This is a genomic window from Eikenella glucosivorans, assembly GCF_016025525.2.
Taxonomy (GTDB): Bacteria; Pseudomonadota; Gammaproteobacteria; order Burkholderiales; family Neisseriaceae; genus Eikenella; species Eikenella glucosivorans.
In genome coordinates this window covers 165,823-213,735 of sequence record NZ_JACSGR010000004.1, presented here as the reverse complement: position 1 = coordinate 213,735, position 47,913 = coordinate 165,823, and the positions used below count along the sequence as shown (strand labels likewise).

Below are 47,913 nucleotides of genomic sequence, written 5' to 3'. Positions count from 1 at the left end.
GTAATGCCGTTGCCGGCCTCAACCTTGCTGGTGGCCGCGGCTTGCGCAGCTTTCAGCTGACTCACGTTCACCGCGTCGCTGGCATTGGTGCCCGCACCCACATTGGTGATCTTGTTGCCGCCGTTATCCAAACCGCCGGTCGTCAGGCTCACCGGGCTGCCGCCGCCTGCCGGGGTGATGGTCACACCGCTGCCGTTGGTCACGGTTTGGTTGCCGGCCGCATCCTTGGTGGTCACGCTGGTCACGTTCAGGTTCGGGTTCAACGCCAACTGGGCGCCACCGGCTACGGTGGTGCTGGTGATGTTGCTGTCGCCTTTCACGTTGATCGTCTGTCCCAGCTGGTATTGGTTGCTGCCGGTAGTGCCGCCGAAGTTGATGCCTTTGGCAATGTTGGCGGCATTGGTGGCAACGTTCTGGTTGGTGGTGTACAGCTGGCCGCCGTTGACGGCTTCTTTGCTGCCGGCGGCAATCGTGCCGTCGGCGACGTTGCCCAAGGTGACCGGGGCACCTGCATTACCGCCTACCAGGTTCACGTTGTTGCTCGGCGTATTGCTGGCTTGGCCTGCCGGGTCAACATAGGTCAGCGGGGTGTCAAACTTCACGGTGGTGACACCGTTGGTGCTGGTCACGTTGGCTACGGTGCCCTGGCCGTTGGCGAAGTTGATGGTGTCGCCGTGGGTCACGAAGTCTTTATTCTGACCGTTGCCCTGTACGGTGAAGCCGGCATTCAGTACGTCGTTGACGGTGGCGGCGTTGTTGCCTTTGCCGTTGGCGGTCAAAGTCGTACGGTCGTTGCCTCCCGGGTTGGTCGTGGCATTGCTGGTATCGGCCAGGTTGCTCTTCACGTTAGCCAAGGTAGTGGGGGCGGTGGTGGAGCCGGTGGCATCCTGCATGCTGGCGATGACGTTACCTGCTGTCACTTCGGTACCGGCACCATTCGGCTGGGTGTAGAACTTGCCATCGGTGTGTTTGTACACCTTGTTGCCGTTGCTGTCGGTGTACACCACCGGGGTTTGGGCGTTCTGCACCACGGCCTGGGCGTTCAGGGCGTAGGTGTAGGTTTGGTTGCCGGTGGCGCCGTCCACATCCTGTTTCACAGTCAAACCGTCGCCGGCGGCAAAGGTGACTTTCTGCCCAGCCTTCACGGTGGTGGGGGTAGCGGTGCTGCCGCTGGCCAAATTGCCGCCGGCAGTGGCCTGGAAGCCGCTGTTGTTGATGGCGTTGGCAATGTCTCCGGCGGTCACCAGTTTGTTGGCATCCGCTGCTGCCGGTGCGGTCACTTTGCCATCGCTACCCGTGGTCAGGCCTACTGTATTGGCCGCTACCTTGTAAGTGGTGCTGCCAGTGGTGTTATCCACGGTCGGGGTCACGGTAATGCCGTTGCCGGCCTCAACCTTGCTGGTGGCCGCGGCTTGCGCAGCTTTCAGCTGACTCACGTTCACCGCGTCGGTGTCGGCCGCGCCCGCCGCAACGTTGGTGACGCGGCGGTAGAGTTTTTGCCCCATCCCGGCCGTGTTATCGCCGCCAACCGATACTTCGCCCAGCTGCACACCAGTTCCTGCAACGCCGGCAACAACGGCATTTGTCGTCGGTTTGTAAGGCGCGGCAGTAAGGTCTGATTCGCCGGCAATGGAGAAGGAACCGAGCGCAACATTGAAGTTGGTGTCATCTTTAACTTTTGCGCTGTCACCCAAGGCGACGTTGTTGTTCAGACGCACCGGCAAGCCGGGAATCATGGCGGTGCCGTTGCCGGCATTAGCGCCGCTACCGACAGCCATGCCACCGTTGTTTGATGTAGCAGCCGCACCGATAGCAATGCCACCGGCCGCATTTTCGCCGCTTACCGTAGCACCCGCGCCGAGGGCTACTGCCAAATCACCCTGTGCTTTAGCTTTATCACCGATAGCAATCGAGCCGCTGGACGGATTAACATTCGAGTCAACGACTTCTGCTTCATTACCAATAGCAATGGAATTACGTTGTTCAGCTTTAGCTTTGACACCAGCGGCCAATGCATCCGTTCCCGTGGCGCCGTCGTTATTGTAATTGCTGCCTGCTGTTTGCTGGGTACTGTTAACACTGTAGTAGTGTGTTTTAGTGGCATTGCCCATCGCCTGCAACTGGCTGAGATTGACCGCATCGTTCGGTGCCGTACCATTAGCCACATTAGTGATCTTGTTACCACCGTTGTTCAAACCATCCTTAGTCAAGCTAACCGGGCTACCTGTAACCGGAGTAATGGTCACCCCACCAGCATTGGTTACTGTTTTGTTGCCCATTGCATCTTGGGTAGTAACACTGGTAAAGGTCGGCGCTTCCTTCATGCTGACAGTAACCGTAGTTTTACCTGTACCTGCATCCTGAGTAACATTGGTTTTCAGGTTACCAGTAGAAGTGGTTTCTACAGTATTACCTGCAACAATAGCCAACTCCTTGCCTAATTGATGGGTTTGTAGGCTGTTATTATCCGCATTTACACCGAAGCCCAAGTTATTCACAATGGAATAAAGCTGACTACCGTTGATGGCATCCGTGCTGGTGCTGGTAATGCGGCCGGCTGCAACATTAGTTAGCGTACGCTCACCGCCAGCTTTACCGATGCTTACTGTTGAAGTAGGAGCAGTACCTGCAAAATTACCGTAAGTAACTCCATTAATAACAGCACTGGTTGTTGCTACAGCAACAGCTGTTTCAGAATCAGAGCCTAATGCAACTGCATTTATATTTTTTGCTTGTGCGCCAACACCCAAAGCAATAGATTTAGTGGCACTAGCAGTACCTTGTGCACCGATAGCAATTGCTTGGGAGCCAGTGGCAGCAGCACCTTTACCGGCATTGGCAGAACCACCAATAGCTACTGCACCTGAACTGCTGGCTGCTGTATTTTGACCAGCAGCAAAAGCTTGAGCGCCAGCAGCACTTGAAGCTACACCTAAGGAAATCGCTGCCGATCCTTCAGAAGTTGCTCCATTACCGACAGCAATAGAATTACCAGCAGAAGCACGGGAACGTTGACCAATTGCAATATTATTAGCTGTGGTTACAGCTGCTTTGCCTGAACCTGTACCATTTGCATAAGCGCCAATAGCAATATTATGGCTTTCTTGGATACCTTCTGCCGCACCAGTGCCAATACCAACCACATTGGTTACAGGCTGAGTTGCACTACCTGCACTCCTAACAGCACCCTCACCAATACCAACGTTATCAAAGTTGTTAGCATTATCTGTATTCAAGCCTGCTTGTTTACCAATATAAACATCAGCGCGACCTGCTGCATTGGCATTCCAACCAAGCGCAGTTGAATTCAAGCCTGTCGCTTTAGAGCCATCACCTAATGCCGTTGAAGCATTAGTAGCTTGAGTATTCGGGCCAACCGCAGTTGCACCATCGTTGGATGCATTAGCTTTAATACCTACAGCAACAGCATTTCGGCCTGCAGCGGTAGCCTCTTCACCAATAGCAACAGTAGATGCTCCAGATGCCTTAGCCTCACGACCAACCGCAACAGCTGCCCAACCGCTGGCATTGGCATCATTACCAAATGCTGAGCTGGAACCACCAGCAGCTTGTGAGCCAGTACCTACGGCCGTTGCATAAGTGCTGGTAGCCTTAGCGTTTGTGCCCACGGCGGTTGCTCTCTCTTTAGTTGCATGAGCAGTATTACCAACTGCCGTTGCGTCCTGCTCATCAGCCGAACTAGCTTTACCTATAGCCATCGCATCCTGACCTTGTGCTTTAGCCGTGTTGCCAACAGCAATTGCACCTTTCCCTGAAGCAGTCGTATCAGACCCTACTGCAACAGTATGCTCAGCAGTAGCTTGCGCACCGACACCTGCGGCCAGTGCATGTGTTCCGGTTGCACCATCATTATTGTAATTACCGTCAGTAGAAGCGCTACCTTTAACACTATAATAATGTGTAGCAGAGGATGCGCCAATCTTGCTGGCTACCGCTTTTAATTGAGCAACGTTTACCGCATCGGTATCAGCCGCACCGGCAGCCACACCGGTAATTTGTCGAGTAACGTTATTAGCAACATCACCTACAGACAATGCCGCAGCTGTAGAAGTCCAAGTAGCATTATTTTTTGCTGTAACAGCATTGAGAGGATCTGCCCCTACCACGCCAGCAGCAGTAGATGCAACAGAGTTTTTACCTAGGGCAACAGCACCATTCACAGTCGCTTTAGTATCTGTACCCAAGGCTACTGTACCAGTAACAGTACGTGGAGAAGCAGCCGTGGCATCATTGGCACGCGTACCAATAGCAATATTGTCATCGCCATCCAAATAGCGGCCGGCAGTCCAGCCAACCACGGTATTGTGCTGGCCTTTGGAGCCCAATGCAGCCTGTTCACCAATGCCGATACTGGCATTACCCGCATAGTTGCTCATAGCCTGAGTACCCACGGCCACGTTATTATTGCCATTGCTATTAATTGCAGCAGAATCACCAATTGCCACGGTGCGGGTATTATTGCTTGCCCCCTTGCCAGCATTCAGACCGACAGAGACACTATTTACAGCACCTGCTTCAGCACCATGTCCTGCAGCAAAAGAGCTGGCTCCGGCTGCCTTGCTGCTATTGCCTATCGCAACAGCATTATGACCAGCAGCATTAGTATCTGCGCCAACCGCTGTAGCGGAAGGACCCGTTGCATTCGCCGCACGACCAATGGCGGTAGTACTGCTATTACCAGTTGCTTTAGCATTCAAACCCAAAGCTGTCGAACCCCAACTATCGGCTTCCGCACTCGAACCAATCGCAGTAGCGCCGCTACCGGTTGCTTTAGTGTATACACCAACAGCTGTTGCAGAGTCTTTACTACCTTTTGCACCATCACCCAAAGCAACGGAAGACTTACCAGTTGCATGGGAATCCTGACCAGCAGCTAAAGAATTCTGACCCAAAGCTTCGGATTTTTGACCAAATGCAGCAGCATTGGTACCTTTAGCAGAACTGTCTGCACCTACAGCCACAGAACCAACACCGGTAGTTGTGCCAGAGTCCGTTGTGGCCGTACCCGCATCAACAGAGGCATTTGTACCTATTGCAATGGCGTTACTGGTTTTGGCGGAGGCGTTTACGCCGGCCGCCATGGCTTTATCGCCGGTAGCACCGTCGTTGTTGTAGTTGCCGTCGGTAGCACCGCTACCTTTTACGCTATAGTAGTGTGTAGCCGCAGCACTAATCTGATTTTGCAATCCTTGTGCAATAGAAAACAGCTGGCTGCCATTGATGGCATCCGTGCTGGCGGCGGTAATTGCACCCGGGGCAACGTATTTGATTTGGCGTTCAAACCCTTCTTTACCCACAGAAACCTGGTCGCCCCCCACAATACTGTCGGCGCCCTTAAAACCGCCATAAGTGATCGTACCTACCGTGGCGCTCTTAACAGCTACTGCATCATCAGCAGTAGTTGAACCCGCACCCAAAGCCACGGCATTTTCTTTGCTGGCATTCGCACCAACGCCCAACGCCGTGGAAGCCACGGCAGACGCTTGGGTTTTCGTACCAAAAGCAGTAGCAAGCCCGCCCAGAGCCTTAGCCTGAACGCCAACAGCTATGGCGGCATCACCTGCTTCCGAAGGGACATATAGAGTGGCACCCACCAAGTTATCACCGGTTAATGTTTTATAAGTGGTTGCTACAGCAGAAGTATTCAAAGCAGCAGTGGCCGATGATTTAGAAACTGTATTTAAATCATCGCCGCCCAAAACAATAGATGAATTACCGGTGGCCACAGAATTATTACCGATAGCGGTAGATTGCTCGCCTACTGCCTTGGTTACCGCACCAATCGCAATGCCCTGCGCTTTTTGAGCCTCCACTTGCCAACCGATTGCTATGGTTTCACTAGAGAGGGATTTAGTTTGATCGCCAACTGCAATGGAGTTACGCCCTGATGCTGTGCTTGAATGGCCAACGGCCGTAGCAACATCACCGGTTGCTTTTGCGTTATAGCCGAGCGCAGTCGCGCCGGCATTACCGCTTGCACCTGAATAGGCACCGATTGCGGTATTCTCTTGCTTGGTCGCCTTAGCCATATAGCCGACAGCAGTTACCTTGCCCTTCCCATTAGGATCGGAAGCCTCTGCCTCAGCACCGATTGCCACCGCATCCATAACGGTTGCCTTGGTATCGACACCAACAGCGATTGAATTGGCCTGCTTGTTGGCATCCAACAGAGTTGATCCAGTCCCAATACGAATGCTGTTCGTTGCATTTGTACCATTGACACCGCGATCACCCAAGCCGATGATGCCGCTGTTCACATCTAAGCGGCCGCCAAGGGTCAGGTTTTTCGCACCATTATCAGTCTCACTGGCTGTTACATTTTTATCACCGTAGAACAAAGTACGATTAGTCTGTGTATCGCGTGCTTCGCTGCCTACAGTTGTGCGCGAATTACAAGGATTATATGAAGACGTCAGGCCAACATCGCCAGCGTTATACAACCCCACATTCCCCACCCCCTGTAAAGGGGTTGAAACTTGTGGAGAATTACCCGGCTGTATCGCATAAGGAACAGCAGTAGAGCCATCAGGAAGAACAGTACAGTTAACATCCTGCCCATCATTGACGTAAATCCCTGGGCCGGCATGGGCGTAACCTGCGGCGGCAGTTAGGGCCAGTAGCACGGCAGACGACACAAATCGGGGCATTCTGATGCCCACCCGGCTCAAAATGCCTGTCCCATTGCCATTTACTCCGGCAGACGCAGATTTGCCGTGCGCCTTAGCCGTTTCCTGTACCGCCACCCAAGTGTTGGTATGGTCGTTCCACACAACGCGGTAAATCTTATTCATTTACTCTCTCCCTAACTTTTTCCAAGCCAATCAAAAATCAAAATAAAATCCGACAAAGCCGCCCAGGCAGCTGATTTACATCAACATAAGTTCAATCCCGCTGAAAAACTTGCTAAATCACACAAAACTTAAACCATTTTTGCAAGCAGAAAGAATTTTCTCTCAATATATTCAGTGGGCTATCTACTCTATAAATGCCGGGCAAATTAGGATGGTATGATACCTTTCTTTACCCTCCCCTCCTAGTGCCTTAGCGATCCAAGGTTGATTTTTACAGTATTTTTACAACAAGCCTGCTGCCCGGCCACAACCCATCCGCCCATATCCGACTCCTTCAGGGTTTTGCCAAACTTTTACTCAGTTCACTTTTCAAACGTCATCCTTGATGCAAAGCATCCCCAATATTTCAGGCTACCTGAAAATTCCTCATGGCTTTTCAGGTAGCCTCCAGCTGGCTGCGCGCAGTTTGGGCAGCCCTGTCGGCAACCGCACATCATCCAAACAACCTGCCAGCCATTACCCAAACAACAACAGCCCCTCTATCCGAAAACACAAAAAGGCTACCTGAAAACGGGTCGAACCGATTTTCAGGTAGCCTTTGCTGCATTAACGGATGAACGCGGGCTTATTCGGCCAGTTTCACCGTGCCGTTCATCACGCCGGCATGGCCGGGGAAGGTGCAGAAAAATTTGTAGTTTGAGCCGGCGGCCAGTTTGCTCACCGGGAAGGTAACCGCTGATTCTTCGCCGCCGCCGATCAGCTTGGTGTGGGCGATGACGCGGGTGTCGCCGGGTTCCACGTAGTCGTTATCCGGACCGGCGCCGATGCCGTCGTTGTTCACGCCGTTTACGTCGCCCTCGGCGGTGATGACGATGTTATGCCCCATCGAGGTTTTGGGCATGCTGCCGGTGTGCTTGAGGGTGACGGTGAAGTGGGTGCAGCCTTTGGGTATGCTGATTTCGGCGGTGTTGTATTGCATGCTGTCGCCAGTTTCCACCACTTGCACGCAGCCTTCGGCGGCGGCTGCTGGAACGGCGGCTGCTTCGGAGGCAGGCGCGGCTTCGGAAGCGGCGGAGGCGGTTTGCTCATGTGCGGCTTCGGAGGCGGCGGAAGCGGCAGGCGGCTGGGCGGTTTCGCCGCCGCAGGCAGCCAGCGCCAATGCGGCGGCGGCAATCAGGGGGAGATACAGTTTCATAACATGGTTTCCTTAATTAAAACATGGGGGAAATACTGCGGGCTGATTATAGCGCAGCGGTGGCGGCTTGTCTGATTCGGGATAAGGCAATCCGGCTTTCAGGTAGCCTGAGAGCCGGATGCTGGGCGGCCGGTTTTATTTCGGCGGCATTGAAGCTAATGTTTTCAGGTAGCCTATGGGGTGCCGTGCTCGCTGCCCACCGCGCCGCTGTTTTGATAGAGGGTGAACAGGGATACGCCTTCGTTGCGGATGCGGTCGCCGCCGGGCAGGTCGGTGAATTCGAGGATGGCGGCGGCTTCCACCACGTGCCCACCGAGCTTGCGGATGAGCTTGATGCCGGCAAGCATGGTGCCGCCGGTGGCCACGAGGTCGTCCACCAACAGCACGCGAGCGTTGTTTTTGATGGCATCGGTGTGGATTTCCACGGTGGCTTCGCCGTATTCGAGCGCGTAGCTTTCGGATACGGTGCTGAAGGGCAGCTTGCCTTTTTTGCGGATGGGCACGAAGCCGACGTTGAGCTGGTAGGCCAGCGCGGCGCCGATGATGAAGCCGCGCGCATCGAGCCCGGCCACCACGTCGATTTCCTGCGTCATATAGCGGTAGGTGAGCAGATCCACCAGCAGGCGGAAGTATTCCGGGCTTTGCAGCACGGGCGTGATGTCGTGAAACAGCACGCCTTCCTGCGGCCAGTGCGGGATTTTGCGGATTTTCTGCGCCAGCATTTCAACCGTCATCACTTCGGGGTGGAACAGCATGATTTATCTTTCAGGTAGCCTGTGAACGATATGGATATTACCATTTCCCGCGTTGCTTGGCATGGGATTTGCATGCTTTCGGCCAAGGCCGCATCCGCTTGGCCGGCCGAAAACCGCACCTGCGTCAAATCACCGCCGCCGGCAAAACACAGGCGGCGGATTTTTGGTTACAATCAGCGCGAGAACCCGACATTAAGGCACCCCCATGGAAACCGGCTATTCAGACACCCACATCACCGACCTGCAAGCCTGCCGCAGCTGGCTGGCCGGATATGCCGCCCAGCAAAACGAGGCCGACCGCCGCCTCCTGCAGCAAGCCTTCGCACTGGCCGAGGCACGCTATCCTGCCGACGCGCAAACCTATGCCGGCGAGGCGCTGCTGCCGCACACCTTGGGCGCCGCGCAGATGGTGGCGCAGCTCGATTTGCTGCCCGAAGCCGTGGCCGCCACCATTTTGTCGGGCATGCCCAAGCAGGGCGGCGATTGGCAGATTCAGGTAGCCGAACAGTGCGGGCAAACCGTGTGCGGCCTGGTGCAGGGCATCGACCAGGTGCAGAAGCTCACCCACTTCGCCCGCGTAGACGGCCTCGCCACACCCGAAGAGCGCGCCGCACAGGCCGAAACCATGCGCAAAATGCTGCTGGCCATGGTGTCCGACATCCGCGTGGTGCTGATCAAACTCGCCCTGCGCACCCGCACCATGCAATACCTCGGCAGCTGCCCCGACAGCGCCGAAAAACGCGCCATCGCCAAAGAAACACTGGATATTTTCGCCCCGCTGGCCAACCGCTTGGGCGTGTGGCAACTCAAATGGCAGCTCGAAGACCTCGGCTTCCGCCACCAAAACCCCGAAGAATACCGCCGCATTGCCCACCTGCTCGACGAAAAACGCCCCGAGCGGCAGCATTATATCGACCACTTCCTCGGCATCCTCAAAGCCGAACTGGCCAAATACGGCATCCGCGACTACGACGTGGCCGGCCGGCCCAAACACATCTATTCCATCTACCGCAAGATGGTGAAGAAAAAGCTTGATTTCGAAGGGCTCTACGACATCCGCGCCGTGCGCGTGCTGGTAAACAGCGTGCCCGAGTGCTACACCGTGCTCGGCATCGTGCACAGCCTGTGGCAGCCCATCCCCGGCGAATTCGACGACTACATCGCCAACCCCAAAGGCAACGGCTACAAAAGCCTGCACACCGTGATCGTCGGCCCCGAAGACAAAGGCATCGAAGTGCAAATCCGCACCAAAGAAATGCACCAGTTCAACGAATTCGGCGTGGCCGCACACTGGCGCTACAAAGAAGGCGGCAAAGGCGATTCGGCGTATGAACAAAAAATCGCCTGGCTGCGCCAACTGCTCGACTGGCGCGAAAACATGGCTGAAAGCGGCAAAGCCGACCTTGCCGCCGCCTTCCAAACCGAGCTGTTCAACGACACCATCTACGTGCTCACCCCGCACGGCAAAGTACTCTCCCTGCCGGTGGGCGCCACGCCGATTGATTTCGCCTACGCCCTGCACAGCAATCTGGGCGACCGCTGCCGCGGTGCCAAGGTAGACGGCCAAATCGTGCCCCTCTCCACCCCGCTGGAAAACGGCCAGCGCGTGGAAATCATCGCCGCCAAAGAAGGCGAGCCCTCGGTAAACTGGCTGTATGAAGGCTGGGTGAAGAGCAACAAGGCCGTTTCCAAAATCCGTGCCTACATCCGCCGCCAAAACGCGGAAAGTATCCGCGAACAGGGTAAGCTGCAACTGGAGCGCACCCTGCTCAAAATCCAAGCCAAACCCAATCTGCAGGCACTGGCCGAAAAACTCGGCTTCAAGAAAATCGACGACCTCTACAGCGCCATCGCGCACGGCGAGATCATGCCGCGCGCCGTGCAGAAGGCCTGCGGCCTCTTAGCCGAACCCGCACCCGAGCCAGTAAGCACGCAGAGCATCGTGAAAGAATCGCGCATCAAGGCCGACGGCGGCAAAGGCGGCATCCTGGTGGACGGCGAATCCGGCCTGCTCACCACCCTGGCCAAATGCTGCAAACCCGCCCCGCCCGACGAAATCGCCGGCTTCGTTACCCGCGGGCGCGGCATTTCCATCCACCGCCTCGGCTGCCCCGCCTTCCAGAAGCTGGCCGAACAGGCTGCCGAAAAAGTGGTGCCCGCTTCTTGGGCAGGCGTGCCGGCCGGGCAGGTGTTTGCCGTAGACATTGAAGTGTCCGCCCAAGACCGCAACGGCCTCTTGCGCGACCTCTCCGAAGCGCTGGCACGGCACAAACTGAACGTGACCGCCGTGCAAACCCAATCGCGCAACCTCGAAGCCAGCCTGCGCTTCACGCTGGAAGTACACCAGGTGGGCGACCTGCCGCACGTGCTGGCCAGCCTCGCCAACGTGAAAGGCGTAACCGGCGTGAGCAGGCTGTAGCGGCCGCGCTTGCAGCAAAAGGCTACCTGAAAACCGCCCAATCATTTTTCAGGTAGCCTTTCGCGTATACGAACCGACTTCCGTTTATTGAGGCTACCTGAAAACTGCCACACTACTTTTCAGATAGCCCAAGCCAGCCAAACAAAGGCTACCCGAACCTTCGGCTTTGCAGTAGCACTGTTTCGCAATCAAACCCGCGCCAAGCCCGCATAATTTCAAACAGCCCATCCCACGCATCAAAGGCTACCTGAAAACAAAACCTCCCGCCGCCCGTTAGGCAGCAGGAGGTTTCGTCTGTTTGGCAACAATCAGCGCTGCTGGTTTTGCAGCAAGGCCGCACGCTGTTTAAACGCCTCGTTTTCCTGCGGCGTGAGAATCCACATTTCCACCACATTGCCCGCACCGTTGCGGCGCAGCGCCACCACTTTGCCGGCATAGTTCGGCAGCTGACCGTGGGTGATGAAGCGGTTGTTTTCATCTTTGATGCGCACGCCCTGCACCATATCGAAGGTTTTCGCGCCGTCACCCAGCCAGCCCAAGGTCAGCACGCGCAGCCAGGAAAAGCCTTCCGAAGTGAACGTAACCTGCGGGAAAGAGGCCGATTTCAACACCGCCACTTCCATGCTGTCGACGGGGAAGCGGTAGGCCCAAACCGTGCTGCTGAACGCCAGCAACAATACCAAGAAATATTTTTTCATGCTTTATCTGCCTGTGTGGGTTAAAACGCGTTCATTATAATGCGGTTAGTACGCGCTCGGCTACTTACACGCCGCGGGTACGGCACGCCAGGCGCGCGAAAGCGTGGTGCCGTTGGCATACAGCTTGATGGTTGAGCTTTTCACCCCGCGCTGCTGCACGTTCATCAGCACACCGTCGCGCTTGGTGAACGGATTATGCAGCGCCACCGTGTAGCCCGAATTGGTGTAGGAGCGCACCTGGATAAAGTTTTCCGGCAGGCGCAGGCGGGTTTGCAGCTGTTTTTGCAGGCATTGCGCCGCCTCGCCCGGCGCCTTGTCGCTCTGCACCTCCACTTCCGCCCTGCCCCGCTCCGGCAGGCTGCGGAAACCGTATGCCGTGCGCGAACCGCCGATTTTCACATCATCGTCATAGTTGATATTGGATTGCTGCCGGCGGATACCCGCCGCCTCCGGCGACACACAACCGGCCAACACCAACACTGGCATCAGGCACAACAACAGTTTGGAACATTTCAGCATTTTTCATCCTTTTCTTGCTTCCGCCGGGCAGGCAGCGAATCGGCACAGCCGCAAAGCGCAGCATCATAGCAGCCACACAAGCAATTTCGAAACCGTTTAACCCGCCTTTACCCCAACATACTGTTCCCAGTATTCTTTTTACATTTAAAGGCTACCTGAAAATACCAGCTCCTCCCAAGCCAAACCATCGCGCCGCAACGTTTCCGCCAAGCCCAAGCCTCATGCCAACCATTCTTAGAACAAATACCCTTGACACGGCCTCCCCACCTGCCTTAGACTGCGCCCCATGAATACGCAAAACTTCTCCTTCACCCCCTTTTATTGGTACCGCCAAACCGCGCGGTATCTTTTCGCGTCTGCATAAACCGCAGCCGCAAGCAGAAAGAGAAGCTACCGCCCGGAACAACCCGAGCGGTTTTTTTATTGCCCACGGCAGGCCGCTCGCACACGGATTTCCCCATGAACAGACCAGCCGAACAGGAACACAAAATGACCGCCCTAGCCCACCAAATCAGCCAAATACCCACACCCCAGCCGCGCACCGAGCTGCAACGCTGGTATTTGGCCGTAGACGGCAACCAACACCGCGCCGATTTGCAGTCCAACGCCCCGCAAGGCAAAAACTTCATGCTGTGCGAAGCCCTGCTGCCGCAAATCCGCACCCTCGCCTGCCTGATTGCCGCCGAACGGCACGATTTCGGCCGACCCAGTCCCGACGTATTCACCGAGGAAGCCGACTGGTTTGCCGCCCGCATCCTGGTATTGGGCGTGCGCGTGTTCCACCTCGACATCACCCTGATCCCGATGCTGCAAACCGCCAACCGCCGCGCCGCCGCCTACGCCCGCAAACACAACCTGCCTTTCACCCCCGCGCAAATGCGCATGAGCCTGCACGCCACCCGGGCGCACGGCGGCCTGATTTTGGAAAACGCCCGCTTCGCCGACGCGGATTTGGGTATAATCGGCAACTCGCTGCAACTGAGCCACACCCTGCCCGACATCGTCAGCAAGTAAACGCGCAGGGAACCCTCGGCAGGCAGCTTTCGATACACACAACCCAAGCCGCCCATACCAAGATAAAGGCTACCTGAAAGCGTGAGCTTCAACGAAGTTGAACCGATATTTTGCGCAGCCAAGGTGGCGTTTTTGCAAAGCCAACACCCATGCTCGCCCTCACCCCCGAATACATCAACCATCCGCCCGAACGCCTGCCGCGTTTGGGCGTTCTGCTGCTTTTGCTGTGGATTGTTTTGCCGCTGGCCTTTGCTCTGCCCGTGCCCGTTATCCTTATCTTCGGCGTATTGTGGCTCATCCAGCTCGGTTTCACCTTAGCCGGCATCCGCGGCCTCAGCCCGTGGCTGAACGCCGTGGGAGGCATTATTTTGTTTGCCTTGGTGTTTTCCCAGCTTGGCACCGTATTCGGCAGCGAAGGCGGCAGCGCCCTCTTGCTGCTGATGGTGCTGATGAAAACCTTCGAAAGCCGCCAACTGCGCGACTGGCACATCCTGCTCGCCGCCATGATATTCCTCATCGGCGCCACCGTGCTGCTCAACCAAAACATGTTCATCGGCCTGTGGCTCCTGGCTGCCCTGTTCGGCACCGCCACCTGCGTGGCACTGCTCAATATGCCGCCGCGCCTCGCCTTCCGCCACGCCGCCACCGCCCTGCTGCTCACCCTGCCGCTGGCCGCCGTGCTGTTTGTGGCCGTGCTGCGCATGAGCGAGCCTTTGTGGCGCATCCCCCAGCCCAACCAAAACCAAGCCAAAACTGGCCTTTCCGACACCATGCAGCCCGGCAGCATCAGCAATCTGGTGCAGAGCAACGAATTGGCCTTCAACGCCACCTTCGACAACGGCTACACCCCCAAGCCCGCCGATCTCTATTGGCGCGCCATCACCATGAGCCAGTTCGACGGCCGGCAATGGAGCGCCGACGACGACTTCACTGAAAGCCAGGCCGACACCGCCCTCACCCCCGCCGTCGTCTCCTACAGCATGATCATGCGCGACGAGCAGGGCCGTATCCCCGCGCTCGACTATCCCTACATCAATTCCACCGCCGCCAATTCGCGCAGCCAGATGCACTTTGTCGAAGGCCACACCGTGCGCGTACGCAGCCACGACGGCCTGCGCCGTTTCAGCCTGCAGGCCGCCGTGGGCAACAGGCTACCTGAAAACCTGCCCGGCTTGCAGCAGCGCCGCCTCAGTGCCCTGCCCCGCACCGGCAACCCGCGCACCCGCGAGCTCGCCGCCCAGCTGCGCAGCCAATCCGCCAACGCCGCCGACCTGGTCAACCGCACCCTCGCCTACTACCGCAGCCAGCCCTTCGCCTACACCCTCAACCCCCCGCTCGACGACAGCGCCAACCGCGTCGACAATTTCCTCTTCACCAGCCGGCGCGGCTTCTGCGAACACTACGCCGAAAGCTTCGTCGTCCTCATGCGCGCCGCCGGCCTGCCCGCCCGCGTGGTGACCGGCTATCAAGGCGGCGAATACAACCCCGACGGCGGCTTCTGGCAGGTGCGCGGCAAAGACGCCCACGCCTGGGCCGAAGTGTGGCTGCCCGAAACACAGGCCTGGCTACGCGTCGATCCCACCGCCACCGTGAGCAGCAACCGCATCGAGCAAGGCCTCTCCTCCGCGCTCGAAGGCGGCGAACAAGAGCTGGTGGCCGGCAGCAACAGCTGGCAGTGGTGGAGCAAGCTCACCGCCGAGAGCCAGTTCTACTGGCAGCAATGGGTGGTGAACTACGACAGCAGCGCCCAGCAAAACCTGTTCCGCCGCCTCGGCTTCAGCGGCTTCAACCTGCTCAGCCTGCTCACCTTCCTGCTCATCGGCGGCGCCATCGCCCTGATTCCGCTGTGGCTGTGGTGGCGGCGCAGCAGCCGGCGTTTTGCCAACCTCTTGGAAGAAGGGTTCGCCCGCGTGAAAGAGCGCCTGCTCGATGTGGAAGACGTCTCCCTCGCCGCCCTCGGTCCCATCGAAACCGCCGACATCCTTCGCGAGCAAGAACGCCTCAGCCCCGAGCTGGAAGAACTGCTGCAGCAATATGCCCGCTGGAACTACGCCGACGGCCTGCCCGCCGCCGCCGCGCAAAAGCGCTGGTACCGGCAATGCTGCCGCGCCATACGCAAAATCCGGCTGTGAGCCCGCGGCTTTACTTCCAAAAACCCAAATTAACGCCCAAGCCGCCGTTTATCTGTTAGTTTTCAGGTAGCCTTTTATGGAGCGCCCCTGTTCCATAAAAGGCTACCTGAAAATTTTGTTACACCAGAAAGGACAACCTATGAAACGCTTCCTCCCCCTGATGGCCATCGCCGCCCTCGCCGCCTGCGCCGGCAACCAGGCCGCCACTTCCGCTTCCGCCCCCGCCGCCTCCGAGCCCGCCGTGGGCATGGCCAACCCCGCCAGCGTGTATTGCGTGCAGCAGGGCGGCAAGTCCGAAATCCGTAAAAACCAAGACGGCAGCGAATACGGCATGTGCATCCTGCCCGACGGCAAAGAAGTGGAAGAGTGGGCCTACTACCGCGCCAACAACGGCGGCAACGGCAAATAAGCCATCTCCCCCCGCCTAACAGGCTACCTGAAAATCCCGCCGCAGCAGCCGCACCGGATTTTCAGGTAGCCTGTTCGCACAGCATCCCGCACACCGGAAACACAGCGATAATGTTAAAATAGCGCCCGCGCCGCCCGCCCGCGCCGCCAACCGTTTCAGTCAAGCACTCCAGCAAAGCACCCACATGGCCTACCAAGTTCTCGCCCGCAAGTGGCGCCCCAAAACCTTCGCCGACCTCGTCGGGCAGGAACACGTCGTCAAAGCCCTGCAAAACGCCCTGGGCAAAGGCCGCCTGCACCACGCCTACCTGCTCACCGGCACCCGCGGCGTGGGCAAAACCACCATCGCCCGCATCCTGGCCAAAAGCCTCAACTGCGAAAACCCGCAAGCCGGCGAGCCCTGCGGCCAATGCCAATCCTGCCGCGACATCGATGCCGGCCGCTTTGTGGATTTGCTCGAAATCGACGCCGCCTCCAACACCGGCATCGACAATATCCGCGAAGTGCTGGAAAACGCCCAATACGCGCCCACCGCCGGCAAATACAAAGTCTATATCATCGACGAAGTGCACATGCTCTCCAAATCGGCCTTCAACGCCATGCTCAAAACGCTGGAAGAGCCGCCCGAACACGTCAAATTCATCCTCGCCACCACCGACCCGCACAAAGTCCCCGTTACCGTATTGAGCCGCTGCCTGCAATTCGTGCTGCGCAACATGACCGCCCAGCAAGTATCGCAGCATTTGGCGCACGTGCTCGCCAGCGAACACATCGCCTACGAGCCCCCCGCCCTCGCCCTCATCGGCCGCGCCGCCGCCGGCTCCATGCGCGACGCCCTCAGCCTGCTCGACCAAGCCATCGCCATGGGTTCCGGCAGCGTGAACGAAGCCGACGTGCGCCAGATGATCGGCGCCGTCGATCAGCGCTACCTTTATGCCCTGCTGCAAGCCGCCGCCGCCCAAGACGGCGCCGCCCTGCTCGCCACCGCGCAGGAAATGGCCGGCCGCGCCATCGGCTTCGACAGCGCCTTAAGCGAGCTTGCCCTGCTGCTGCAAAAGCTCGCCCTGTTCAAAACCGTGCCCGCCGCCATCCCCGCCGACGACCCCGAGCACCCCACACTGCAGCAGCTCGCCGGCCAGCTGGGCGACGAACAAATCCAGCTCTACTACCAATGCCTCATTCACGGCAAGCAAGACCTCCCGCTTGCCCCCGACGAATACGCCGGCTTCGTCATGACCCTGCTGCGCCTGCTCGCCTTCGCCCCCCTCGCCGCCGAACACATCCCCGCCGGCAGCCACATCGCCGGCACCGAGCTGCACGACCCCGTTCCCCCAAAGCCCCATCCGGCTGCCCCGCCGCAGCCGGATAACGCCCCGAGGCCACCTGAAAACCACGCAGCAGAAGCCCCTCCCGCCCCAGCCGAACAAATGCTGCCCGAAAGCGGGTTTTCTCAACGCCAAAACGGCAACAGCACCCTTCCGCCAAACGAAAGTACGCCGCCAAAATCCGCTGCCAGCCATACAGAAAGGCTACCTGAAAAATTTTCAGGTAGCCCAATCGGCCCGTACAATCCTTCGTCAACCCCAAACGAATCCGGCAACCCAGTACCCGATTCAGCCGAACCCGGCCGCCCATATCCTACTGAGCCACAATCCAACCCGGCCGAAACCGTTCCCCCCGCTTTCGAGAGCAGCCCGCCGTGGGAAGACACCCCGCCGCCCGCCGGCTTTGAAGCCCCACAGCCCGACAGCCAGCCAAGCCAAAGGCTACCTGAAAGCCCGCCAACCAAGTTTCCGCACGGCCGAAACCAAGATGACAACCCGCCCCAACATGGGCATGATGCCACACCCCAAAACGAAACCGTATTAAACAGCCAAAGGCTACCTGAAACCGGGCAAAGCGGGCAAAACGAACCAGCCTCCGCCCCAACAGCCGATGCCGAAGCCGCCGAAATCGCCGGCACAGCCGCCCTCCCCCTGCCCAATGCCGACACCTGGCCCGGCATCGTGGCCGCCCTCGCCCCCAAAATCGGCGCCGCCCAAATGAGCGCCCAGCACACCGCCTGCCTCGGCTACGACCCGCAACAGCAGCAGCTCACCCTCGCCGTGGCCGATGCCGGGCAGGTCAGCATCAGCCGCGAACACATCCAGCGCATCGAACAGCACCTCGCCGCCGCCTACGGCCACCCGGTCGCCATCCGCACCACCGACTGGCCCGCCGACGGCAGCGCCCCCGAAACCCCCGCCATGCGCCAGCAGCGCCTGCGCCAGGCCGCCCGCGAGCAAGCACAGCACCTGCTCGAAAGCGATCCTGCCGCCCAAGACATCCTCAATCTCTTCGGCGCCCGCTGGCTGCCAGAAAGCCTTGTATTGCAGGAAGACGGCCGCACCTAAGGCCGAAACCTTTACCAAACACCCTTTCCCCACCCACTTTATTACAGGAGCACACCCATGTTCAACAAAGCCGGCCTCGGCAACCTGATGCAGCAAGCACAGAAAATGCAGGAAAAAATGAAACAGGCGCAAGCCGAGTTGGCCAACATCACCGTAGAAGGCGAGGCAGGCGGCGGCCTGGTGAAAATCACCCTCAGCTGCCACCACGCCGTCAAACGCGTCCAAATCGACGACAGCCTTGCCGCCGATGCCGCCAGCGACAAAGAAATGCTCGAAGACCTGATTGCCGCCGCCTTCAACGATGCCGCGCGCAAAGTCGAAGCCGCCGCCCAAGAGCACATGGCACAATTCACCCAAGGTCTCGGCCTGCCGCCCGGCATGGATAACTTCTTCAAATAACCCGCCGCATACAAAGCAGCCGGCTGTCCGAATCAAAGCGGGCAGTCGGCTGCTTTATATGCCGCATCATTTTTCAGGTAGCCTCAGCCCCTTTCCAAGCCAGCTGAAAGCCGGGCAACACGGGCTTTGTCAAAACCCGCCAACCACAAACGCAAGCCTCTGTTTCCTGCGATCTAGCCTTGCGGAAATAACGACTTCGCTGTGTGATGATTTTATTCCGGCTTCGCTGAAACTTATATAGTGGATTAACAAAAATCAGGACAAGGCGACGAAGCCGTAGACAGTACAGATAGTACGGCAAGGCGAGGCAACGCTGTACTGGTTTAAATTTAATTCACTATATTTTCAAGCAGCCGCCAATCCAACACCTGCCAAACAAAGGCTACCTGAAAGCGTTAAGCTTCAACGAAGTTTCTGTGAAGCCAAAATTTCAGGTAGCCTTTTGTGTACTGAAACACGCCGTTAATACGCGCCGATTTGCTCCGCCGCCTGCGCCACACCCTGCGACAGGGAATCCACCATGGCGGCGTAGCCGTCGCCCTGCTGCGAGGTTTGGATGCGGAAGGGAGCGGTGCGGCCATTTGGCCATTGGGCGTAACCGCTTACCAGCGTGTGGCCGCGGAAGCTGCCTTGGAACTGCTCGATATAAATCTTCAGCACAGGCAGGCCGTTGCCGCGGCCGTAGGGCACGAAGCGGGCGCCGCCGTGCCGGTTCAGCCGGTTGCTGAAGGCGGCGGCGAGGCTCTGATCCAGCGGCGCGGCCCATAGGTGATGGCGGGCGAAATTCAGGCGCTGCTCATCGGTTTGGTACACCAGCCCGCCCTGCCCCAGCGGCTCGGCCAGAATCACCTGCACGGCGGTTTGGCGCGCGGCCTGGCCGGCGGGCGGCACGAAGGCGCTGTCGGGCAGGCTGAAATACTGGGTGGCGGGGGCGGAGGCGCAGGCGGCGAGCAGCAGGGCGGCGGCCGGCGCGGCCAGCTTGGCAAGAAGGTTCATCAGCGGCTTCCTTTCGGGGTGGGATCGGTGGCGGAAGAATTGAAAATCAGGGCGTTGGGCTGCTCTTTCAGGGTGTTGAGCACGGGCGCGGCCTGCTGCAGGGTGCGGTCGATGCTGCGCAGGGTTTTCTGCACGTCGCCATACACGGGCGATTGCGGCGACACGCCTTGCAGCGTGTTGCGCAGTTCGGCCAGGGTGCGGTTCAGCTCGCCGGGCAGCTGCTGGGTTTGCGGCTGGCCGAGCAGGCGGTTGGCCTGCGCCAGCGTGCCTTTGAGCTCGGCCAGGCTGCCGTTGAGCTCGCGCACGGTTTTATCCAACGGCAGGCGGTTGAATTTGTCCAGCAAATCGGACACCTGCTGCTGCAAATCGCCCAGGCCGGCGCCGTTGCGGGTGGCGATCACGGTGTTGCCCTGATAGCTGGCCACGGGCTTGAGCATGCTTTGGCCGGGCGCTTCGGAAAGCTCCACAAACAGCGAGCCGGTGAGCAGGTTGTTGCTGGCGAGGGTGGCGCTTAAGCCGCGGTTGAGGGCGCGGCCGATCTGGTCGGCCCAGGCTTCTTTGCTTTGCGCGTCGGCGTTCATTTCCAGCCGCGAGGGGTCGATGCGGATGCGCACCGGAATCCAGCCGTTGTCGAACAGGCGCAGGCTGTCGTTGCGGTCGAAATAGGGTACGTCGGTAACCGTTCCCACGGGGATGCCTTTGTATTCCACCGGCGCATCCACCGCCAGCCCGCGCACGCTCTGCTTGAAGAACACCACGTAATACAGCGAGCGCTCATCGGCCTGATTATCTACTTCGGCGCGGTTGGCGTAGAGCTTAAACAGGGCGTTGTTGCCCACTTGGCCGCCTCTGTCGCCGTTGGGCGGGTCGTCGAAGGCGATGGCGCCGGAAATCAGCGCGGGTAGCGAGGGGCTGTCCACTTTCAGCCCGCCGTTGGCCAGCTCCACTTTCAGGCCGCTTTGCAGCCAGAAGCGTGCCTTGCTACCCACCAGTTTATCGTTCGGACTGGCAATAAAAATTTGATAAGACACTGTTTTGCTCACCGGATCAAACTCGGCGCTCTCCACGATGCCCACGTTGATGTCGCGATACATCACCGGGCTGCCGTTGCTCAAAATCTTGCTGCCGCCGCCTTTGAGGCGCAGGCGCAGGCCGCCTTGGGCGAAAGCGGCCACCGGCGGGAAATCGGCCACGGTGAATTCGTTTTCCTCTTCCGGGCTTTTGCCGGGCATCAGCGCGATATACGAGCCGGACACCAGCGTGCTCAAGCCGGTGATGCCGCTTTGGTCCACGCGCGGCTTCACGATCCAAAACTGGCTGTCTTTGCGCACCATGTCGCGGGCTTCGCCGGTGAGCTGGGCGGTGAGCGCCACGCCTTCATGCCCGGGGCGCAGGTGGATGGCGGTTACGCGGCCCACTTCCACGTCCAGCACCTTGATCACGGTGTTGTTCACTTCGATGCCTTCGGCATTGGCCATATACAGCGTGATTTCCGGGCCGGTGTTGCGGATGTGGTCGAACAGCAGCCAGGCGCCGGTGAGCAAGGCGATGAGCGGAATCAGCCACACCATAAAGGAGAAGCTGCGGTTGCGGCGGATTTCCGCCCGCGGTTCGTGTTCGGAGGAATGTGTTGTCATGGTTGGGATGCTTGGTTTTTAAAAAGGTTTTGGCTCGGGTGTTTTCAGGTAGCCTTTGTTCGGCTTGAGGCTACCTGAAAATCGGTTTGGCGTTTTTAACTTTGCAGAAACCCGGCCTCCTGCGGAAACCTCGCTTTAACTGCGTTGAAGCTCGCGCTTTCAGGTAGCCTTTGCCGTGTCCGCGCATGGTTTCCTATTTTTCAGGTAGCCTTTTCTTGGCCGGAGGCTACCTGAAAAACGCAACGCGCCAGAGCTTCTGCAAAGCGAAATGTCAGCCCGATTGTTTGCGCCGTTGGGCGGCTTTGTCCCACATCAGGCGCGGGTCGAAAAAGTGCGCCGAGAGCATGGTGAGCAGCACCACCAGGCAGAAATACAGCGCCGCCGGCCCGGGCACCACGCGCGCCAAATGCGTGCGGAAGGTGGACATCAGCATGATGATGACGAAAATATCAATCATCGACCAGCGCCCGATGGATTCGGTAATCAGATACAGCTTGGAAAGCTTCTGCGGCGCCATATCCGTGCCGAACTTGGCCGCATACAGCAACACGCCCATGGCGATGATCTTCAACCACGGCACCATGATGCTGGCGCTGAAAATAATCATCGCGATGTAGTGGTCGCCGTCGCGCCACATAAACCGGATGCCGCTGAAAATCGTGCTGCGCTCAATCACCGTGGGGTTGGACGACACCATAATCGTCATCAGGTTTGCCGGCAGCAGCAGCAGCAGCGCCGTCATCAGCAGCGCCAGGCTCCAACCCAGGCTGTTCGGCCGCCGCCTGTGCAGCCCCGAGCCGCAGATGCCGCATTCCGTTTCGCCCGCCGGCCGCTCAAACAAACACTTGCCGCAAAACACCGCGCCGCCTTCCGGCCGCAGCAAATCCCTGTCCCCGCGCAGCCGCCGGATTTGGTAATACACCCAATGCTCCGGCACCGACTGCGCCGTGCGGATCAGCAGCACCGCGAGTACAAACATCAGGTAAAACGCCGCACCAAACTGCACCTGCGCCACCTTGCCCAGCTTAATATACGCCACCAACGTGGAAATAAAAAACACGTCCACCATCATCCAGCCGCGCAGCCGCACCAGCCACCTCGTCGCCCGCAGCACCCCCGGCGGCGGCCGGCCCCACAGCAGCCCGCCATACACATACAGGCACAGCAGGCAAAACAGCAGCGGCGCGCCGAAAGTGAGCACAAACATCACCTCCGCCAAAAAGCCCGATTCCTGCAAAATCAGCACCTTCATCATTTCCGGCAGCGTGAGCGGCACATTCTGCCCCAGCACCGTCACCTGCATATACAGCCCGGAAAATACCACCGCCAGCATGATCAGCGAAGCCAAAGCCAGCGCCGGCGGCAGCATAAAAGGATTGGCCTCCACCCGCGCCAGCGGATGCCGGCAGCGCGGGCAAAACGCCGCCTTCCCCGGTTTGAGCGGCGGCAGGCGCAGCTCAAGCCCGCAGGAGTGGCAGGAAATATGGTGCGCCGGCATCACCGCCTGCGGCAAATGCAGGCGGTAGCGGCTGGCGCGGCGAAGCTGGGCAACTAAGTTCAAAAGGGAAACCGGCAGAAAAAAGAAAGGGCGATTATAGCCCAAAGCGGATTGGCAGCAAGGGCTTAAGCGGAGAGAAAGGCTGAATAGCTTTCAGGTAGCCTCTTGCGCGAAACCGGAGGCTACCTGAAAAACATCGGCAACAAACAACCCTGCCGCACGAGCCACATTGCCCTACTCACACCGATTCGTGCGGACAATCTGCTGGTAAACCCTCCGCACATTGCCCACATCGTTGATTTGGCAACGTCCGTTATGGCAACTAACGTTAAAGTGAGTGGTAACGGTTTTTCTAGGCTCGCCCGGATTGGCAAAATCTTTAAACGTTGCCTGAACCCTGTCTCCCTGCAATGGCGTCACCCTCAGCGTCCGCATCAAATCATCGGGCGCACCGCCATTCCCAATGCCCATATCGAAATGCCTAGCATATTCGCACTCAATCCCCTGGGCCCGGGTATTGACCCTATCGATAATCCGATAAGCCTGGTTCACAACCCGCTTAAATTCCGGCGAAGCATACGGCAGATAATCCTCTTTGGCATACGCCTGCCGCACAACCTGTATTTTCGCCTGCTCATCCAAGGTTTGCGCCTGTACAGCCGAAGCCATGAGCAACGCCGCCTGCGCCGCAATTATCATCCATTTTCCCATGTCTTTTCCTTTCAATATCCAATCGCAAATCATCTCGCGTATGAGCAAACTCATACCCTTCCCGCTTGAGCCGCACTATTTTTCAGGTAGCCCCAATCTTCACCCAAGGCTACCTGAAAATACCGCAGCAACAAAGCCAACCCCAGCCTACCCCAAACCCCGCACGCAGGCAAGCCGCCGCCCTACTCCTCAAAGCAATACGCCAGCGCCGCATAATCCGCCATCCTGTCTAGCGGCCACACCGTTTGCAGCCGCAGCAGGTGTTCGCGCGCCAAAAACAGGCGGATTTGCCCGATGCCGCTGGGCGGAACGCCATCCGTGGTTTCCGGCGGCAGCCAAATATCCGCGCACAGCCGCCCGCTGTCGATATACAGCGATTCAAACGCCGGTGCGAAGCAGGCCAGGCGCGAACCATCGTCATACCACAGTCGCAGTTCGCTGCATCCTTCCGCCGTGCCGATTTCCACGCAGTCGCAGTTTTGCTCCAAAGGAAACGGGTCGGCCGCCAGCATCAAAGAGAAAGGCCGGCGCAACAGCTCGATGCCGGCGCAATGGATTTCGTATATTTTCATGGTTCGCTCTAACCGTTAAACCAAGCCGATAAATTTTCAGGTAGCCTCCGCGCATGGCAAAGGCTACCTGAAAAGCACAAACTTCAACGGCACGGCTGCAAAACAGAAATATTTACTGCTTTGCGGCCTGCATATTGGCAATAAACCTGTCAAACAGATACCCCACATCCTGCGGGCCGGGGCTGGCTTCGGGGTGGCCTTGGAAGCAGAACACGGGTTTGTCGGTCAGCTCGATGCCCTGCAAAGTGTTGTCGAACAGGGAATGGTGGGTAATGCGCGCGTTGGCGGGCAGGGTATCAGCATCGACGGCGAAGCCGTGGTTTTGGCTGGTGATGACGACTTTGCCGCTGTCCAAATCCTGCACGGGATGGTTCGCGCCGTGGTGGCTGAAACGCATTTTCAGGGTTTTCGCGCCGATGGCAAGGCTGATGAGCTGGTGTCCCAAGCAGATGCCGAAGATGGGTTTGCCGCTGTCCATCAGTTTTTTCACGGCTTCGATGGCGTAGTCGCAAGGCTCGGGGTCGCCCGGGCCGTTAGACAGGAACACGCCGTCGGGGTTGAGTGCCAACACGTCTTCCGCACTGGTTTGGGCGGGGACAACGGTCAGGCGGCAGCCGCGCGAAGCGAGCATACGCAGGATATTGGTTTTCACGCCGAAATCGTAGGCGACGACATGATAGGGCTGCTCGGCAGGGGTAACAAACCCTTTGCCCAAAGCCCATTCGCCTTCCGTCCATTCGTAGGCTTGTTTGCAGGAAACTTCTTTTGCCAAATCTTTGCCCACCATGCTGCCGAATGCGGCGATGAGTTCCTGCGCTTTTTCAACCGTGGCGTCTGCGCCGGTGAGGATGGCGCCGCCCTGCGCGCCTTTTTCGCGCAAGAGCGTGGTCAGACGACGGGTGTCGATGTCGGCGATGGCGACGGTTTGGTGGCGCACCAGATAGTCGTGCAGGCTTTCCGATGCACGGAAATTGCTGTGCAAAAGCGGCAGATCGCGAATGATCAGGCCGGCGGCATAAACGCGGTCGCTTTCTTGATCTTCGGCGTTGGTGCCGGTGTTGCCGATATGCGGATAGGTGAGGGTAACGATTTGTTTGCCGTAGGAGGGGTCGGTGAGGATTTCCTGATAGCCGGTCATGGAGGTGTTGAACACGACTTCGCCGGAAGTCGATCCTTCATAACCGATTGATGTGCCGTGGAATACGCTGCCGTCGGCAAGAACGAGGAGTGCGGGAGTGGTCATGGTGCGGTGTCCGATAAGAGGGGTTCAATCCGAGAAAAAGCACGTTCCACAACCAGGCTCCGGTGTGCAAACGTGCTTCTGGGGCGGGTGCGCCGCCTGTCGGAAGCACACTATTTTACTGGACAACGCAACTTCGCGGCAAGGCGGGCCGCTCCGCCACACTATCAGGGAGGCTACCTGAAAAGCAAAATCAGTTTTGGTGTTGCAGAAATTCGGGGCGATGATTTTCAGGTAGCCCCAGCCCGAGATCATCAGGCTACCTGAAAACCAACCCGTTTGGCTGTTTTTATCTTTGCCTCCACGTTATACAAACAACCAAAAGCAATAATCTTAATGATTGACAGAACCCGCACCCAACCTTATTCTTCCGCCATGAGTACACACATGCTCATGGCTTAAACGATAAAAAACGTGAAGATAAAGATTAACCAAGCTTTATGGAGACGGAAAAATGAATTTCAGAGAGAACCCAAGCCAAACCAACCTGCCAGAAAACTTTGAGCTGCAAAGCGCGCAGATACCGGTTACCAGCTTTCGCGGGCTGATCATCGCCATTATTGCCGCCGTGGTGTCCGCCATCGCCTACCAGCTTTTGCCCTACGAGCACAACGTTAAGGCCGGGCTGACCATTTTGCTGTTTGTGGCGATTTTGTGGTTTACCGAAGCGGTGCACATCACCGTAACCGCGCTCACGGTACCGCTGCTGGCGATTTTCTTCAAAATCCCGGATATGGGCACCAAAGCGGCCTTTGCCGGCTTTTCTGATCCGATTATCTATGTGTTTTTCGGCGGTTTCGCGCTGGCGGCAGCCATGCACGTGCAGCGGCTGGACAGGAAAATCGCCATGTTGGTGATTGCGCTTTCGCGCGGTAATATGCTGGCAGCCGTGATGATGGTGTTTCTGGTCACTACGGGGCTTTCCATGTGGATCAGCAACACCGCCACCGCCGCCATGATGCTGCCGCTGGCCATGGGACTGATGGGGCACGTTGACAAGGAAAAAGACCGCAAAACCTTTGTATTCGTGCTGCTGGGCATCGCCTATTGCGCCAGCATCGGCGGCTTGGGCACGCTGGTGGGCTCGCCTCCCAATGCCATTGCCGCCAAAGCGCTTGATCTCGACTTTGCCGGCTGGATGAAATACGGCCTACCGATGATGCTAGTGCTGTTACCCTTGATGCTGTTTTCCCTGTTTGTGGTGCTGAAACCGAACTTTGCCGAAAAGGTGGATTTCCAACAGAAAGAAGACATCCCTTGGACGCTGCACCGCGTGATTACCGTCATCATTTTCGTGCTCACCGCGCTGTGCTGGATTTTCGGCTCGGAGCTGGGCAAAGCCACCGGCATCAAATCCATCGACAGTTTCATCGCCATGGTGGCCGCGGTGGCGGTGGTGATGTTCGGCGTGGTGAGCTGGCGCGAAGTGGCGCGCAACACCGACTGGGGCACGCTGATGCTGTTCGGCGGCGGCATCACCCTCTCCGTAATGATGGAAAAATCGGGCGCTTCCGCCGCGCTGGGCAATGAAGTGGCGGCCACGTTCGGGCAGGCGCACCCCTTGGTAATCATCCTGGTGGTGGCCGCCTTCATCATCTTCCTCACCGAGTTCACCAGCAACACCGCCTCCGCCGCGCTGCTGGTGCCCGTGTTCGGCACGATTGCCGCCCAAATGGGCATGAACCAGGAAGTGTTGGTGCTGATTATCGGCATCGGTGCCTCTTGCGCCTTTATGCTGCCGGTGGCCACGCCGCCCAATGCGATCGTATTCGGCACGGGCTTGATCAAGCAGAAGGAAATGATGCAGGTTGGGCTGCTGCTGAATATCCTCTCCATCATCGTGGTATCGGCTTGGGCGTATTTCTTCCTGATTTAGCCAGCCACACGCAAGCGTGCCCGGGCGATAGCGGGCGATACGCTTCGGCCGGATGAAAAGGCTACCTGAAAACGAGCTTCAAGGCAGTTTCTGCGAAGCCAAAATTTTCAGGTAGCCTTTTTCCGTTTTCAGTTTGTTTTGTGATTGGGGCTCGGTAGCCGTTTCAGACATCTGAAAAGTGCTGCCTTGCCCGGCCATTGTCTGTTTACGGCTGCAGATAGCGCCGCGCCATTTCATCCAACTGCTTATCGTATGCCCGGCAAAATGCAGTTCCGCCCACATCCGCCGGTTTGCCGGCCAATGCCGCCCCCACCGTTTCCCGCGTTACGGCTTCATTGACGAATTCATCGTGCAGGGCAAGCTGCCGCATCCTGATTTCCTCATTCAATTCACCATCTGCTGATATGGCGGAACATTCCCGCTCCCTTGCCCGCAAGCGGACAACTTCGGGCTGTTCGATATTTTTCTGGCAGATACCGGCGCGGAAACCCAACGTGCTCATATCCAGCAGAAAAACACGGCAATCCCGGATAGGCGGCTCGGCGGCGGCCAAAGCAGGCAGCAACGCCACGAAAGCAAAGATTTTCCTCAACATGGTTCGCTCCTTGGTTTTACCTATTTAAGGCTACCTGAAAGCGTGAGCTTCAACGCAGTTAAAACGAACGGAGTGAGTTTCTGCGAAGCTAAAACGCAAACTTCAGCGAAGTGAAAACTTGGGGCGGGTATTTTTCAGGTAGCCTCTGCGCAGGAAAGGGCTAGCTGAAATAAAGCCTCAATGAGGCTAAAACCATCCCCCTCCCCTGCTGCTCGTTTCACTGGCGCAGATAGCGCCGCGCCATCTCTCGCAAATAATTGTCATATCCGCTACACAACTCGGTTTTGCTCATATCAATCGATTTACCAGCCAGCACTGCATCCACTGTCTCCGGAGTTATCGCATCATTGATGAGCTCATCGCTCAAAGTGCGATACACCTCCCTAGCCTCCGCACGCACTACAGGATCTGCCCACGTGACAGCACATTCGGATTGTCGTTTTTCCAATTGAATCACATAGGGATGCTCGGCATTTTTACGGCATGCTCCAATACGGAAACCCAACGCGCTCATATCCAACAAGAAGGTGCGGCAATCTCGGATAGGCGGTTCGGCGGCAGCCAAAGCAGGTAGCAGCGCCGTTAAAGCAAAAACTTTTCTCAACATGATTCGTTCCTTGGTTTTGCATATTTAAGGCTACCTGAAAATTTAAGGCAAATATTTTCAGGTAGCCCCATAACATGACAACAAGGCTACCTGAAAACCAATACACAGTTTTCAAGCAGCCTTTAACAGCCCAACGGCCTCACACCACAATATTCACCAGCCGTTTCGGCACAACGATGATTTTCTTCGCCGCCTTGCCGTCCATAAACTTCTGCGCGCCGGCGGTGGCGAGCGCGGCGGCTTCGATGGCGGCTTTGTCGGCCTCGGCGGGCACGGTGATTTTGTCACGCAGCTTGCCGTTCACCTGCACCATCATTTCGATTTCTGTCTGCACCAGCGCGGCGGAATCGGCTTTCGGCCACACGGTTTCCCACACCTTGCCGCCCTCGCGCAGCTCGCCCCACAGGCTTTCGCAGATGTGCGGCACGATGGGCCACAGCAACAGCAGCACGGCTTCCAGCGTTTCCTGCGCCACTTCGCGGCCGTGCGCCTCGGCCAACGCGCCGCTCTTGGCGGTGGCATCGTATTGGTTCAGCAGCTCCATCACGGCGGCCACGGCGGTGTTGAACTGCTGGCGGCGGTCGTAGTCGTCGGTTACTTTGGCGATGGTGCTGTGCAGCTTGAAGCGCAACTCTTGCAGGCTGCCTGCCAGCGCGTTGTGGCTACCTGAAAACGCCGGCGCCGTGCCGCCCTGCTTAAATTCGTACACGGTGCGCCACAGGCGGCGCAGGAAGCGGTGCGCGCCCTCCACGGCGGCATCGTTCCATTCCAGCGACTGTTCGGGCGGCGCGGCGAACATCATGAACAGGCGGGCGGTGTCCGCGCCGTAGGTGTCAATCAGGGTTTGCGGATCAACGCCGTTGTTTTTGGATTTGGACATTTTTTCCATGCCGCCAATCTGCACGGGCTGGCCGTCGGCGCGCAGCACGGCGGAGGCGGGGCGGCCTTTGTCGTCCAGTTGCAAATCCACGTCGGCAGGATTGAACCATTCCTTGCCGCCGTCGGCGCGGTCGCGGTAATAGGTTTGCGCCAGCACCATGCCCTGCGTGAGCAACTGCTTGAACGGCTCGCGCACGGGCACAATCCCTTCTTCGTTCATCAACTTGGTGAAGAAGCGGGCGTAGAGCAGGTGCAAAATGGCGTGTTCGATGCCGCCGATGTATTGGTCGGCCTGCCCCCAATATTCCGCCGCTGCGGGCGCGACCATGTGCGCGTCGTCGCGTGGCGACATATAGCGGAACTGGTACCAGCTCGATTCCATGAAGGTGTCCATGGTGTCGGTTTCGCGCTTGGCCGCGCCGCCGCATTTCGGACATTTCGTCTCGTAAAATTCGGGCATTTTGGCCAGCGGCGAACCCGCGCCGTCGGGCACCACGTTTTCCGGCAGCACTACAGGCAAATCCTGTGCCGGCACGGGCACTTCGCCGCAGCTTTCGCAGTGGATGATGGGAATCGGGCAGCCCCAGTAGCGCTGGCGGGAAATGCCCCAGTCGCGCAGGCGGTATTGCGTTTTCGGCTCGCCCGCAGCAGCAGCCTGCAACTTGGCGGCAATCGCATCGAAGGCAGTCTGAAAATCCAAACCGTTGAATTCTCCTGAATTTATCAGCCGCGTGTTTTCCTTCGCACCATACCAGTCGTGCCACACGGCGGGGTTGTAGGGCTGCGGTTCGTCCAATTCGATAACCTGTTTAATCGGCAGGCCGAATTTATTGGCAAATTCAAAATCGCGCTCGTCGTGCGCGGGCACGGCCATCACCGCGCCGTCGCCGTAGCCCCACAGCACATAGTTCGCCACCCACACTTCCAGCCGCTCGCCGTTGAGCGGGTTGATGACGAAGCGGCCGGTGGGCATACCCTTTTTCTCCATCGTCGCCATATCGGCTTCGGCCACGCTGCCGGCCTTGCATTCGGCAATGAACGCTTGAAGTGCAGGCTGCTTTTCGGCAGCGGCGGCGGCCAGCGGGTGTTCGGCGGCCACGGCCACATAGGTCGCGCCCATCAGCGTGTCAGGGCGGGTGGTATACACTTGAATATAATCGGCATAATTTTCAGGTAGCCCTTCGCGGCTATCAGAGGCTACCTGAAAACGCACGTTCATGCCGCGCGATTTGCCGATCCAGTTGCGCTGCATGGTTTTCACCTGCTCCGGCCAGTCCAAGCCGTCCAAATCGGCCAGAAGCTGCTCGGCATAATCGGTGATTTTGAAGTAGTACATCGGGATTTCGCGCTTTTCCACCAGCGCGCCGCTGCGCCAGCCGCGCCCGTCAATCACCTGCTCGTTGGCCAGCACGGTGTGGTCCACCGGGTCCCAGTTCACCGTGCCTAGTTTCTTGTACACGATGCCTTTTTCAAACAATTTAGTGAACAGGAGCTGCTCCCAGCGGTAGTATTCCGGGCGGCAGGTGGCGATTTCGCGTTCCCAATCCAGCGCGAAACCCAAGCTTTGCAACTGGCCGCGCATATAGGCGATGTTTTCATACGTCCACTTGGCGGGCGCGGTGCCGTTTTTCAGCGCGGCGTTTTCGGCGGGCATGCCGAACGCGTCCCAACCCATCGGCTGCAACACGTTGAACCCGTTCAGCAGTTTGAAGCGGCTGCGCACGTCGCCGATGGTGTAGTTGCGCACGTGCCCCATGTGCAGCCTGCCGCTGGGATAGGGGAACATGGAGAGGCAATAGAATTTGGGTTTGGCGCTGTTTTCTTTGGCGTTGAAAACGCGGTGCGCCGCCCATTTTTCGCGGGCGGCGGGCTCGGTGAGGGAGGGTTGGTAGTGTTCTTGCATGATGGTTCTGCCGGCAGATTGAGCTAGTTTGGAAAACTGCGGATTATAAGCCAGCAGCGGCTCATCGCCAAACAGAGGAGGAAACGGAACAGAAAACAATAGAAGCATCAGCCTGCGGGGCGGGCAGACTTTGCTGGGAAAAGCGCCCCATCCAATAGAAACAAACCGTGCCCGCCGGCTGCGCCATCAGGCTACCTGAAAAATACAAATGGCAATCCGGCTCAAATTGAACATTCATTTTTGACGCCCTAGCACAGACAAAAAAAGCCATCAATACCAAGGGAGGAAGTATTGATGGCCAACTTGCGGGAAAACGTCTACTTACTATCCATGCCGCCTACCAAGAAGCAGCACAGGCGGGGCGCATTGTATAGAATGCTTTGATTATTGTCACTACTAATTGTTACTTTTTACCCAAATACGGCAGTTCGCTGCCATAAACTTGCACTAAGTATAGAAAGAAGAAGAATTGTTCATTTATTTAAGTAAAGATTAAGCTCGGTATTTTAACAATAATTTTTAACAATTCTTCACTTCCCAATCGAAACGTTATGCTGTTTCAACTGTTGTATTTTTGTCATCATCCAGCGCATTCATTTTCTTAACGGCCTGCCGAACCTTTTCCGGGTCGCCCATGCGCAGCAGTTTGCGCACCTGATCCGCCAGTTCTCCCGCGTTGCTTTGAATGATCACATTCTTCACCGCCAGCAGATTGCTGGCATTCATGGAAAACCGGCGCAAGCCCAAGCCCAGCAGCAGGCGGGTGAAATGCAGGTCACCCGCCATTTCGCCGCACACCGACACCGGCTTGCCCATGCGCTTGGCGGTGCTAAACACATGGTGCAGCAGCTTCAACACCGCCGGATGGCTGGGCTGATAGAGATAACTCACGCTGTCGTCGCCGCGATCCACCGATAAAGTGTATTGAATCAAATCGTTGGTGCCGACTGAGATAAAATCCAGATATTTCAGGATACTGCCCACCGTGAGCGCGGCAGAAGGGATTTCGATCATCGCCCCCACCTGCACTTCGCCGTATTCTTCACCGCGTTCGTCCAGCTGGCGGCGTGCAGTGGCCAAATGGTTGATGCACTGGCGCACTTCGTCCACCGAGCTGATCATCGGCCACATGATTTTCACCGGCCCCAGCGCCGCTGCGCGCAAAGCCGCCCGCATCTGGGTGCGGAACATCACCGGCTCGGCCAGGCAGAGACGGATGCCGGTCATACCCAAGGCAGGATTGAGCGAGTGGCCTTCGCCAAACCAGCGCGGGTTTTTATCCACGCCCAAATCCACGGTGCGCAGGGTGAGCGGCTTGCCTTTGAGCTTTTTCACGATACCGGCATACACGCGGTATTGTTCGTCTTCATCAGGCAGGTTGTCACGGTTGAGAAACAGGAATTCGCTGCGGAACAAGCCCACGCCGTCGGCGGAAAGGCGGTTCATCAAGCGCACATCTTGGCCGGATTCGATGTTGGCCAAAAGCTCGATATCGATGCCGTCTTTGGTGGTGGCGGTAATGTCTTTGAGTTTGTTGAGCAGGCGGCGCTGGCTGCGGTACACGCGGTCGCGCTTGCGGTATTCGCTCAGGATCAAATCATCTGGATTGATGATCAGCACGCCGCTGAGGCCGTCCACGATGATCCATTCGTCTTGGCTGATCAGCTCGCGCGCGTTGTATAGGCCGATCACTGAGGGCACATCCAGGCTGCGCCCCAAAATGGCGGTGTGGCTGGTGGGGCCGCCGGCATCGGTGGCGAAACCGGCAATGCGGTGTTCTTTGAAATACACGGCATCAGCCGGAGAAAAATCGTGAGAAATCAGGATAATATCATCTTCTGTTTCGGTGTCGGGCAGGAAATCGTCATTCTGCCCCATTAAGTTTTGATAAATCCGTTCGGCCACCTGAAGCATGTCCTGCTTGCGCTCGCGCAGGTATTCGTCGTCGATGGCGTCAAACTGTTCGGCCAGCTTGTCGGTTTGCAGCTTCAGCGCCCATTCGGCATTGATGCCCTGCGCGCGCAAGATGTCGATCGGCTCGCGCGAGAGGGTAACGTCGGCCAGCAGCATCAGGTGCAGCGAAATAAACGCGCCCAGCTCGGTGGGGGCATTTTCGGGGATGGCGCTGCGCAGCTGTTCCAGCTGGCGGCGGGTGGCCTTTACCGCTGCTTCAAAACGTTCGGCCTCGGCATCGATTTCTTCCGGAGCCATGTCCAGCTGCGGCACTTCCTCCATGCCGCGCACCACCAAATGCGCCCGCCCGATGGCAATCCCGCTGCCCGCCGCAAATCCGTGCAACACCACGCTCATGTTTATTCGCCTTCGTCGAAATAATTGTTTACCAAAGCCACCAGCGCCTGCATCGCCGCCTGCTCGTCTGCGCCCTCGGTTTCGATTTCGATCACCGAGCCCTTGGCCGCCGCCAGCATCATCAAGCCCATGATGCTCTTGCCGTTTACGCACTTGCCGTTGCGGCACACCCGCGTTTCCGCCTGGAATGCGCCCGCCGTTTGCGTAAACTTGCTCGACGCGCGCGCATGCAGCCCCAATTTATTGATAATCTCCACCTGCTGCTTCAGCATACGCCCTGCTCCTCTTCCGGCCGGATCAGCATAATCCCCGCCAAAGCCGACTGGCGCACCATCTCGGCCAGCGCCAGCAAATCATCGGCCTTTTTCGCCTCCTGCACCGCCTTCACCATCATCGGCGCATTCAGCCCGGTGAGCAGCACCATCCGGTATTGCTGCAACAGCTGCCGCCCCACATTGCACGGCGTGGCGCCGAACACATCCGCCAACAGCAGGATGCCGTCGGTAAACGCCAGCCGCTCGGCCTCGCGCCGCGCCCGCTCCATCACCCGCTCCGGCTCGTCGTCCGGCCGCACGCCGATAATCGACAGATACTCCGGCATCTGCCCGAAAAAGTGCTGCGCCAGCTTGCTGTAAGACTCGCCCAGCGTTTCATGCGTCATAATCATCAAACCAATCATCTGCTTCTCATTCCATTACCATTTATTTTTCAGGTAGCCATCATATCAGAGAAAGGCTACCTGAAAACGTCAGCTTCAACCAAGTTAAAACACAGCGCGACAGCGTTGCCGCACCGCTAAAAATCATCCCGCCGTTTTTCAGGTAGCCTCATTTCAATCACAGGCTACCTGAAACCCAATCCCTCAGCTCACCCAATAATACACATACAGCCCCAAAATACTAAACAACACCACCAGCGCACAGCCCAGCTTCGCCACCACCCCCGCCACCATGCCCAGCAGCGTGCCCAACCCCACCTTGCCCGCCGCCCACAAACTGCGCCGCGCCGCAAACTCCCCCACCGCCGCGCCCACCAGCGGGCCCAACACCATCCCCGGCAGCGCGAAAAACAGCCCCACCACGCCGCCCGCCAGCGAGCCCCACAGCGCCTGTTTGCTCGCCCCCGTAAACTTCGCCCCCAAAAGCCCCGCCACATAATCCAGCGTCCAAGCCAGCGCCAAAATCAGCCCCAATACCACCAGCGCCGTCGGGCCGATCACCTCATAATCCTGGCTGTAAGCCAACAGCCACGTGCCCGCAAACATCAGCGGCATCCCCGGCAGCAGCGGATGCACCGCCCCCGCCAAACCCGCCAGCAGCAACGCCAGCGCCAGCACAACCAACAAAACAGTCATTTCATCCTCACACAAAATCAAGCATCCGATCCCCAGCCAAATAAGGCCGCCCCCGCCGATTTAAAGCCCGCCCGCTTTTGCCCGCCTGCCGCCCAAGGTATAATGCCGCCCCATCAATCGGCTGCCTCCCCTAAGCGCAGCCCCTTTCCAATTTTCAGGTAGCCTGCCTGCCCCACAGCCCGAATCGGAGAAACATGAACCCCGTCCTCAACACCGCCATCAAAGCCGCCCGCCGCGCCGGCGACATGATGCTGCGCGCCGCCAACAACCTCGGCGCCGTCAAAATCGACAGCAAAGCCTTCAACGACTTCGTATCCGACGTAGACCGCACCGCCGAAGAAATCATCCGAGAAATCCTGCAGGAAGCCTACCCCCAGCACAAAATCACCGCCGAAGAAAGCGGCAGCAGCGGCCCCGAGAAAGCCGAATACGAATGGATCATCGACCCGCTCGACGGCACCACCAACTATCTGCACGGCCACCCCCAATACGCCGTCAGCATGGCTCTGCTGCACAAAGGCATGCTGCAAGAAGCCCTCGTTTACGCCCCCGAGCGCAACGACCTCTACCTCGCCTCCCGCGGCCAGGGCGCCCTGCTCAACGACCGCCGCATCCGCGTATCCAGCCGCATCGAGCTCAACCGCTGCCTCATCGGCACCGGTTTCCCCGTGGTCGATCAAAGCATGATGGAAAGCTACCTGAACATCCTGCAAAGCTTCCTCGCCAAAACCGCCGGCGCCCGCCGCGAAGGCGCCGCCTCGCTCGACCTCTGCGCCGTGGCCTGCGGCCGCTTCGACGGCTTCTTCGAATTCAACCTCAAACCCTGGGACATCGCCGCCGGCGCCCTCATCGTGCAGGAAGCGGGCGGCATCGTAACCGACATGAAAGGCAACGAAGGCTGGCTCGAAAGCGGCGACATCGTAGCCGCCAACCCCAAAGTGCTGGCGCAAATGCTGCAAACCATCGCCCCCCATCTGGCCGCCTAATCCTCCCCTCGCACAGCATAAAGGCTACCTGAAAACGCAAGGTTTTCAGGTAGCCTTTTTCACATTCACGCCCTACTCCGCCACCACATAATACCCCAGCCCATTCTCCCGCACCCTCACCCGCACCGTCTGCCCCGCCAAGTCCTCCGGCGCACGCCGCAGCAAACCATCGTCCAATTCAAAGCGCGTGCCGTCTTCCAGCTCCAACACCCACGATTTAAAACCGCCCTTCTGCGTATCCAGCAAACGCGCCTTCACCGACACCGGCTCAACCGGCAGCAGCGACACCAGCAACACCGCATTCACCAGCACACGCGTCAGCACAACCGCCATCAGCACCCCCCACATCACGCGCGACATATCCCGCTTAAACCGATCCCCCGCCGCCAAACCTGCGCCGCCCTTGCGCAAGCGGAACAGCCAGCGCACACAACCCGCCGCCAGCACGGCAAACACCGCCCCCGCCAGCCAAGACGCCCCCTTCTTCCACACCAGCGGCTGCATCATCACCAACACCGCACCCAACACCAGAGCCGCCGCCAGCGCCAGCTTGTTCCACCATTCCCACTCGCTCATTTTGAACCAAGCCATTCGTTTCCCCATCCTGTTTATCGGTTACAGGCTACCTGAAAATGCGAGCTTTAACGCCATTAAAACAAGACCGTCGAAATTTTCAGGTAGCCTCTTCTTCATCAACAGCCAGCCTGGATTGCAACCCAGCCTAGCCGTCCCATTACCGCTCCCAGCTTGCCGGAAACGGCCTTTTCTGCGACACGGGCGCAAACTCAAACACCTTCCTGCGCGCGTTCCATTGCAGCGGGCGGATGCAGTTGTCGTATTGGGCGCGCACCCTGCCGCGCGTATTTTGCCCGCAGTATGCCCCGCCCACGCCCAAATACAGCCGGCCGTTTATCATCCGCGCACCGATTGCCCCGTTGCTAAACGCCTCTTTAGCCGTCCCGTCCGGCTGCCCCGCAAACACAGTAACCAGCCAACCGCCCGAGCCGCCCAAATCAGCGCCGCCGGCACACATCGTTTCGCCCGAATCGTAAACATAATCGGGGTGGCCGTCGCCATTCAAATCCACAGCCTGCACCGCCTTGCTGTAAGAAAAGCGCCCGCCCGAATCACGGCAAAGCCGCGCATCTTCATTCACTGCCCGTTGCACTGCGGCAGGCAGCTTGGCCGCGGCGGATGAAGCCGCCAGCGCCAACATAGCACTCAAAACCAATCTTTTCGTTTTCATTATGACCTCCAAAATAATTAGAAATTAGAAACACCAGAAAAGGCAGCTTGCCTATCCACACCCAGGCTGCCTGAAACCAAGGCTACCTGAAAATCTTTTTTCAGGTAGCCTCTTTAAGTCAGCTTAGCTTCGCCGCGTGCTCGCGCGTTTCATGGAACACAATATCCGGCCAGCGTTCCTGCGTCAGGTTCAGGTTCACACGGTTGGGGGCGAGGTAGGCCAGGTTGCCGCCCGCGTCGATGGCCAGGTTTACCGCGTTGGCCTTTTCAAATTCCGCCAGCTTTTTCCTGTCGCCGCACGACACCCAGCGCGCCGACCACACGGACACGTTGTCGAACACCGCTTCTACGCCATATTCCGCCGCCAGCCGCGAGGTAACCACTTCAAACTGCAATACGCCCACCGCGCCCAAAATCAAATCCGCACCGCTCATCGGCTTGAACACCTGCACCGCGCCTTCTTCGCCAAGCTGCTGCAAACCTTTTTGCAGTTGCTTGATTTTCAGCGGGTTTTTTATGCGGACGCTGCGGAACAGTTCGGGTGCGAAGAAGGGGATGCCGGTAAATGCCAGCGGTTCGCCTTCGGAGAAGCTATCGCCGATTTGGATGTTGCCGTGGTTGGGGATGCCGATGATGTCGCCCGCGTAGGCCTCTTCCACCAGCTCGCGGTCATGCGACATGAAGGTAACCACGCTGCTGGCGGCGATGTCGCGGTTAATCCGCAGGTGCTTCATTTTCATGCCGCGCTCGAATTTGCCCGAGCAGACGCGCAAAAAGGCGATGCGGTCGCGGTGTTTCGGGTCCATATTGGCTTGGATTTTAAAGATAAAACCGGAAAACTTCGGCTCGTCGGGCTCAACCATGCGCACGGTCGCGTCGCGCGGTTTCGGCGCGGGCGCCCAGTCAATCAGTGAATTTAAGATTTCCTGAATGCCGAAGTTGTTAATCGCCGAGCCGAAGAACACGGGCGTGAGGCTACCTGAAAGGAATTCGTCCAAATCAAACTCGTTGGAAGCCGCCTGAACCAGTTCGATTTCGTCGCGAAGCTGCTGGATTTCCAGCGGAAAGCGTTGTTCCAGCTCGGGATTGTCGATGCCTTTGATGATGTCGAACTCGTGCGGCAGGCGTTCGCCGCCGGCTTCAAACAGGTAGATTTCGTCGTTCAGGATGTGGTACACGCCTTTGAAGTTTTTGCCCATGCCGATAGGCCAGGTTACCGGCGCGCAGCGGATTTTCAAAATATTTTCCACTTCGTCCAAGAGTTCCAGCGAATCGCGCACTTCGCGGTCGTATTTGTTCATGAAGGTAACAATCGGCGTATTCCGCAGGCGGCAGACGTTGAGCAATTTGATGGTTTGCGCTTCCACGCCTTTGGCTGCGTCGATAACCATCAATGCGCTGTCCACGGCGGTGAGTACGCGGTAGGTGTCTTCGGAGAAGTCTTGGTGGCCGGGCGTGTCCAGCAGGTTCACCGTGTGGTCTTGGTAGTCGAACTGCATCACGGAAGATGCCACGGAAATGCCGCGCTGCTTCTCGATTTCCATCCAGTCGGAGGTGGCGAATTTGCCGCTTTTCTTGCCTTTCACCGTGCCCGCGCTCTGAATCGCGCCGGAAAACAGCAACAGCTTTTCGGTGAGCGTGGTTTTGCCCGCGTCGGGGTGGGAGATGATGGCGAAGGTGCGGCGGCGGCGCACTTGGTCTGGGATATTGGACATGGCATGAACCCGAATTGAAAACGGCGCATTTTAGCATATCGCCGCGCGGGATATGCTCGGCACAGCCATTGGCGCCGCAGCCGCCCGTCCCGGCATCCAAACAAAAATCCCACACCGAAACAGCGTGGGAAAAGTGGAGCGGGTAACGGGAATCGAACCCGCATAGTCGGCTTGGGAAGCCGGTGCCTTACCATTAGACGATACCCGCCAAACAGGAGTGCGCGCAGTATAGCGGATTAAGCCGACTTCCGCCACCGCCCGCCGCCAGCCTAATCGCGGAAAGACAGCCCGCCCAGCAGCCCTTCCCGCGCCGCCGCATCGCCCCCGGCCGCGCATACCCAATAATCCCCATCCGGGCGGAAATGCTCGCCACCCGTGCACACATTATCCGTGTTGCACACCTGCAAACTGCGGCGGATCGCCTCCACATCCGGCCGCATACAGCGCCCTTCCAGCCTTCCGCCCTCCTCATTCCGGCCCGCCGCCGCCAAAGCTTGCCCATCCGACTGCGCCTGCGCGGCGTTCACCGCATACAGCAGCAGCCCCGCGCGGCGGTCGTATTGCAACAGGCCGATGCTTGCCGCCGGCACACCCGGCAGGAAGGCGCCCGCCTCCGTCATCCGGTTTTCAAATTCAAAATGCGCAGGCACGCCCACCCTCATTCCGCTGCCCGCGATATCCAGCAAAAAGCCGCCCGGGTAAGCCGCCTGCGCCTCGGCCGAAGCCGCCGGAGCGGAAACGGCAGAAGCGGCAACCGCCGGCGCAGAAGCCGAAACCGCCGCCTGCCCGCCGCAAGCCCCCAGCAGCAGGCCGCACGCCATACCGATTGCCAAACAAGCCATCTTATTCATTTGCCCATCCTTTCTGTGATTTCAAACTGCCCAAGCCGAACAGCCGGCCGGAAAACGCGGGATTCTACTGTTCCCACCCCCGCTCGGCAATGTGCGCCGCCCTGCCGCCAGCATGGACCGCACAAATACGCGCTTTCCGGCGGAACCCGAGCCCGCCCCCGCGCGGCACGCGCCCCAGCAAGGACTGCTGCTTTTGTTTGGATTGAAGGGAAAGGCTACCTGAAAAACGATTTTCCATTTTTCAGGTAGCCTTTTGAACGGTTGCTGCCTCATTGCCGGGCTTCCGGTTTGAATGATGGTGAAATCAAAACTTTTTTTACAAAATTAATAGTTTGTTGTTTAAACTCACTCTCTCTAGGACATCGCTCACCTCTACCCCAAGGGTTCGGATTTTGCTCAAGTTTAGAATAACCTAGCGCTGGCACAAAAACATACATCGTTTTTTCAGCCATTAATTCGTTCGTTTTTGTATCAATTATCTTAATCGTTGTTCCCGCTATCCAATGCTTGCGGTTTTCCCAAGAAACATCGTTCTCATAGGTAACTGCATAGCGAGCCGGATATCGAGGATTGGTTTCTTGATCAAACGGTTTAGCATATCTGGACCAATTACCGCTGTAACGAATAATCGAGCCGTCTTTCTGTAAAACATCAACATTGTCATAGTGAACAGAAGAATAATATGGCAAAAAACTGGCAACATATTCTTCCCGCTTTGATTCGCTTTCTATTGCCGCATCCTCCCACATCTGATCCTTCCGCGGGTTGTAGAAGCTGTCTTGGTATTTCTCGTCATCCCCTCGCACTTTCAGCAGCAGGATGCCGTCCACATTCTCGGCGGTGCGGTAGATCTTCTCGCCGGCGTTTTGGCACAGTTGGTCGAAGCGCTCTTTGGCGGGTTCGTAGCGTTTTTGCCATTCGGCTTCTTCCGCTGCGGCTTTCTGTTGCGCCCTTTGATGGTCGCGCACCAGGGGCGAAATGCACGAATAGGGCACGGCAATCAACACCAGCAGCCCTGCCCAAAAGCGGTTTTTGCGGGGCGTTTTCTTGAGCACGCCGCGCATGGCGAGGAGGGTGAGCAGGGCGATGCCCAGCAGCCCGCCCCACACGATCAGTTTGCCTAAATCGCTGGGTGTGAACAACATGGTTTGGTCTCCTTGGGGTGTTTGGTGGTATTGGTGGGGTTCTTGGCGGGCTTGGGTTTGGCGGCGTTGCGCCTTTATTTTTCAGGTAGCCTTTGGCTTACCGCTTGAAGGCTACCTGAAAAAGTCCCTTATTTTTTCCCAGTGCCGCTGTTCCGCCATTCTGCTTTTACCGGCCACTTCGTTTCCACTTGGCAGAAACGGCGTTTTCAGGCCACCCTATTCTGCCAGCCAAGCGGCCAAATCGGGGAGGCCGTTAAACATGGCCAGGTGCGGCACGGTTTGCAGCTGCTCGGGGGTGTGGGCGCCGGTGGTAACGGATACGGCGGGGCTGCGGGCGTTGGCCGCCATCTGCAAATCGTGGGTGGTGTCGCCGATAACGAGGGCTTCGCGGGGGTGCACGCCGAGCTCGTTGCAAATGGAGAGCACCATTTCGGGCTGGGGCTTGGAGGCGCATTCGTCGGCGGTGCGGGTGGCGAGGAAGAGGGGGCGGGTGCCGGTGTCTGCCAGCCCGGCGTCGAGCTTGCGCCGGCCTCTGCCGGTGGCGACGGCGAGCCAGTAGTGCTGTTGCAGCTGACGCAAAATATCGTGGGCACGCTCGAACAGGGTGTCGGGCTGGCTGTGGTGGAAGCGGTCGGTTTGGTACATCCGGCCGATTTCGGTGATTTGCCTATCGTTTAAATCGGGGCAGAGGCGGCGCAGGGCGTCGTGCAGGCCAAGGCCGATGATGTCGCGGATGGCGGTTTCGCTTGGCGGCGTGCGGCCAAATTCGCTGAAGGAGGTTTGTACGCGGCTCACGATTTGGGCGGTGGAGTCGGCCAGCGTGCCGTCCCAGTCGAAAATCAATACGCGGTAGGGTTTCATGGGTAGGATCGCTTTCTATTGTGTTTGCTTGAGGCTACCTGAAAAAGCATTCCGATATTTTTCAGGTAGCCTGAAGCGGTTTGCCCGTCGGGCGGGTTATTCGCCATACAGCACCATCTCGCCCGATTTGTCCACGCCCTCGGGCGCGTTTTCCAGCAAGAGGTGCAGCAGGTGGTCGATGACCAAATCGTTGGGCGTGCTGCAATAGGGGCGGCTGGCGAAATAGCGGCTGTGGTGCCGGTATTGCCGTTGGATGACGGCGGCATCCTGCACCAGCAGGCATTCGATAAAGGGGCGGAACAGCAGGGTTTTCACGGCGAGCGGCAGGCGGCTTTTGGGAAAGTGCACGCGTACGCTCAGGCCGATTTGGCCTTTATCTTGCGGGATAAAGAAGGCGGAGATGCGGTATTCGTGGCTGTTTGGCGTGAGGTAGTCGATGCGGGCGAGGCCGGGAAAGGTGAAGGCGGCGTCGTTTATGGTGATGCCCTTGTCGAACAGCCTGTTGATGAGGCCGTTTTGCCGCTCGCCGAGCCGATAGCGGGTGGAGAAGCCGTGCGCGTGGTGGCTTTGGCTCACGGCCATGCTCTGCCGCCCCGCGCCGCGCAGCAGGCCGCGGTGGACATAGGGCGTGTGGGTGGGGTCGAGGAAGTTTTCGATGGCGTGGATGAAGTCGCCTTCCATCTGTTTGGCGGCGTTTACGGTTTCAAAGCCGGGCGGCGCGTCGAAATCGGCAGGGGGCGCAAACGGCACGTCGGGCGCAAGGCACACCCACACCCAGCCGCCGTGTTCGCGGCAGGCATGGGCGGGCACGGCGGCGGCTTCGCAGGCGCACATGCCGCCCGGCACGGCGCACACTTTGCCCGATGCGTCGAACTGCCAGCCGTGGTAGCCGCATTGCAGCCGCCCCGACACGATTTTGCCCGCGCTCAGCGGCACATGGCGGTGCGGGCAGCAGTCGTCGAAACACACGGCCTGCCCGCCAAGCCGCGCCAGCACCAGCGGCTGCCCCAGCAGCTTGCGGGCAAGGGGTTTGTTTTTGAGTTTGGCGGAGGGCATCAGCGGATACCAGGCGCGTTTCATTTTTGGGATGTTCATGTGGTGTTCCTGTTGTATTAAAAGCTGCTTGAAAACGGAGTTTCGGCGGGGTTAAAACGGCGTTTCTGGTTTTCAGGTAGCCTGATTGCGGTTTGTGTATATTCGGGCAGTTTGCCGCAGGTCGGGCATGGATGCCCGGCCTACCCGTCTGCAGGCTTGGAGGCTACCTGAAAAACGATACCGTATTTTTCAGGCTGCCCCATTGCGTCCTGCCGCCTTACAGCCTGTGTTTCACCTTATCGAATTCGATTTCAAAATCGCCAAGGCAAAACAGATATTCCCGCTCGAAATCGGGCGTATCCCAGCCTTCGATATATTGCAGGAAGGAGAAAACGGCGGGGTCGGTTTCCGCGTTGGCGGACTCTATCCGCCCAAGCAGGGCGGACGCGCTTCGGGAAGCGGCCTCTCTGGATATGCTGCCGTTCAATACTGCTTCGGCCAATTGCCTGATTGCCTGGCCGGTTTCTCGGTTGGTGTCTGTCATACGCATTCCTTTTTTTGGGGTATTCCACGCCGCTTCCGTTTTGCCCTCCCGTGGGAGGGAATCAGATTTCAGGCTGCCCCATGTTTCCGCAAAGCCAAACGGGTTTGCGGTTTTTCGGCAAGAAGGCAGCCTGAAAACGGGAAACCGCGTGCGTGCCTTGCGGCACACACCCTGCCGATGCGGGCTGCACCTGCTTGGGTTTGGGGAGGGTTTTAGGCTGCCTTTCGGAGGGCTGCCTGAAAAACGGTTCGGGCGGCAGGGTGTGTGCGGAACGCACGCACGCGGTATTTTCATTGCAGTTTGCCGCAGGTCGGGTATGAATGCCCGACATTTTTGCGCTTGGGAAACCGTCTGGCATCCATGCCTGACCTACCCTTGCTGCGGATTTGGAGGCAGTATGTGTAGGTTGGGTTGCAAAACCCAACAAAACCTTTGAACTGTCTGAAAATGTTGGGTCTTGACCCAACCTACCCTTGCTGCGGGATTAGAAGGCTACCTGAAAAACGATGCCGTCTTTTTTAGAGGGGACAAGGTTTCAGGCTGCCTTTCGTTTCACAGGCCGTATTTCAGCAGCGTTTTTTTGTAGAACGCATGGCTGATTTTGTGCAGCAGCGCCCAAATCGGGCGGCGCGGTGGCGGCAGGTGGCGGGTATAGACCGCCATGTATTCGATGGCGGGCACGGCTCCGCGCACTTTTTTGAAATCGGGCGCGCCGGAGCTGAAATTCAGTGTCAGGCCCGCTTCGTGTGCGGCCTGCATCGACTGCGCCATACAGCGGCGGTACAGCCCCTCGCTCTGCGGCACGGTGTCGTCGTAGCCCACGATGGGGGCGGTGGCGGTGTCGCTGTCCTTCACGATGCCGGACACGCCCGCGCCCTTGCCGGTTTCCGCGTCGCGCAGCAGATAAAGCTCCAATATCCCGCGTGCGGCGGCTTCGCGCAGGAAGCGGGTGGTGAACTGCACGTTCTGTTTGGAATATTTGTGTAGATACAGCCGGTTGTAGCAATATAAGGCTACCTGAAAATCCGCATCGGGGCTGCCCACGCCCAAGCGTTCAAACACATAACGCCCGTCGTGCAGCAGCTTGCGGTCGCGCTTGGTGTTGGCTTTGGCGAAGGCGTGCGGCCAGTCGTCGATGATATACACTTGGCGCGACACCACCATCTGCCAACCGAGCCGCTCTAAACGGGCAATCAAATCCGCGTGCTGGCGCACGTTGAGCGAGCGGATAGACAGGGCGTGCTGCGGCCATTTCTGCACGGCGGCATCGGTTAAATCCGCCATAGAGGCTGCCTGAAAACCGTGCGAGAAGCTGTTGGTGGAAAGGCAGTAATTGTTGAGCGTGGCCATGCGGTCGATTTGGTTGGCGCGCAAAATGCCGCCCAAGCCTGCCAGCAGCCCCGCCGCCGCCATGCGCCGCAGCGGCGGCAGTTTCACCAGTTCGTCTTTGGCGTAATCGACAATGGCGGCGTGCGGCGAGGCGGTGTAGCAGTTGGGCTGCACACGGTCGATGACGGTGCAGGGGATGTTCAGGCTGCCCGTGTCCAGTTCTTCGGCGCGGGCGTTCATGTTGGCAAACAGCGCGGGCAGCGGCACATCGCAAAACAGCGCGGCAAAGGCGCGGGACAAATCAGTTTCCATCGCCGTCAAACTCGATATCGAAAGTGCTGGCGTTGGTGAGCGGCTTGCGGTATCGCGCGCTGCGCCACAGCATTTCGCCCAATGCCAGCCATTGCGCGCGGGCAGGCAAATCGGCAATCACGTCTTCCGCGCGGCGGTAATCCTGCCAGAGTTCCGCCCATCTGCCGCGCTTCCACGCCTGCCAGCCGAACAGCAGCGGCAGGCTCGCGCCCACGCGCAGGGGGCGGGGCGGATTGGGATTTTCCTGCGGCACGAGGCTGCCCGCCGCATCAAACGCCAAACGGCCGCGCAGCAGGTGCAGCCCGCTGGTGGCGCGGGGGTTGCATTCGATGAGCCACAGGTCGCGCCCGTCGTCGATAAAGTCGAACGCCGCCTGCCCGTGGTAGGCGTTTTGCGCGGCAAAGCGGGCAACAAACTCGTCCAAGCGCGGGTCGTGCAGCGGCTCGAAATAGGTGGATGCCGCGCCGTTGAGCAGGTAGCGCGGGCGGTAGGCGGCGTGCGCCAGCACCTTGCCGCGTTCGCACACCGCATAGTTGCACACGCCCTGCCCCGCGATAAATTCCTGCTGCACCCAGGGATAATCCGCGCTGATGCGGAGGTTTTTCAGGTAGCCTTCGCGCACACCGCGCACCACCGCACGCCCGAAGCGGGAATACACGGGTTTCAGCACCGTTTTGCGCGTATCGTCATCGAACCGCACTTCGGCCGGCGATGCCACGCGCCGCGTTTCGGGAAAGCGCACCGCCGTGTCTTGCGGCATTCGTTCGAAAAAGCGGAATTTGTCGTGCAGGGTGAACAGGGTTTCGTTGTCGGGCATCCGGCATTTCGCCCGTTCGGCGGCGGGCAAATCCAGTTGGGCGAGATAGAAAATGTCTTCGCAGGTGGGGATGACGCAGTCGGCCTGCGCCACCAGTTCCGTCATGGCCTGCGCGTAGCCGGCAAAATCCAGGCGCGGCGGCGGGATGCGGCGGTATTCGCCCAAGCCGGCAAACGCGCCCACGGGAAAGCGCAGGCTGTCGCAAAACACGACACGGTGGCCGCCGCTGCGGGCAAAACGTGCCCATTCGAGTGCCACGGGGGCGCGGGGGGAGGTGATGAGGAGGTTCATTGGGTTTTCCTAATTTCAGGTAGCCTGATAAGCCGCATCAGCATGACTTCATTTTTCAGGTAGCCTTTAACGTATTCCATTTTATTCGGCAGGGCTTAGTTTTTCAGGTAGCCCAATTCCCACAGCCAAAGCAGCAGGGGCACAGCGAAAAACATACCGCGTTGCAGCAATATTACGCCATACAGTATCAGCACATATGGCCGCAGCGCCGCATAAGCCGCCGGCCGGATATATGGGTTTTCCGCCACCTCGGCATGCCGCCACACCAGCCGCTCCACCGGCCGCGTACTAAAATCCATCCCGCGCCACATCATCGAGTTCGGCAGGAAATAATCCTCCTTCACCTCGCTGCCCGGCGGCGCGGTGTGCCGATACCAAGCCAGCAGCGGCGCGGCGTATTTGTCCACATGCAGGCGCAAGCCCAGCTCGATAATCAGCAGCAGCACGATACTGCCGAAGTAGACGAAAAACCAGCTCATCGCGTTTCCTTGTTTGGGTTCTGCCGCAACCGGTATTTTTCAGGTAGCCTTCAATGCCCTTATTCCGGCGCGGCTTACTTTTTCAGGTAGCCTCTTTGAAAGGCTACATTCTAGCTTATTTCCCTGCCGCAGCCGCCCGCCCCTTTCAGCCCGCACGCTCTTGCCTTACAATGCCGCCCATTTCCCACACACATCACCGCCATGATTGCCAGCCTGATTGACTTCGTCCTGCACATCGACCAACACCTCATCGAGCTTACCCAAACATACGGCCTCTGGATTTATGCCATCCTGTTCCTCATCGTATTCTGCGAAACCGGGCTGGTGGTTACGCCCTTCCTGCCGGGCGATTCGCTTTTGTTTGCCGCCGGCGCTGTGGCCGCGCTGGGCGGCATGAATGTGCACTTGGCGGCGGCGCTGCTGCTCTCGGCGGCGGTGATCGGCGACGCGGTAAACTTTGCCATCGGCAAGTATTTCGGCGAAAGGCTGTTTGCCAAACCCGATTCGCGCATCTTCAAACGCGAGTATCTGGATAAAACCCACGCCTTCTACGAAAAATACGGCGGCAAAACCATCATCCTGGCCCGCTTCGTGCCGATTGTGCGCACCTTTGCGCCATTCGTGGCCGGTATGGGCGACATGCACTACGGCCGCTTTATCCGCTACAATATCATCGGCGCCGTGCTGTGGGTGGGCCTGCTCACTTATGCCGGCTATTTCTTCGGCGAGCTGCCGGTGGTGAAAAACAATTTCGGCCTGGTGGTGATCGGCATCATCGTGATTTCCGTGCTGCCGATGGCGGTGGAAATCGCCAGGGCCAAGTGGGGCAAAAAAGGCTAGTTTGCCCGCCCCGGCTACTGATTCGTGCCGCGCGCATTTTTCAGGTAGCCTTCCCGCCCGCTTCCCTGCACCGAAGCTTTGTTTCTTAAAGAGAAAATTTTCAGGTAGCCTCATCTTTTCCGGCAGCCTCATCCCGCTATGATTTACCCTTGGCAACAATCCGCCTGGCATCAGCTGGCCGCGCAGTGGGCCAACCGCCCCAACGCCTGGCTGTTCACCGGCCGCCGCAACACCGGCAAAACCGCCTTCGCCCGCCATCTGGCGCAGGCGCTGCTGTGCGAGCAGCCGCAAGCCGGGCACCAGCCCTGCGGCAGCTGCCCCTCCTGCCACCTGTTCGCCCAAGGCAGCCACCCGGACTACTACGAGCTGGCGCCCGAGCTGCCGGCCGAAGGCGAAAGCGGCCGCAAACTGCTGCAAATCAAAATCGACGCCGTGCGCGCCGTGCTCTCGCCCCTGCTGCAAAGCTCCGTGCGCGGCGGGCTGCGCGTGGTGCTGGTTCAGCCGGCGGAAACCATGAACACCCAAGCCGCCAACGCGCTGC

40 protein-coding genes and 1 tRNA gene (1 of these 41 only partly in view) are annotated in these 47,913 nt (G+C 58.4%); 11 read left to right on the top strand and 30 right to left on the bottom strand.

From position 1 onward, the window contains the following. On the bottom strand, positions 1 to 6,812 hold a 6,812-nt coding region (locus H9Q10_RS06555), incomplete at its 3' end, for an ESPR-type extended signal peptide-containing protein (RefSeq protein WP_197903162.1). Between the two features lie 385 nt (positions 6,813 to 7,197). Here H9Q10_RS06555 and H9Q10_RS06550 point away from each other — a divergent pair. After that, complete coding sequence (locus H9Q10_RS06550) at positions 7,198 to 7,380, top strand: hypothetical protein (RefSeq protein WP_197903161.1); 183 nt, start codon at positions 7,198 to 7,200, stop codon at positions 7,378 to 7,380. Between the two features lie 57 nt (positions 7,381 to 7,437). On the opposite strand, the gene azu is transcribed toward H9Q10_RS06550, so the two are convergent. Beyond that, positions 7,438 to 8,007 (bottom strand): azurin, encoded by a 570-nt coding sequence (gene azu / locus H9Q10_RS06545; protein ID WP_197903160.1) that lies wholly within the window; start codon positions 8,005 to 8,007, stop codon positions 7,438 to 7,440. A 173-nt stretch (positions 8,008 to 8,180) separates the two neighbouring features. Continuing rightward, positions 8,181 to 8,762: an adenine phosphoribosyltransferase gene (locus tag H9Q10_RS06540; RefSeq protein WP_197903159.1), complete on the bottom strand. Its 582-nt coding sequence runs from the start codon at positions 8,760 to 8,762 to the stop codon at positions 8,181 to 8,183. A gap of 205 nt (positions 8,763 to 8,967) precedes the next feature. Here H9Q10_RS06540 and H9Q10_RS06535 point away from each other — a divergent pair, with 205 nt between their 5' ends. Continuing rightward, positions 8,968 to 11,181, top strand: a complete 2,214-nt coding sequence (locus H9Q10_RS06535) for a RelA/SpoT family protein (protein ID WP_197903158.1) — start codon at positions 8,968 to 8,970, stop codon at positions 11,179 to 11,181. Between the two features lie 308 nt (positions 11,182 to 11,489). On the opposite strand, the gene H9Q10_RS06530 is transcribed toward H9Q10_RS06535, so the two are convergent. Together H9Q10_RS06530 and H9Q10_RS06525 are read right to left on the bottom strand one after the other, a co-directional pair. Continuing rightward, a complete protein-coding gene (locus H9Q10_RS06530; protein ID WP_197903157.1) occupies positions 11,490 to 11,879 on the bottom strand; it encodes a hypothetical protein in 390 nt (129 codons plus the stop codon). 60 nt (positions 11,880 to 11,939) lie between these two features. Beyond that, on the bottom strand, positions 11,940 to 12,398 hold the full coding sequence (locus H9Q10_RS06525; protein ID WP_238480157.1) for a hypothetical protein: 459 nt from the start codon (positions 12,396 to 12,398) through the stop codon (positions 11,940 to 11,942). Positions 12,399 to 12,857: 459 nt separating this feature from the next. On the opposite strand from H9Q10_RS06525, the gene H9Q10_RS06520 reads away from it, so the two are divergent. From H9Q10_RS06520 to H9Q10_RS06500, 5 genes are all read left to right on the top strand, one after another. Next, the gene (locus H9Q10_RS06520) at positions 12,858 to 13,412 is read left to right on the top strand and encodes a hypothetical protein (RefSeq protein WP_197903156.1); all 555 of its coding nucleotides are present in this window, start codon (positions 12,858 to 12,860) and stop codon (positions 13,410 to 13,412) included. Between the two features lie 149 nt (positions 13,413 to 13,561). Continuing rightward, entirely contained in the window at positions 13,562 to 15,544 is a 1,983-nt protein-coding gene (locus H9Q10_RS06515; protein ID WP_197903155.1) for a transglutaminase TgpA family protein, read from the top strand. Between the two features lie 139 nt (positions 15,545 to 15,683). Then, positions 15,684 to 15,953, top strand: a complete 270-nt coding sequence (locus H9Q10_RS06510) for a putative hemolysin (RefSeq protein WP_197903154.1) — start codon at positions 15,684 to 15,686, stop codon at positions 15,951 to 15,953. Between the two features lie 184 nt (positions 15,954 to 16,137). Beyond that, complete coding sequence (gene dnaX / locus H9Q10_RS06505) at positions 16,138 to 18,345, top strand: DNA polymerase III subunit gamma/tau (RefSeq protein WP_197903153.1); 2,208 nt, start codon at positions 16,138 to 16,140, stop codon at positions 18,343 to 18,345. A gap of 57 nt (positions 18,346 to 18,402) precedes the next feature. Further along, positions 18,403 to 18,744 carry a YbaB/EbfC family nucleoid-associated protein gene (locus H9Q10_RS06500; RefSeq protein WP_197903152.1) on the top strand — a complete coding sequence of 114 codons (342 nt, stop codon included), beginning with the start codon at positions 18,403 to 18,405 and terminating at the stop codon, positions 18,742 to 18,744. Between the two features lie 462 nt (positions 18,745 to 19,206). Here H9Q10_RS06500 and H9Q10_RS06495 read toward each other — a convergent pair whose 3' ends face one another. The 6 genes from H9Q10_RS06495 to carA form a co-directional block, all read right to left on the bottom strand. Next, positions 19,207 to 19,740, bottom strand: a complete 534-nt coding sequence (locus H9Q10_RS06495) for a PqiC family protein (RefSeq protein WP_197903151.1) — start codon at positions 19,738 to 19,740, stop codon at positions 19,207 to 19,209. Further along, on the bottom strand, positions 19,740 to 21,377 hold the full coding sequence (gene pqiB / locus H9Q10_RS06490; protein ID WP_197903150.1) for an intermembrane transport protein PqiB: 1,638 nt from the start codon (positions 21,375 to 21,377) through the stop codon (positions 19,740 to 19,742). Before pqiB ends, H9Q10_RS06495 begins: the two co-directional genes overlap by 1 nt. A gap of 271 nt (positions 21,378 to 21,648) precedes the next feature. Continuing rightward, positions 21,649 to 22,938, bottom strand: a complete 1,290-nt coding sequence (locus tag H9Q10_RS06485) for a paraquat-inducible protein A (RefSeq protein ID WP_420841843.1) — start codon at positions 22,936 to 22,938, stop codon at positions 21,649 to 21,651. Between the two features lie 171 nt (positions 22,939 to 23,109). Next, positions 23,110 to 23,640, bottom strand: coding sequence for a hypothetical protein (locus tag H9Q10_RS06480; protein WP_197903149.1), 531 nt, complete (start codon positions 23,638 to 23,640; stop codon positions 23,110 to 23,112). 128 nt (positions 23,641 to 23,768) lie between these two features. Continuing rightward, entirely contained in the window at positions 23,769 to 24,158 is a 390-nt protein-coding gene (locus H9Q10_RS06475; RefSeq protein ID WP_197903148.1) for a hypothetical protein, read from the bottom strand. Between the two features lie 112 nt (positions 24,159 to 24,270). Further along, on the bottom strand, positions 24,271 to 25,401 hold the full coding sequence (gene carA, locus H9Q10_RS06470; RefSeq protein WP_197903147.1) for a glutamine-hydrolyzing carbamoyl-phosphate synthase small subunit: 1,131 nt from the start codon (positions 25,399 to 25,401) through the stop codon (positions 24,271 to 24,273). Positions 25,402 to 25,852: 451 nt separating this feature from the next. On the opposite strand from carA, the gene H9Q10_RS06465 reads away from it, so the two are divergent. Then, positions 25,853 to 27,274, top strand: a complete 1,422-nt coding sequence (locus H9Q10_RS06465; protein ID WP_197903146.1) for an SLC13 family permease — start codon at positions 25,853 to 25,855, stop codon at positions 27,272 to 27,274. Positions 27,275 to 27,479: 205 nt separating this feature from the next. On the opposite strand, the gene H9Q10_RS06460 is transcribed toward H9Q10_RS06465, so the two are convergent. The 7 genes from H9Q10_RS06460 to H9Q10_RS06430 form a co-directional block, all read right to left on the bottom strand. Then, positions 27,480 to 27,869 (bottom strand): hypothetical protein, encoded by a 390-nt coding sequence (locus H9Q10_RS06460; protein ID WP_197903145.1) that lies wholly within the window; start codon positions 27,867 to 27,869, stop codon positions 27,480 to 27,482. Between the two features lie 217 nt (positions 27,870 to 28,086). After that, positions 28,087 to 28,476, bottom strand: coding sequence for a hypothetical protein (locus H9Q10_RS06455; protein ID WP_197903144.1), 390 nt, complete (start codon positions 28,474 to 28,476; stop codon positions 28,087 to 28,089). 139 nt (positions 28,477 to 28,615) lie between these two features. After that, positions 28,616 to 31,258, bottom strand: a complete 2,643-nt coding sequence (gene leuS / locus H9Q10_RS06450; protein ID WP_197903143.1) for a leucine--tRNA ligase — start codon at positions 31,256 to 31,258, stop codon at positions 28,616 to 28,618. Positions 31,259 to 31,807: 549 nt separating this feature from the next. Then, positions 31,808 to 33,568, bottom strand: coding sequence for a phosphoenolpyruvate--protein phosphotransferase (gene ptsP / locus H9Q10_RS06445; protein WP_197903142.1), 1,761 nt, complete (start codon positions 33,566 to 33,568; stop codon positions 31,808 to 31,810). Positions 33,569 to 33,570: 2 nt separating this feature from the next. Further along, positions 33,571 to 33,840 (bottom strand): HPr family phosphocarrier protein, encoded by a 270-nt coding sequence (locus H9Q10_RS06440; RefSeq protein WP_197903141.1) that lies wholly within the window; start codon positions 33,838 to 33,840, stop codon positions 33,571 to 33,573. Next, entirely contained in the window at positions 33,834 to 34,235 is a 402-nt protein-coding gene (locus tag H9Q10_RS06435) for a PTS sugar transporter subunit IIA (RefSeq protein ID WP_238480156.1), read from the bottom strand. Before H9Q10_RS06435 ends, H9Q10_RS06440 begins: the two co-directional genes overlap by 7 nt. A 195-nt stretch (positions 34,236 to 34,430) precedes the next feature. Further along, the gene (locus H9Q10_RS06430) at positions 34,431 to 34,922 is read right to left on the bottom strand and encodes a DUF456 domain-containing protein (RefSeq protein WP_197903139.1); all 492 of its coding nucleotides are present in this window, start codon (positions 34,920 to 34,922) and stop codon (positions 34,431 to 34,433) included. Between the two features lie 194 nt (positions 34,923 to 35,116). Between H9Q10_RS06430 and H9Q10_RS06425 the strand changes: the two genes are divergently transcribed. Continuing rightward, the gene (locus tag H9Q10_RS06425) at positions 35,117 to 35,908 is read left to right on the top strand and encodes an inositol monophosphatase family protein (protein WP_197903138.1); all 792 of its coding nucleotides are present in this window, start codon (positions 35,117 to 35,119) and stop codon (positions 35,906 to 35,908) included. Between the two features lie 72 nt (positions 35,909 to 35,980). Here the strand turns inward: H9Q10_RS06425 and H9Q10_RS12230 are convergent, their stop codons facing one another. The 12 genes from H9Q10_RS12230 to H9Q10_RS06365 all read right to left on the bottom strand — a co-directional run bounded on the left by H9Q10_RS12230 (position 35,981) and on the right by H9Q10_RS06365 (position 46,532). Beyond that, positions 35,981 to 36,499, bottom strand: coding sequence for a hypothetical protein (locus tag H9Q10_RS12230; protein WP_197903137.1), 519 nt, complete (start codon positions 36,497 to 36,499; stop codon positions 35,981 to 35,983). 142 nt (positions 36,500 to 36,641) lie between these two features. After that, complete coding sequence (locus tag H9Q10_RS06415; RefSeq protein WP_197903136.1) at positions 36,642 to 37,154, bottom strand: hypothetical protein; 513 nt, start codon at positions 37,152 to 37,154, stop codon at positions 36,642 to 36,644. A 118-nt stretch (positions 37,155 to 37,272) separates the two neighbouring features. After that, positions 37,273 to 38,868 carry a peptide chain release factor 3 gene (locus H9Q10_RS06410; RefSeq protein WP_197903135.1) on the bottom strand — a complete coding sequence of 532 codons (1,596 nt, stop codon included), beginning with the start codon at positions 38,866 to 38,868 and terminating at the stop codon, positions 37,273 to 37,275. A gap of 134 nt (positions 38,869 to 39,002) precedes the next feature. Then, positions 39,003 to 39,076: transfer RNA gene (locus H9Q10_RS06405), tRNA-Gly, on the bottom strand. A gap of 61 nt (positions 39,077 to 39,137) precedes the next feature. Then, the gene (locus H9Q10_RS06400) at positions 39,138 to 39,719 is read right to left on the bottom strand and encodes a hypothetical protein (RefSeq protein ID WP_197903134.1); all 582 of its coding nucleotides are present in this window, start codon (positions 39,717 to 39,719) and stop codon (positions 39,138 to 39,140) included. A 269-nt stretch (positions 39,720 to 39,988) separates the two neighbouring features. Continuing rightward, on the bottom strand, positions 39,989 to 40,864 hold the full coding sequence (locus H9Q10_RS06395; RefSeq protein ID WP_197903133.1) for a hypothetical protein: 876 nt from the start codon (positions 40,862 to 40,864) through the stop codon (positions 39,989 to 39,991). Between the two features lie 216 nt (positions 40,865 to 41,080). After that, positions 41,081 to 41,725 carry an HAD-IA family hydrolase gene (locus H9Q10_RS06390; RefSeq protein WP_197903132.1) on the bottom strand — a complete coding sequence of 215 codons (645 nt, stop codon included), beginning with the start codon at positions 41,723 to 41,725 and terminating at the stop codon, positions 41,081 to 41,083. Positions 41,726 to 41,821: 96 nt separating this feature from the next. Beyond that, on the bottom strand, positions 41,822 to 42,820 hold the full coding sequence (locus H9Q10_RS06385; protein ID WP_197903131.1) for a Rieske 2Fe-2S domain-containing protein: 999 nt from the start codon (positions 42,818 to 42,820) through the stop codon (positions 41,822 to 41,824). A 217-nt stretch (positions 42,821 to 43,037) separates the two neighbouring features. Further along, complete coding sequence (locus H9Q10_RS06380; RefSeq protein ID WP_197903130.1) at positions 43,038 to 43,304, bottom strand: hypothetical protein; 267 nt, start codon at positions 43,302 to 43,304, stop codon at positions 43,038 to 43,040. A gap of 552 nt (positions 43,305 to 43,856) precedes the next feature. Continuing rightward, positions 43,857 to 44,933 (bottom strand): GNAT family N-acetyltransferase, encoded by a 1,077-nt coding sequence (locus H9Q10_RS06375; protein ID WP_238480155.1) that lies wholly within the window; start codon positions 44,931 to 44,933, stop codon positions 43,857 to 43,859. A 1-nt stretch (position 44,934) separates the two neighbouring features. Next, positions 44,935 to 46,053: an ATP-grasp domain-containing protein gene (locus H9Q10_RS06370; RefSeq protein WP_197903128.1), complete on the bottom strand. Its 1,119-nt coding sequence runs from the start codon at positions 46,051 to 46,053 to the stop codon at positions 44,935 to 44,937. Between the two features lie 95 nt (positions 46,054 to 46,148). Then, on the bottom strand, positions 46,149 to 46,532 hold the full coding sequence (locus H9Q10_RS06365; protein ID WP_197903127.1) for a hypothetical protein: 384 nt from the start codon (positions 46,530 to 46,532) through the stop codon (positions 46,149 to 46,151). 201 nt (positions 46,533 to 46,733) lie between these two features. Between H9Q10_RS06365 and H9Q10_RS06360 the strand changes: the two genes are divergently transcribed. Continuing rightward, on the top strand, positions 46,734 to 47,372 hold the full coding sequence (locus tag H9Q10_RS06360; protein ID WP_197903126.1) for a DedA family protein: 639 nt from the start codon (positions 46,734 to 46,736) through the stop codon (positions 47,370 to 47,372). A gap of 138 nt (positions 47,373 to 47,510) precedes the next feature. Further along, positions 47,511 to 47,913, top strand: partial view of a DNA polymerase III subunit delta' gene (gene holB / locus H9Q10_RS06355; RefSeq protein ID WP_197903125.1) — the 5' end (the start) only. The gene runs 596 nt beyond the window's last position; the window shows 403 of its 999 coding nt (coding positions 1–403); its start codon is at positions 47,511 to 47,513; its stop codon lies beyond the right edge, outside the window.

Bases quoted from the DNA above. Each gene is read 5' to 3' on its own strand.
- H9Q10_RS06365 (WP_197903127.1), bottom strand. From the start codon at position 46,532: ATGAGCTGGTTTTTCGTCTACTTCGGCAGTATCGTGCTGCTGCTGATT.
- H9Q10_RS06535 (WP_197903158.1), top strand. From the start codon at position 8,968: ATGGAAACCGGCTATTCAGACACCCACATCACCGACCTGCAAGCCTGC.
- H9Q10_RS06400 (WP_197903134.1), bottom strand. From the start codon at position 39,719: ATGAATAAGATGGCTTGTTTGGCAATCGGTATGGCGTGCGGCCTGCTG.
- H9Q10_RS06435 (WP_238480156.1), bottom strand. From the start codon at position 34,235: ATGATTATGACGCATGAAACGCTGGGCGAGTCTTACAGCAAGCTGGCG.
- H9Q10_RS06440 (WP_197903141.1), bottom strand. From the start codon at position 33,840: ATGCTGAAGCAGCAGGTGGAGATTATCAATAAATTGGGGCTGCATGCG.
- H9Q10_RS06385 (WP_197903131.1), bottom strand. From the start codon at position 42,820: ATGAACATCCCAAAAATGAAACGCGCCTGGTATCCGCTGATGCCCTCC.
- carA (WP_197903147.1), bottom strand. From the start codon at position 25,401: ATGACCACTCCCGCACTCCTCGTTCTTGCCGACGGCAGCGTATTCCAC.
- leuS (WP_197903143.1), bottom strand. From the start codon at position 31,258: ATGCAAGAACACTACCAACCCTCCCTCACCGAGCCCGCCGCCCGCGAA.
- H9Q10_RS06455 (WP_197903144.1), bottom strand. From the start codon at position 28,476: ATGTTGAGAAAAGTTTTTGCTTTAACGGCGCTGCTACCTGCTTTGGCT.
- H9Q10_RS06495 (WP_197903151.1), bottom strand. From the start codon at position 19,740: ATGAACCTTCTTGCCAAGCTGGCCGCGCCGGCCGCCGCCCTGCTGCTC.
- H9Q10_RS06475 (WP_197903148.1), bottom strand. From the start codon at position 24,158: ATGAAAATATACGAAATCCATTGCGCCGGCATCGAGCTGTTGCGCCGG.
- H9Q10_RS06540 (WP_197903159.1), bottom strand. From the start codon at position 8,762: ATGCTGTTCCACCCCGAAGTGATGACGGTTGAAATGCTGGCGCAGAAA.
- H9Q10_RS06460 (WP_197903145.1), bottom strand. From the start codon at position 27,869: ATGTTGAGGAAAATCTTTGCTTTCGTGGCGTTGCTGCCTGCTTTGGCC.
- H9Q10_RS06525 (WP_238480157.1), bottom strand. From the start codon at position 12,398: ATGCTGAAATGTTCCAAACTGTTGTTGTGCCTGATGCCAGTGTTGGTG.
- ptsP (WP_197903142.1), bottom strand. From the start codon at position 33,568: ATGAGCGTGGTGTTGCACGGATTTGCGGCGGGCAGCGGGATTGCCATC.
- H9Q10_RS06410 (WP_197903135.1), bottom strand. From the start codon at position 38,868: ATGTCCAATATCCCAGACCAAGTGCGCCGCCGCCGCACCTTCGCCATC.
- H9Q10_RS06390 (WP_197903132.1), bottom strand. From the start codon at position 41,725: ATGAAACCCTACCGCGTATTGATTTTCGACTGGGACGGCACGCTGGCC.
- H9Q10_RS06430 (WP_197903139.1), bottom strand. From the start codon at position 34,922: ATGACTGTTTTGTTGGTTGTGCTGGCGCTGGCGTTGCTGCTGGCGGGT.
- H9Q10_RS06520 (WP_197903156.1), top strand. From the start codon at position 12,858: ATGAACAGACCAGCCGAACAGGAACACAAAATGACCGCCCTAGCCCAC.
- H9Q10_RS06465 (WP_197903146.1), top strand. From the start codon at position 25,853: ATGAATTTCAGAGAGAACCCAAGCCAAACCAACCTGCCAGAAAACTTT.
- H9Q10_RS06480 (WP_197903149.1), bottom strand. From the start codon at position 23,640: ATGAGTTTGCTCATACGCGAGATGATTTGCGATTGGATATTGAAAGGA.
- dnaX (WP_197903153.1), top strand. From the start codon at position 16,138: ATGGCCTACCAAGTTCTCGCCCGCAAGTGGCGCCCCAAAACCTTCGCC.
- H9Q10_RS06380 (WP_197903130.1), bottom strand. From the start codon at position 43,304: ATGACAGACACCAACCGAGAAACCGGCCAGGCAATCAGGCAATTGGCC.
- H9Q10_RS06425 (WP_197903138.1), top strand. From the start codon at position 35,117: ATGAACCCCGTCCTCAACACCGCCATCAAAGCCGCCCGCCGCGCCGGC.
- H9Q10_RS06415 (WP_197903136.1), bottom strand. From the start codon at position 37,154: ATGAAAACGAAAAGATTGGTTTTGAGTGCTATGTTGGCGCTGGCGGCT.
- H9Q10_RS06370 (WP_197903128.1), bottom strand. From the start codon at position 46,053: ATGAACCTCCTCATCACCTCCCCCCGCGCCCCCGTGGCACTCGAATGG.
- H9Q10_RS06530 (WP_197903157.1), bottom strand. From the start codon at position 11,879: ATGAAAAAATATTTCTTGGTATTGTTGCTGGCGTTCAGCAGCACGGTT.
- H9Q10_RS12230 (WP_197903137.1), bottom strand. From the start codon at position 36,499: ATGGCTTGGTTCAAAATGAGCGAGTGGGAATGGTGGAACAAGCTGGCG.
- H9Q10_RS06500 (WP_197903152.1), top strand. From the start codon at position 18,403: ATGTTCAACAAAGCCGGCCTCGGCAACCTGATGCAGCAAGCACAGAAA.
- H9Q10_RS06515 (WP_197903155.1), top strand. From the start codon at position 13,562: ATGCTCGCCCTCACCCCCGAATACATCAACCATCCGCCCGAACGCCTG.
- pqiB (WP_197903150.1), bottom strand. From the start codon at position 21,377: ATGACAACACATTCCTCCGAACACGAACCGCGGGCGGAAATCCGCCGC.
- H9Q10_RS06395 (WP_197903133.1), bottom strand. From the start codon at position 40,864: ATGTTGTTCACACCCAGCGATTTAGGCAAACTGATCGTGTGGGGCGGG.
- H9Q10_RS06510 (WP_197903154.1), top strand. From the start codon at position 15,684: ATGAAACGCTTCCTCCCCCTGATGGCCATCGCCGCCCTCGCCGCCTGC.
- H9Q10_RS06550 (WP_197903161.1), top strand. From the start codon at position 7,198: ATGCAAAGCATCCCCAATATTTCAGGCTACCTGAAAATTCCTCATGGC.
- azu (WP_197903160.1), bottom strand. From the start codon at position 8,007: ATGAAACTGTATCTCCCCCTGATTGCCGCCGCCGCATTGGCGCTGGCT.
- H9Q10_RS06360 (WP_197903126.1), top strand. From the start codon at position 46,734: ATGATTGCCAGCCTGATTGACTTCGTCCTGCACATCGACCAACACCTC.